Genomic DNA, 57,671 nt, shown 5'->3' on the forward strand with positions numbered 1-57,671 from the left:
ATGGGTAATACCTTTGAGCATGAGGATCTCAACGCGGTGATCCGCCAGCATTCGGAATGGCTGGCGAACCAGTTGCATTCGCAACGTGAGAGCCTGTTTCCACCCGATGCCGAGAAGACCATGCGCAAATTCACCTCTGGTGAGGCTGCGGCGCTGCTCGGCGTCAACGATTCCTATCTTCGCAAACTCAACTTGGATGGCAAAGGGCCTTCTCCCGAGCTGACCGCCGGCAACCGTCGTCTTTACTCGGCGCAGGACATCCAGGCGCTGCGTGTGCTCCTTGAAAAAACCGCTCGCAAGCCGGGTGATTACGTTCCCGGACGACGAGAAGGTGATCATCTTCAGGTCATCGGCGTGATGAATTTCAAGGGCGGCTCCGGAAAAACAACAACCTCTGCCCATCTCGCACAACGGCTTGCCCTGCGCGGATATCGTGTGCTGGGCATTGATCTCGACCCACAAGCTTCCTTCACCGCGCTGCACGGCGTTCAGCCGGAATTGGACCTCGAAGATGGCGGCACTCTCTACGATGCGATCCGCTATGAGGACCCAGAGCCGATCCGGTCGGTCATCCGCAAGACCTATATCCCCAATCTGGACCTGATTCCCGGAAACCTCGAACTGATGGAGTTCGAGCACGATACCCCGCGCGCGCTGGCTCAGGGCAATGCAGGACTTTTCTTCTTCCGCGTGAAAGAGGCGTTGGCCCAGGTCGACGAGGACTACGACGTGGTCGTCATTGATTGCCCACCGCAGCTAGGATTTCTGACCATGTCCGCACTGTCCGCGGCCACGGGCGTTTTGGTGACGATCCACCCGGAAATGCTTGATGTGATGTCCATGTCGCAATTCCTCCGCATGACAGCCGACCTCATGGACGTGATCGCTGAGAGCGGCGCCGACATGTCTCATGACTGGATGCGCTATGTTTTGACCCGCTACGAGCCGCAGGACGCGCCGCAGAACCGCATCGTGGCTTTCCTGCGAACAATGTACGGCGAAGCCGTGCTGAATTCGCCCATGTTGAAGTCTACAGCCATCTCCGATGCAGGCCTGACCAAGCAGACGCTCTACGAGGTGGAACGCAGCGCGTTCACCCGTTCCACCTATGATCGCGCACTCGAGAGCTTGAACACGCTGAATGACGAGATCGCCGACCTGATCCAGAAGACTTGGAGGCGCCTATGAGCAGCAGCAAGAAGAAACGGATGTCCATGCTCGACAGTCTCGCGTCGGCCGGAGCTCCCTCCCCTGCACCGCAGTCCAGCGCCGTCACGCCAATGATGAGCTCTAACCGCGCCCTACGGTCCGCGCGCGATGCTGTCGATGGTCATCACGTTTGGGAGCTGGATCCGACAAACATCGTGGATGACCGCATGGAGGATCGCCTCGACCCGGCGGATGTTCTGGACCTACGCGATGCGATCGAGGCGAACGGTCAAACCGTTCCGATCCTTGTGCGCCGTGCCCCCGATGACCCCGACCGCTACCTGCTGGTCTACGGACGTAGGCGGTTGGAGGCGATACGCCAGTCCGACAAGGTGACCAAGATCCGCGCTCTCGTCGCCAATCTGGATGATGACAGTGCTTTGCGCGCGCAGATTTCCGAAAATATGGGTCGACGTGATCTGTCCTACATTGAGAAGGCGCTTTTCGCCAAGGATCTCGTGGCATCCGGCTTCGGAACACAATCACAGGTTGCAGAAATCTTGACCGTCACGAAATCTGCGGTCTCCATGGCCATCGCCATCGTAGACATCGTCGGCTCAGATTTAGTTCGCGCCATTGGGCCAGCCCACGGCATAGGTCGGCCTCGCTGGGACGCTCTGGGCCGCGCCATCGACGAGAACGGCCTCGATCGCGAGCGCCTCAGTCAGATTGCAGAGGAGGCGCGTGGAAAGGGTGTCGAGTCTACAGTTGTGGATGATTCCGTATCCACTGATGACCCATCCGTCCAGGCGTTTGAAGCGGTGGCTAAAGCCGTAGCGAAGGCACTCAAACCTGAGAAGGCCCCCTCCCCTGCCCCGTCCTCCAGTGTCCCGCTGAAGATCGGTGGCAAGCGCGGCGGCACGGTCAAACGCACTGCCAAGGGCCTGTCGATCGAGCTGGCAAGCGGAGACTTCGCCGATTGGATTGAGACGCAAGTGCATGACATAATTGAAGACCTTCACGATCGCTGGAAGCAGCGGTCGGAAGACTGAGGAAGAGCAGAAATCAAAGAAGGAGGCACGGAAAAGGCAAAAGAAAAGGTCCCGCAAAGCGACCACTCCACGAGACCCTAACTTGTTTCTAGCACTTTCAAGGTAGTGTCCGGAGTCATTTTCCGCAAGTCCAAAGTGATTCGCGGGCCGGGAAATTTTTGTCTTCGTGAATGATAAAATGGACTACACGCCCGTAACGCCGTTTCGGCGAACGATAGACGCTGCCATTCTAAAACATCAGGCAGCGGCGCAGGAAGAACTGCCCCCAGCCGGCGCCAACAAGTGGGAGGTCCTGAGGGAGCTAGCTACTGCTCGAGTCGCATACGGCTTGTCCGATCGAGATTTGACGGTGCTTCAGGCACTGGTCAGCTTTCACCAAGCGACGATTCTCGGAGGCAATGACTGCGAGTTGATTGTACATCCGTCCAACAAGGCGATTTGCGAGCGCCTGAACGGCATGCCCTGCTCGACGATGCGGCGCCACCTTTCCAACCTTGTCCAGACTGGCTTTGTCGTCCGGCGCGATAGCCCCAATGGGAAGCGCTATGCCCGCCGCTACGGCGACGAAAAGGTTGCGTTCGGGTTCGACCTCTCTCCGCTTGTTCGACGCTTCCAGGAGGTCTGTGAGACCGCCGAGGCCTTCCGGGCCGCCGAGGAGCGTTACAAGCGCCTACGTGCCACTGTGAGCCTCATGCGGCGTGACCTCGCGGGGCTGGCCGAGTACGGGCGTGCACTTCGTCCGGATCAGGGCGTCTGGGACCAGTTCTCTGATCTTGCGGCCCTAACGGCCCGAGATCTTCGTAGAAAACTAGAAATGGAAGATCTTAGGCGCATCGAAGACGCTTTGGGGTTGGCTTTGGACCAGGCCCGAAACCTTCTAGATGGCCGTGAAGCAGAAAATATGAGCACCAATGACGCTACTTTTGAGCAACATCATCAGAATTCAAATAAAGACTCTTATGATCTTGAACCTCGCTTAGAAAAAGCGCGGGGCGGAAGCGTTGTGCGTCAAAACCGAGAAGTCGCCGATAACCCTGTGTGTTCTGAAGATGAGGCTAACTCAACCTCAACTGCTGACGACCAACTGATGCCGAACATACCGCTTGGTTTGGTCCTCGCCTCTTGTCGGGAATTCAAAGCGTATTCCGAGCAGCCTGTGCGCCATTGGCACGATCTGGTCCGGGTGGCTGACGTGGTCAGACCCATGATGGGTATTTCGCCTTCCGCCTGGGACGAGGCAAAACGCTATATGGGGCCCGAAGAGGCGTCTGTTGTCGTTGTTGCAATGCTTGAACGCTTTGCAGATATCCGATCGCCTGGAGGCTACTTGAGAACCCTATCTTCAAAGGCGGCGATTGGGGAATTCTCCTGTGGTCCGATGATCATGGCCTTGATGCGGCGGGATGCTGCATGAAGAGTTCACAGCTGTGAACTGGGCTGACAAGAAGCATAGCTCGGGATGGTTCACAGCTGTGAACTTAATTCCAACACGGAAAGAGGCTGCGCTTGCGGACTTGGCCCGAAACAGGGTGCTGCAGTTACCAGTCACACGGGAAGGTCACCATCACCAAAGAAGGTTTAGAAAGAGCCTCTCTCGATAGTCCAGTGGAAACGCTAACCCCACCGGCGTCTTCGGAGGCGCGGAGGTCAGTTATCCGGCGGCGGTGAGTTTGCGGAGCGAATTGCGTGCCGTTCGCTCGGACGTCTTGAACATAATCTGCGCGTCTCCTCGTTCCAATGAACCATGCCGAAGAACCACCGAGATCAGCTCCGGAGCGCGCTTGTCATCGATGGTATCAGCAACAAGACTTCGATGCCTTTGGTCCAATCCACAGAGATCGAACAGTCTTGCTGAGAGGGTGATCTGCTCGAGTGACACCTTTAGGAGCCATTCATTGAACGTCTTCAGTGCCGCCTTTGAAAATTCCCCGTCCGACGCGGCCTCCGCGGCGTGAACTGTCAGCCAGATCCGTCATCCGTTTATACTCGCCCCGATCGGTTAACCCGCGGGCCAGACATCGTGATAAGTACCATGGCATGAGACAACTGTCTGCTGACACGACCGTTGTCATCCGGGAAAGGGTGGATTTAGTTCAACCGGTGATGTGCAGACTCGATCGCGATGATCCGTCCGCTCGAAGACCGCGCCGCAATTCAAAACCGTTTGTCAAATTGATCCATGAACTCCGCAACGCGTGACGATGATGGAGGTAGGTGGCGCCCGACCGCGGCTTCCCGATCGTCATCCTGGCGCATGCGTCCCGGAACGAGGGGCTCTTGGGTGCCGTCGGGATTTTCGATGACCCGAAACTCATCCGGCATCTCGTCGTAGAAGCTCTTATGGACCCAAGTCAGGAATTCCACGGATGTGGGGCGGGGCAGGGTGCCTATGCGATGCATCTCATCGATGGCCCTTTGAACGATGACGTGCGCCCGGGCCTCAAAGGCGAGAGGGCGGGTTTCTTCCTCAAGTTCGGCTGCGCTGTCAGGATGCAACCCAAGTCCCAGCCCGGTGGCTTCCCTCTGGATGTCGACCGAAAGGTCTGCCAGTTCTGTAGGAATATGCTCCTCAAAGAGGCAGGGTTCGATCCTGGCGGGCGTTTCTAGCCATTTGCCGGTCTCCTGTGCTTTCTAAGTGGTTGAAATTTCAACACTTTACTTGATTCGGGGCAGGGTTCTGCCGATATGCGTTGCCGATCTTGAATCGCTGCATGAAATCAATGGCTTTGCCAGATGTGCCGGGCTTTCAGTTTTGTTGTGTGCCCAAGGGGATCGGTGAAAGGGAAAGTGTTCTTCGGGTTTTGTGACTGACGGATTAGGATCTTTAGGGCCGCTCAGATGGGTCCGGGCCGGATTCCGGTCTGTCTTTCCTGATGAAGGGCATTCCCATGCAAACAGGTGTCTTGGGCGCGTTGCGCGCGACCGCTGCCTCTTGGTGGCGGCACAAGGAACTGCGCCGAACAGGCCAGCTAGAATTGGCACGGCGGCTCGAACGCAAGACCGTTTTGCGCGATCTCGTCCATCTCAGGCAGGCGGCGACATTGCCGAATGCGCATGTGATCTGCGGCGAGGGCGGGACATTCATCCATCTCGGTTGGACCACCGTGTCGACCCTCGCGCCGATCGAGCGCTTTCCCTTGGCCGCTCTTGCGGTCGCACGCGGGACACCCTTCATCGATCTCCGACTCGTCACCGATGTCATCGCTTTCGCGAACCTGCCGCGGGTGACGCGGGACGGATCGGTTGACCCTGAACCTTTGGGTTCCGGCAAGTCCGTCTCGCTGACCACCTACATCGACATGGTCGAAGGGCTCGGCGCGAGGATCCTCAACGATCCGCGGTCCCATCAGTCAGCCTGATCACCACTTACTCTCACCAAAACTCGAAAGGAGGCCAGCCATGGCCCGATCCCGCACGCCCAAATTCGATGCCTCCGAGGCCATCACAAACGAAATCATCCGCATCATCGAGCGTGGCGTCTTGCCGTGGCGCAAGCCCTGGACCGCAGGTGGCAGCTCTCGTCCCCTGCGCGTGGGCGGAGAACCCTACCAAGGAGTGAACAACTTCCTGCTCACGATGCGGACCGTGATGGCGGGCTACAGCTCTCCCTTCTGGATGACGTTGCCGCAGGCCAATGCGTTGGACGCAAAGGTCCGCAAGGGCGAGAAGTCTTCTGTCGTCGTTTACTACGGTCAAAGCCGGAGGGACGCCGATGGCGAGGACGACCGTAGCAGCGGGGATGATCACTCCGAGGAAGCCCGCATCTTCCGCTTCCAGAAATCCTATCGCGTGTTCAATGCCTGCCAGATCGAGGGCTTGCCCGACAGTTTCTACCCTGACCCGGAGCCCGTGCCCGAGCATCCGCCGTCCGAGCCCATCCCGCACATGCAGGCATTTTTCGACGCCATCGACATCACGACCGTCTTCACGGGAACGGAAGCCTACTACCTGCCGCCCGTGGACAAGGTCTACATGCCGTCGATCACCCGGTTCCACGACCCGCGCAATTTCTACGGGGTCTGGGCCCATGAGCTGGCCCATGCCACCAAGGCGCGCCATCGGCTGAACCGCGATTTCGGGTTCTCGAAGTTTGGCAACACGTCCTATGCGCGCGAGGAGATCGTCGCGGAATTGACCTCGGTGTTCCTGGGTCAGACGCTCGGCTTCACGGCGCATACGCTCGAGATGAATGCCGCCTACCTCCACAACTGGTTGCGCGTTCTTCGGTCGGACAAGGGAGCGATCTTCAAGCACGCCGCCGATGCGCAACGTGCCTGCGACTACCTGATCGCACGGTCGGAGGCGGGCAGGGCAGGGGGCCGCGCCGAGGCCGCCTGACCACAGCGAGAACGGAGACACCTATGCCACGCAAGGAACCCAAGACGCTGCGGGTGGCCTGCTTCAACGACGGCCGCTAGCCGGATCATCTCCTTCAAACGCGGTGCCTATTGGTGGAGCGCGTATGAGGGCGCGTATCCGCTCTCGGCAGCGCTCGAGAGCATCGCGGACCAGGGCGGCTGGATCGAAACCATCCCCAACCCGAATTACAGACCCAAGGGGCTGCTCGGGTAGGGCGCCTTCGGCCTCGATTCATCCGCCGCACGGAAAAGAAAAAGCAGGCTTTGGGAAGGGTGTTTCAACTTTTCAAAGGAGAGCCCCATGACCAGCACCGCTCAATCCCAGACAGACAGCCCTGATCCGAGTGTGATCGCGGCGCAGAACGACGCGTTTCGCAAGCTTGCCTGCCTCGGGGTGCCGCCCGCGCAGCCTATCCAGGGCCGCATGCATGTGACCCGTTCGCTTATGGAGGCCGGCGACGGCTTCATAGCCGAGGCGGTGAAGGCGACCGGGGAGTTCAATACATTCGAGCCTGAGAACGATCCCGAAGGATGGCATGATTTCGGGGCGGTCGAGATCCGGGGCGAGACCGTGTTCTGGAAAATCGATCTGTATGAAGCGGATACCGATTTCCGCTACGGGGCTGAGGCCCCGGATAATCCCGCTACCACGATGCGCGTTTTAACCATCATGATGGCGCGCGACTGGTAGAAGGGCAGGAGACGCCTCCCCCTGACATCTCAGACGATGAAGGCCCGCTGCCCCCAAAAAGGCAAAGCGGGCCTTTTGTCGTGGTGATCCCTGAAGCCGGGGATTGGTCACGCGCGTGATGGCGCGGGCCGCATCTAACTCACCAAGAAGGATATCCCATGACCGCAAGTTTCAAACCCGTCTCCGTCGCCATCGGCGATCTGACAGCCCACCCCGCCAATGTGCGCAGCAACTCCCCGGAAACCTATGACCCCGAGAACATCGCCCATCTGAAAGCCAGCATCGCTGTGCTGGGCCTGCTCCAGCCGCTCCTTGTCGAGAAGCTTGACGGCAAACACGCAGTGCTGGCCGGTGGCCGACGCCATGCCGCGCTGAAGGAACTGGTCGCGGACAAGAGCGAGAAGAGGTTCACCGCGAAAACCAAGGTCGACTGCCGCCTTGTCCCTGAGGATTGCGACGTGACCACAGCGCTGTCGCTCGCTGAGAACATCACGCAAGCGCCGATGAACGCGATTGACGAGTTCGAGGCCTTCGCTCGGATGATGGAAGTCGACGGCCAGACGCCCGAGACCATCGCAAAGACCTTCGGCACGACGGTTGCCGCCGTGAAAGGCCGGTTGCGCTATGGCCTGATCCACCCCGACATTCGCGCGGCGGCCCGCGCGAAGACGATCACGCTCGATACGATGAAGGCTTTTGCTGAGCATCCGAGCCAGGAGGTGCAACGCGAAGTCTATCAGGCGCTCACCAAGGAGGACAGCTACCTGCAGGCCTACACGGTGCGGCAGGCGCTCAAGTCGCGTGGTGTGCAGGTCAGTGACGATATCGGGGCATTCGTGCGCGAAGACTATGAGGCCCGCGGCGGGGCCATCGCGGCTGATCTTCTGGAAGAGCATTCCGTGCTGGAGGATGCGGCGCTGGTCGAGACTATCCTGCTCGAGAAGCTCGGGGCCGCTGCCGAAGAGGCCCGCGCAAAACTGGGCTTTGCCTGGGCAGATGCGATGGTGCGCTATGATTACGCGACCATGGCCGACTACGGCCGCGTCTATCCCGGCCCGATCGAGCCCGATGAGGCGGCCCAGAAGCGCATCGACGAGATCACTGCCGAGCTTGAGAAATTGCAGCTCGAGATGGAAGATGAGGGGCTCGATGACGATGCCTACAATGCCCTTTACGAGCGCGTGGACGCTCTGGAAGACGAAGCCCGCGATCTGCAGGAGGCCTACAGCGCCGAGGATCTCGCCCATGCAGGCGTGGTCGCGTCTTGGTCGAACGGGCAGGTGACGCTCCATATCGGCCTCGTGCGCCCCGAGGACACTGTGAAAGAGAAGGGCGCGCCCAGTTCCTCGACCAACACCACCGGGGAGGAAGCCCCCGATGCTGGCGAAATCACCTACCCGGCCTCGCTGGCCGAAGACCTCAAGACCGAGCGGGCCATGGCGCTCGGGGCCGCGATGGCACTGCATCCCGAGGCCACGCTCGATCTGACGCTCTTCAAACTGGTGAGTGACGTTCTGGGTCGCGGCATGAGCGTCACGCAGGCGATAAAGGTCGAGGCCCGGAAGGAATACCGCAACCACGCCAAGATGGACGAGATCGACTCAACCTCGCTCGAGCAGGTGGCGGCGGCGCATGATGCGCTCGATCTGTCCTGGCTCGATGACGCGCGTTCGCCTGCCGATCAGTTCGCGGCCTTTCGCGCGCTGAAGCCGGGCGAGAAGGCCAAGCTCGTGGCCTATGCGACGGCCAGCACGACGCAGTCCTGCTTCGCGCGGGACCGGCAGCGTGACAGCCTGATGCATGAGTTCGAGATCGAGATCATGCCCGATATCCGCGCCCATTGGACGCCGAACGCGGCGCTCTTCAATCGCTTCAAGAAGGCCTGGCTCCTGAAGATCCTCGGCGAGGATCTGGGCCTCGCCCAAGAGGCGGTCACGCTGGCCTCGTCGAGCAAGAAAGAGATCGTCGCATTCTGCGACAAGCTCTTTGCTGAGCCCTTCGCCACACTCACGGACGCGCAGCGCGCTGCCGTGGCCGCCTGGTGCCCGCCGATGATGCAGACCGCCGGTGTCACCTGTGATGAGGCTGAGCCAACCGCGGAATCTCCCGAGCCTGACAGCGAGATCGCGCAAGCGGCCTGAGTCCTCACGCGACCCGCGCGAGCCATGACGCCTGCGCGGGTCGATCTTCTCATACCCAACCGAAAGACATCCCCATGGCTATTCTCAAGTTCTCTGCCTCCGCTGTTGCGGCGCAGATCGCCCATGCGCGCGCCTGCAAAACCTTCCTGCCCAACTGGAACGGTCCGGTGGACAGGCCCGCCCTGATCCTCATCGTCGGCAATGGCGTGCATCTGCGATCGAACGGCATCGATGGCACGACCACCCGTATCGTCACGACTGAGCATGCCGATCCCTCCTTTGCCTTCGCCGACGGCATGAACCCGTTTCGGGACACCGACTGGATGGCGCAGCGCCGCATGGCGTTTCGCGATCTGACCGGCCAATTCTACACCGACATTCTCGACGATGTGCAGGTGCTCATCGACCGGGGGCAGGGGGCGATCCGGCTTGCCACCGATGGCCACAGCATCCGCGTCTTCGTGCGCCGGGCCTCGGATTATCTCATCGGTGGGACATACGACGTGCCCTCCGGTCTTGGCGGCACGTTCCGGGTTATCCTCAAGGATGCCTGCGACACCTTCGCGATCGTGCAGAACAGCGGCAATTGCGAGGATTTCGACGCCATGCAGCCCTACCGCGTGCCGCTCGATGCCCTGATGGAGATTGATGATCGGAGGGCGGCTTGATGGGATGGCTGTTCTACACAGACCGCCGCGTCGAAACCTACGCGGATGAGAAAGCGGAAATGGTCCGGCTCTGCACCTTCGAGAGCGACACGCGCAAAACCGAACTGGTCAAAGCCTGTAAGGTTGGCTCCACCTGGTATGCGGCGGCAAGGGTTATCAGTCTCGACGGCACCCCTGTCGAAGACGCGACCTATGTGACCGATGCGGATGGCTCGATCACCTTCGGGGCTGTCTTCCTCACCCGATTCGATGATGGCTGCTGGGGCTACAAGGACATGGAGGAAAGCGCGGGACCGAACGAGTCTCGTGCTCCGCTTGGGCTGATCGAGCTTCTATCCGACCTGAAAGACGCGGCCAGCTACGCCCATGCCTGGCGCCAGCGTTGCCGGGACTGGGCTGCGATCCCGGACTATGCCGAAGGCGACAAGATCAAGCTTGCAGCACCTGTGACGCTCACCGATGGCAGCACCTGCCAGATCGTCACCGCGACCCACTACAGACGCGGGCGGAAAAAACGCCGCTGCTACCGCATCGAAGAAACCGGCGGACTCGTGCGGCTCTCAAGGGCCTCGCTTGCGGGCTCGGAGCTGCTCAGCTCCGCGAAGAGTGAAGCCAGTCCGGTGCTCGCCGAGTTTATGGCGGGGCTGGGGAACTGAGCGACAGGACCGCTTTTCATGTCGGTCCATGACTGCCTGCTCCGCGCCCAAAAGTGTAGAGCAGGCTTTTTGTCCTTTGGAACTCAGACCCTGATCCAAAGGAAATCCCCATGACCCAGCCCAAACCGGCAAACTCGGCTCTCTCAATCTCCGACGCTAGCCTCGCCTCTGCCCTCGTGCAAATCGGTGCGGAGGTCGACCACCAACCCCTGCGCAGTTCAGCGCTCGCGCGCATCATGCGCGAGACGTTTCATGGCAGCGATGCCAGCGGCGCGTGGGACTGGCGGATGGCCTATGACCTGATGCAGGCCGCGGCTATCCAGGTGCTGCTGCGTGGGGACTCCGCGGCAGGTGACATCGCCACCGCAAAGCTGCTCGCCTCGCGGCTCCTGACGGAAACCCGTCGCTCCGAGCAGCAAATCCGGCTGCAGCAGTTTTCCACGCCGCTGGCATTCGCGGCTCTGACGGTGCGGGCCGCAGCGATCCGCAAGGGCGAGACCGTGTTGGAGCCGTCAGCTGGTACCGGTGCCCTGGCCGCGTTCGCTACCCGGGCCGGTGCCACGCTTTTGCTAAACGAGATCGACCCTTTTCGTCAGCACCTCCTGCAGGCCGTCTTTGGCGGAGATGTGACGGGTCACGACGGCGAACATATCGACGATCTGCTGCACACGCCATTTCTGCCCGACGTCGTGGTGATGAACCCGCCCTTTGCCTCTTCGGTCGACCGATCCCGCGACAAGCACATCGCCGCCAAACATCTCGTCGCGGCTGCCAAGCGTCTCGCGCCCGGTGGGCGGCTGGTGGCGATCATGCCGCCGGGATTCGCGCCCGACCGCGATGCCGCGCATTGGTCCCGTGCTTGCAGTCTCCTTACGCCGCGCTTGGCGTTGACGATGCCGGGACAGGTCTATCGCAAGCTCGGCACCTCTGTGGAAACCCAGCTCATGGTCTTCGACAAGGTGCAGGAAGACGGCGAGATGATCCGCGCCAGTGTTCGGGACTTGGATGAAGCCCTTCCTTTTGTCGACGCCGTGGCCGCACCCCGGCCCGAGATGCGCCCCGCCCAACGGACTGACGCTATTACTCACGGGCGGCGAAACGTTCCATCATCTGCCCCGCGCAAGACTGCCGCTGCGCCTGTCGCCGTCGCCAAACCCCGGTCGAATGCCGCCATCCCGCTCAGTTTCACGAGCTTTGATGCCCCTCGCGACAACACGCCCGTCTCGGACATCTATGCGCGCTACCGCCCGCAGCGGATCGAGATCGCGGGTGCGCAAGTACATCCCACGCCGCTGGTCGAGAGCATTGCCATGGCGTCTGTAGCGCCGCCGATGCCTTCGCGTGCGGCCAGCGCAGAATTGCGTCTGCCCGGCAAGCTGATCCAGGAGGGACATCTCTCCGAGGCGCAGCTCGAGACCATCATCATGGTGCATGATGCCCATGGGCGCGACCTGCCGGGGCGGTTCACCATCGATGACGACCAGACCAAGCTGACGCGCGCCGATGATGACCCCGAGGCACGTGCCTATCGACTTGGCTATTTCCTCGGGGACGGCACCGGTTGTGGCAAGGGCCGCGAATGCGCGGGCCTCATCCTTGTCAACTGGCTGGCCGGGCGCAGAAAGGCGATCTGGGTTTCCAAATCCGCCACGCTCATCGAGGACGCGGTCCGTGACTGGACCGATCTTGGCGGCTCGCCCGCCGACATCCGGCCACTCTCCAAATGGAAACCGGACCAACCCATCCCGATGGGCGACGGCATCCTGTTCGTGACCTACGCCACGCTGCGCTCGGCGGGCAAATGCGGCACCACGCGGCTGAGCCAGATCCTCGACTGGATGGGCGAGGGCTTCGAGGGCGTGCTGGCTTTTGACGAGGCCCATGCCATGCAGAACGCGGCGGGGTCCGAGCAGGGCAGGGGGGTCGAACCCTCGCAGCAGGGCCTTGCGGGCCTGCGGCTGCAACTCGCGTCACCCCGCGCCCGCGTCTTCTACATCTCGGCCACGGGTGCCACGAGCGTGCACAACCTGGCCTATGCCGCGCGGCTGGGGCTCTGGGGGCAGGGCCCCGAATACCCCTTCCCGAGCCGCGAGAGTTTCGTCTCGGCAATGGAAGCCGGCGGCGTGGCGGCCATGGAGGTGGTCGCGCGCGATCTCAAGACGCTTGGCCTCTACACGGCGCGCGCCCTCAGCTTCGATGGGGTGGAGTATGACGTGCTCGAACACGCGCTCACTCCGGCCCAGATCGAGATCTACGACGCATACGCGGGTGCGTTTCGGACGATCCACCACAATCTCGAAGCCGCGTTGACTTCGACCGGCGTCAACGACGCCTCGGGCGAGACCAATGCCTCGACCGCACGTGCCTCGGCCAAGTCCCGCTTCGAAAGCACGAAACAGCGCTTCTTCAACCATCTCCTGATGGGCATGAAGGCGCGGACCATCATCGGCGCCATCAAGGACGATCTGGCGGCGGGCAATGCTTGCGTCATCCAGGTGGTTTCGACCGGCGAGAGCCTGCTGAAACGTCGGCTTGAAACGATGAACGCGGAAGACGAGCTCGTCGAGGGTGCCTTGACGCCGCGCGACTACGTTCTGGGCTATCTCGAACAAGCCTTCCCGATCTATGCCCAGAAACTGGTCGAGATCGACGGCAACATGGTGGCGGAACCTTTGCGGGATGAGACCGGCGCGCTGGTTGTCTCGCGCGAGGCGCTCGCCCTGCGCGATGCGGCCATGATGGAGTTGATGACGCTCGCCCCGATCCCCTCGGCGCTCGATCAGATCCTCTGGGCCTTTGGTGAAGAGGCTGTTGCCGAAGTGACAGGAAGGTCGATCCGACCTCTGAAGGCGGACGATGGCCACCTCTTCATCGAGAAACGCGCCGACAGCAGCAATTCATCCGAGACCCAAGCCTTCATGGACGGCGAAAAGGATATCCTGATCTTCTCCGATGCAGGCGGCACGGGCCGGTCCTATCATGCGGCGCAAACGGCGAAGAACCAGAAACGGCGGCGGCACTACCTGCTGGAGCCCGGCTGGCGCGCGGATGCGGCCATCCAGGGGCTGGGCCGCACGCATCGCTCTGCCCAGGTCAGCGCGCCGTTCTTTCGGGTCTGCACCTCGGATGTGCATGGCGAAAAGCGTTTCACCTCGACTATAGCCAAGCGCCTCGACCAGCTAGGGGCCTTGACCAAGGGTCAGCGCGAGACCGGCTCGCAGGGCATGTTCCGCGAGGAGGACAATCTTGAAAGCCCGATCGCGCGGGCCGCGCTGCGTGGGTATTTCGCTGATCTTGCCGCCGGGCGCGCTGAGGCGATGAGCTACGAGAGTTTCACCGACTGGACGGCCCTGCGGCTGATCGACAAGGACGGGGTGCTCCTTGAAGAGCTTCCCCCGATCCAGCGGTTTCTCAATCGGGTGCTTGCCCTTCCCATCCATATGCAGAACGCGCTCTTTGCCGAGTTCATGCGCCGGATTGCCGATCAGACTGAACGGGCGCGCGCGGCGGGCACGCTCGATCTCGGGGTGGAAACCCTGCGCGGCGAAAAGATCGAACAGGTCTCCACGGAGGATCTCTGGACCTGCCCGAAATCCGGCGCCGTGACGCGGATCATCGGACTTGAGGTGACGGACCCGGTCCACGTGCTGTCGGCGGATGACGCCCTGTCGCGCAACCCCGACAAGCTGTCGATGGTCAATCGCGCCTCCGGCCGCGCGGCGCTCATCTCGGCGCGCCCCATGCAGATGTATGACGAGGACATTGTCACGCTGATGCGCAAGGTGGTGCGGCCAAACGGGTCGAGCTATCTGGAGGAGACGCGGTTCGAGTCCTCCGCCTGGGAAGAGATCGGCAAGCCTGAGTTTGCGCGACTTTGGGATGAAGAGGCCGCGTCCCTGCCGAAAACCGCCACGACCAAGCTCTACCTGCTGACCGGGCTGCTGCTGCCGATCTGGAAGGACATTCCGACCACGAATGAACGCATCTACAGGGTCACGCCTGACGGGGCGACGGCCATGATCGGGCGCACGTTGAGCGAAGAAGGGGCGGCCGCGCTCCGCGCCCGCTTCCTTGTCTCCAACCCGCAAACGCCGCAAGAGATGCTGACTGCCGCTCTCGGCACCACCGCGCCGGTCGATCTGGGCCGGGGTCTCACGCTGACCCGTCGCCGGGTTGCAGGCGAGATGCGCCTCGAGCTCTCTGGTGCGGATCGGGGCATGATTGATGGCCTCAAAACCCTCGGCTGCTTCACCGAGATCATCGCCTTCCAGCTGCGGGTGTTCCTGCCGCATGAGGAAGGGGTCGATACATTGGGCATTCTGGCACGGATCGTGGGGCAGGGAACCAGCAAGGCGGCAGACCAAGCCGCCTGAAAGGTTAAAGCGGGCTTCGGGTCGGGCGTCGCGGATCGGGGTTTGGCCGGTCTGCGCTTTCCGGGCGCGCGCTGACCAATGCCGCGCCCGGCCCCCCAATCGCAAAAAAGAGGACGGACCCATGACCAATCCCCAGATCGACTATGCTGCAATGGCGGCTCAGTGGCGCGCCGAGCGCGAAACCACCCTGAAAGCAACCCGAGCGGAACTGATCGCGCAATTGCGCACGCTTGGCATCAACGAGGTCACCGCCGAATACGAAGGCTATGGCGACTCTGGCAATGTCGAGGACGTGAATGTGCAGCCTGCGGAGGTCAAACTGCCGGAAGCGCTTGTCACCGCCGTGGGCGATTTCGCCTGGTCACTCGCCTATCACCATCATCCGGGGTTCGAGAACAACGAGGGCGGCTACGGCACGCTGACCTGGGACATTGCAGCAGACAGCATCACCCTCGATCACGCCGACCGCTATGTCGAATGCTCGCACAGCTATGACGAGGGGCTTTGAGATGGCCCATCCGCTTCATCATGCCGAAAGCTCTGCCCGGAAGTTCGGCGGGGTGCCGTCTGACTATCAGGCCGTCCACGATTGGTTTGACGCCTCGAAAGAGCACCTCGCGCTCTTCACGCACCGGGCCTTGCGCCACCATACCCAAGGTCTGTTCGATGCTGAACGTGCTTTCGGTCTGACCCTGACCAATAGCGCAGGTCGGGACATCCCCGTGCGCTGGATCGGCGAGCAGCATGTTCGAGAAGACTGTCAGCGCCGTATCCCGAGTATGGCGGACTGGCTGCGCCGGATCCAGCCCGAGCCATGGATGGCCAATGGCCATATCGCCCGGCATGTCGGCTCCGAGCCCTGCGGCGACCCAAGGGTTGCCTGGGCCTCCCAGGTCGCCGCCGGAAGAACGGTTCTTGGCCTGAAGGATTGGATGGCGGCGCGCGCGACGCAAGCTTTGCAAAGCGCCTGAAAGCTCTCGGTCGTTTGCCAAACGAATGCTGCATAGAAGCCCGGTCGGAAGATCGGGCTTCTTGCGTCGTTTACCCACCATGCTTCTTGAGGAGGTTCGCATGACACTCGAAGACATCAAGGCGGCCGTCGATGCCGGCCAGACCGTGCATTGGGCCAATACCGGCTACGTTGTCCACAAGGACCGGCTCGGTCAGTACCTCATCACCTATGTGCCGAATGGTAGCTGCATCGGTCTGACCGACCGGGGCGGGCACCGGTTGAACGGAAAAGAGGCGGAGTTCTTCGTCGCGCGATCGGAGGACGCCGCAGAAAATTCGGGCCGCCAATCAAGACCAGAGGGGCAGGGGAGGGGTGTAGCACCCGGAGGCGCGGGGGCATTCCCACTCGGACGGCAGCTCTGACCCGTGGGCGGGGCTGAAAGGAAAGCAAGCTTTCTGGTTTGTGATCCCAGGAGGGGTCGAGAAAGCAATCCCGGATGCGCTGGCAAGAACGTCAGGCACCGGCCAATCCAAAAGGAACCATCCCATGTTCGCAGGAACCCTCACCCGCAATGTCGAGACCGCCGCCGCCGAATACACCGGAATGATCCATTCGACGCGCTTTGACATCGCCATCCAGCTTGAGGCGCGGGCCAAGATGTCCGAACGCAGTCCGGATTATGACGTGACGGCAGTCAACAAGTCGGGCCGCAAGGTGCGCATCGGCACGGCCTGGAATGAGACCGGCAATACCAGTGGCAACCCCTACATCTCGATGCAGATCGATGTCGGCCTCGGCCCGTTCCGGGTCAACGCGGTGCAGACGAAAGAGGCGCGCAAGGCCCAGAGTGGCGCGTTCGAGATCATCCCTCTTGTCTCGAACGGCCTGATGAAATCCGGCTCGGTCTCGGGCGAGCTCACCGCCATGGACGCTGACAACGCCTTCACGGGCTACATCGCCAACATGATGTTCGATCTGGAGTTCATGCTGATCGAGAACAGCTACAAATCCGAGGAGACCCACCCAGATTACCGGATCGAGGTCAGCTCGCCCCGGGGTAAACCAATCCGCGTCGGCTCGGCGTGGATGGCCAAAAGCAGCCGCACGGGCAATGACTACCTGTCGCTGCTGATCAACACGCCTGATGGCGACTTGCGCGTCAACGCCGTGCAGAACGAAGAACAGCGCGGCGGGCAGACCTTCTCGATCATCCCGTTCATCGACAGCGGTGAGCAGCCGCAGGACGCGGGCGCGGGGCTGTCGCTGGTCGCGTGACCTGCGTCTGAGACAGAACAAGCTGAGTTGATGGGGGAGCTGTGGTAACACGGTTCCCCTTTTTTTGTTTAGTTGTGCTCAGAGGCTGCACCGACGAACCAAGCAGTGCTCCAGGAAGCTGTGGGTGCTCGAAATGAGGTTCCAGATGACTGCCTGCCGCCGATTTCCGGCAGTCTCGTAGACTTCGCCAAGGTCGTCAGTTTGAGCGAGGCCGATGCCATCAGAACTAGAACAAACAGTGAAGACATTCTAGATTCTTTCATGATATCCAAGGAAGTGTTAGAGCTTCGAAAAAAACGAGGAGCGGTCTTTTGGGCGAGCAGTACACATCAATCGATTTGTTTTCGGGCGCCGGTGGGCTGTCTGAGGGACTTCGGGTTTCTGGCTTTAAGTCATTGTATGCCAATGAAATCGTTGCGCGCCACGCTGAAACTTATGCCTTGAATCATCCGGAAGCCATCGTTGAGTCGCGAGACATCCGACTAGTTGACGCTTCCGATGTTCGTCGTCGCTTGGGCCTCAAGAAGGGTGAATTGGATCTTGTAGCAGGTGGTCCGCCTTGTCAGGGTTTCTCTATCAATGCGCCGAAGCGTTCAGCGGACGATGATCGGAACAGCCTCTTTCTAGAGTTTTTGCGCTTTGTTGATGAGTTTGAGCCGAAAGCGGTTTTGATCGAGAATGTCCCTGGGCTTGTTTCCTTCGAGGGAGGAGGCACGTTACAGGCGATCCTTTTGGCTTTGGGTCAACATGGATACAGCGCCGATGTAAAGATCCTCTATGCGCCTCATTTTGGTGTGCCGCAAACGCGTTGGCGGACGGTCATCATTGGGATTCGAGGTGATCAAGCCGATCCCTTGCGAGCCTTCCCAGAACCTGTTCGTAACGCACCTCTCCGGGTAAACTTCACCTCTAATTTCGAGGGTAAGAACATCGTCGCTCTTCCTACGAACTTGGAGCTCCCTTCTTTTGTTAGCGTTCGTGATGCGATTGATGACCTGCCTGCGCTCGCAAATGGAGAAACCGGCAAAGAGCGCAAGAACTATCGTAGCGGACCTCAAAACGATTTTCAGGTGGCGATGCGCAATGGCAGCGACGGTGTACTTAATCATGAGGCGCCCCGGCTGGGCGAGATAAATATCAAGCGAATGTCCTTCATCCCTCCGGGCGGCAATTGGACGGACATCCCGGAAGATCTATTGCCGAGAGGCATGCGGCGCGCGCGTCGTTCTGATCACACCAAGCGTTACGGTCGAGTTGCACCAGATGGCCTTGCATCTACAATTCTGACGAAGTGCGATCCACATTGGGGAGCGTATTTTCACTACGAACAGGATCGGTGCTTTACCGTCAGAGAAGCGGCTCGAATTCAGACTTTTCCAGATAGCTACCGTTTCGTCGGTTCTCGAGTAGAACAGTACGAACAGGTCGGTAATGCCGTCCCATCGCTATTGGCCGCAGCAATCGGGCGATCGACTAGAGGCGTCTTGGAGGAACTGCGCAAGCACGCCAAGAAGGTCTCTTAGAAGCATGGCGGCGACAATATTTGAGTTCTTTGGGTATCGTGCGGATGATAGGTCCGACATAGCGAAGCATGCCGCTGATACTGAAGTTTGCCCGATCAGTGGAGAAACCTGTCAGAAGAGTTTCAATGACGGAGTTGTGTCGGGCGTTTGCGCCATTAAGCCCATTACCAGCGAACCCGTTATCTGTTGCCCGATCCGGCTTTACGCGGATGACTACCGAATATTATCGGACATCGCCGATCGAGTCTTTGGACCAAATTTGAAATTGGTCGCGGGGCGGGATGCCGTAAATTACTCAATCGATAATCGAGAAGCTTGCGTCGCCGTTTTTGGTAAAGGATGGGGGGGTGAACTTCGCCTGCCACAAAAATCGAAAAAGGGCGGCTACTTCGTCGATTGGGTTCTTGCGAAAATCAGCGAAGAGGGAGATTTGGTCGAGTTCGTGGCTGTTGAGGTGCAAACGATTGATACGACGGGGACCTATCGCCCAGGCTACGATGCGCTGAAGCAAGACGGCTTGGTTGAAAAAACAACCGCCGGGTTAAATTGGGAGAATGTCGCCAAGCGCATCCTTCCACAACTCATATACAAAGGCCAGATTCTACAACGCGAAGAGTTGTGCAAGAGCGGATTGTTCTTTGTTTGCCCTGAACCTGTTTTTAGGCGCATCATGGAGCGCTTGGGCGGACAGGAAGGGTTGGTTCGATATGCCTTGCAACCCGCGTCAATCACCTTTGCTGTTTATGACTACGATTTTTCGTCTGAGCCTTCTGACGAGACGTCGGTTCCTCTGAAGAACACGCTCAACCACTCGACCACCGTCTACAAAGTGCAGGAAGCATTCAACAATGTGACCTTGCCAATTGAGAACGTTTATCGCGATGCAATCCGACGTGCGCTAGGTATCGAATCTGAATAGCGGACCTCCGCTTGGACGTTTGCGGATCATGAACGGCCCTTCGGTCCGTCGCGCATTCGGCCATGGGGCCTCACCGCGGTGTTGCACCCAGGCCTCCGGTTTGCCCGCCTCGCGAGCACGTCTCTCCCTGGCCGCTCCGCCGGATTGCGCTCTGGTCTGTTTTGCGGGGCAAAACGATCCCGCCGTTTCATCCGTCTCCCGCGTCCGGTCGGGCCGTTTGCCTGCTCGGGTCGGGCAAACCTACCGTCAAAACACACACACATGAGCGCGGAAGCATATCCTCCGGATGGCCCCCAAATCAGCCCGCGTCAAGGATCGCAAAACTTTTCGGCGAGAGCGGGGCCTGTGGCGCGGGGCGGTCCCGTGCGTGAGGGTCTGCGTCTGTCGGGTGTCGCGCTCGGAAAACTTTTGCGCCCGGCAAGCCGGCGGCTGCGCCGTCCCTGACCCGGGCAGATTCGGAAACCAGGCATTCGGCCATGCCCCCACACTCACGTGGTGGCCTAGGAACCGAATACTGGAGACCAGACATGGCTTACGACACCGCAAACACCTACGAGACCATCGAGCTTTTCGGGCTGACCGAGAAGGACGCACAGCTCCCGATCCCCGAGGATCATATCCTGCAGGACAGCATCATCCGCGAAAGCTTCGAGGCTTTGCTCGGTCCACTGCGCGCGACCGGACTCGAGGCAGAAATCGAACCGCTGGCCCATGGGCTCGCCACGATCCTTCAGCGCCGCAAGGTGGCGCTTGGCAAGGAGGTCGACCGCACCGCCGACAAGATCGGCGCGTTGGCAAAGTCCCATGACGGATCGGAGATCGCCGAGACCGCGCTCGAAGAGGCGCAGGCGCGCTTCCTCCAGCTGCGCGAGGTTGTCAGCGCCATCGAGGTGATGAGCGAGGCGGCGGCGGAGTGCTATGAGATAGAGACGGGCCACGCCTTCATCCCGGCAGCCGGGTCGCGCGCAAGCGTACGGTTGCAGGAGACCGGGGCGGTCTTCGAGGCGCGGCAGCTGCTGGAGCAGCACGACCGCGAGACCGCCGAGAAGTCGAAAGTCGAGGGCGTGCCCCTGATCGTCTCGGGCGCCACCGACTGGACCGATGTCGATGTGATCTTCAACACGCTCGACAAGGTTCGCGAACGGATTAAGCAGAACCGCAATCAGGAGATCTTCCTCTGCCACAAGGGTGGCAAGCACGGGGCGGAGATGATTGCGTCCCGGTGGGCCCGGGCACGCGGGGTCGCGCAGGCGCGCTTTGATCCTCGCTGGTCCGCGCACGGGCGGGCGGCACCGTTCAAGTGCAATGACGAAATGCTGGACGACAAGTTCGCGGCGACGGGGGTTGTCCTCTTCGGTGGCAACGGGGTCGCGCTGAACCTCGGGCAGAAGGCGGAAGGGAAAGGTCTGACGGTCATGCGGGTTGTGGACCCGGCGAAGAGGTCTGCGGAGAAGTGAATTGGGAGGGTCGCCTTCGGGCGGCCCTTTCACCGTGTTCCCAGAAGTGTGTGAACATCGGCGGTGTCGCAGTGTACTCCAGCTAGGGGCATCGACAGGCTTGGTGATCGCAATCCAGCCAATCTGGTTTTGGGAATGGTTGGATGGTATCTCTATGCGATTACAGCTTAATGTGGCCCTGCGGCAGAAGACATTTGTTGCACAGATCAACACCCGCCCAGGTTTTTCCTAGATGCCTTTTTCTCCGGAACGCACCAAAGAGATTCAATCGCGCATCGATGCGCGTTTACGGTCCGGTCAGGCAAACGATTGGGAAGTGTCCTTCCTCACAAATATGGCTGAACGGTTTCAGCGGTATGGAACGGAGACGCGCCTGAGCACAGCGCAGTATGCGAGCCTGCACAAAGTCTTGAAACTGGAACGGGAAAATCCGACCGAGAAAAGGGCAGCGGCCAACGACACGACTTCTCAACCAGCACCGAAGCGCAGTACCAGAACCGTTCAGGCGAGACCCCGTCCGATCTCCGTGACCCGCGCGATCAATACCCCTCGGCGTGCCGTGCGCAAGGCTCAACGCCAAATCATGGTGCCGTTGGTAATCGCTGTCGGATTCTTCGCATTGGTTGGATCATTGTTTGAATCATCGAACTCGCGATCCACACCCCACAGTCCGTCAGCGGTTCCCTCGTCGCAAACTGCCGACGCCGCTTACGTTTTTGTGACAGGGACACGTGTCAATCAGCGTGCTGGACCGTCTACTTCGAATGCCGTGATGGGTGTCTTGAGCGAGGGAACCCGCGTCGAAAAGCTGCGCGAAGAAGGGCAGTGGACACAAATACGATCCAACTTTGGTACGGGCTGGATGGCGACCAGTTTCCTGTCACCGGTCGCGCCGCCAGCAGAGCGACCTGCCTCACAGGACCGGTCGCTTCGCGCCAGCGATGTGCGGATCATTGACGGTGATACGATCGATGTTCGAGGCCTGACAGCTAACGTGCGTCTCGTTGGATTTAACGCGCCTGAGACATGGAGACCCGCCTGCACTGCAGAGCGTGAGGTCGGGGAGCGCGCAACTGCGCGTCTAGGTCAATTAGTGCGGGGTGCGACATCAATTGAATTTGAGCGCGTGGCCTGTTCCTGCCGGCCCGGGACAGAGGGTACAGATCAGTGCAACTTTGGGCGGTTCTGCGGCTTGTTGTTCGTTGACGGTCGGGACGTCGGCAGCACGCTCATTGCTGAAGGTCTGGCCGTGCCGTACCGATGTGGACGCACCAGCTGTCCCCCACGCCCTCAACCCTGGTGCCGATAGCAGACGCGCCCAACCGACCCAGACGACGGACCTTCGCGCGCGGCAGTACGCTGACCCGCCGCATCGCGAGCGTGACGGATCGCTATCCAGATGCATTGGATCAGAACGAACCAGACCATCTTCGGTCACGATCGACGGGTTCGATGGCGGCTTTAAAGTGGTGGCACAAATTCGGGTCACTCCTTCTTGCTCATTGATGTGGATCGCACGGGGTCGGCCCAATCGTGCCCTGCGCTTCGCTCCGGCAAGCACAAATACGGCTTCCACGGCGGAGCCGCGGACCCTCCGCATTTGCGCTTGCGACCGGGCCTCTTGCCCCCGTGCCGGGTGATCCCCATCGCAACAAGGAGTAACCCAAATGACCAACCACTACGTCGCCACCGTCCCCGTCAAGTTCACCGACACCGATGGCCAGGAGCGCACCCGCTTCCAACGCGTCGGCGCCATGTTCCGCAACACCCGCAACGGGGATGGCTCGGAGTTCTTCAGCCTCAAGCTCGACTTTCCGGTCGCGGTCTCGGAGCTGGTGATGTTCCCGCCGAGCGCAAAGGACCCGCAGGACTAAATCCTCTGATGAGGATGGGCCGCCCCGAGACGATCTCGAGGCGGCCTGATCCCTGTTCCAGGGATGCCGGGTCCGGCGGTTAGATCGCCCGAGGCGACCTCACGAAGCCGCCGGTCGCTGCGTATTGAACGGACGCACTTCCCCCGGAATGATCAGGCCGCGACAGACCGGCCAGTCAGCCTCAAGGGGGCCATCCGCAAAAACCTATCGGCCAGGGCCTCCCGGTTTTTGCGGCAGAGATTTGGCAAGCCAAATCTGGCCCTCCTTGACCCTGCCTGTCCGCTCTGTCGGAGGGGTTTGCGCCCGCCCGCGGTTCCGTCCGAACACATGCGTGTTCGGTCAGACCCTCGGGCGGTGCTGGGGAAGGGGACCCATTGGACAGGTGGGTCGCCCGGTGGTGAGGGCTGCAGAGCCGCGTCCCTGCGGGCCGCGGGGGGAAGCGGACACCAAGGCTGCCAGAGCCAGAAGGCAACGGAAGTATATAATTGACAGTCTGATATATTATCGTAAGTTGGGGTCAGCCTTGGTGGAAAGTGGCAGGAAATAGGGGGTCTTTCTTCGCATGTCGCGCTCAAAACGTCTCACCGATGCAGACCGCATGAAGATCGTTCGCGAGGCTGCGGAAGATGTGACCACGTCGGCTCTGGCGGAGCGGTTCGGCGTGTCGGTGCGGGCGATTCAATACACGCTCAAGGCTGATGCCGAGCGCAAGACGGATGCCGCCATTCCGGTTTCAGCGGTCAGTGTGAAGGTCACCGCTGCGGAGCTTGCGGCGCTCGACGAGGTACTGGCGAAGGCCGGGATTGCGAGCCGTGCCGAGGGGCTGCGGCGGCTCATCCAGGCGGCGGGTGGTGTGTTCGTCCCGGACGCGCAGATGGCAGCTGAAATGGCGCGATACAGGGCCTCTTTGCACGAGGTTGGCAATGGGGTCGCTCAGATCGCCAAGCAGATGACGAAGGCCAACCAGCAAGGGCAGGTGGCTGATGGTGGCACGCGTGCCGAGTTCTCCGAAATGCGCCTTGCGCAGATGCGCGGGCTGGCGCGGTTCATTCTGGATTCCGCGGATGAGATCGACCTGCTCCTGCGGCGACGCCGGGACGCGATGCAGCTGCAGGCCACGGCCGCACTGAGAGAGTTTGCCCATGCGGCTGAATGATGCCGTCGATGCCGTCACGGGCGAGGTCTTCCGGGATGGCTGGAGCCGGATCCGGGGCTCGATGCAGGGCCTGCACGTGGCCAAGCAGAGCCAGCTTGTGCGCGCGGCGGCAGGGCACCGTCCGGCGGTCTTCAAGGCGATCCGGGGCGGTGGCACGCATAATAAATCGCAGCTCGCAAACCAGCTCGATTACCTCACCACCAAATCCACCCATATCGTTGACTCGAGCGGGTATCTGGATGGCAAGGCGAAGCTCGAGGCGGGTGACATCAAGGACCTCACCGAGCGCTTTGCCAAGCGGTGGGATGCGGGCTTCAAGCCCAAGCTCGGGCAGACCACCCACATGCTCATGTCTTTCCCCATCGGCACGCGCGGTGAGGATGTGCGCGATATCGCAACGGATGTGGCCGAGCGGTTCTTCCAGACCGACGCGGGGCATTTCGACTACATCATCGCGGTGCATGAGGACCGCGATCACCCCCATGCGCATCTGGTGCTGAACCGTCGCTCGCAGGAAGGCGAGTTCTTCTTTCTGGGGCGGAACCACCGCTTCAACTATGACGACTTCCGCCTCGCCATGGTCGAGGAGGCGGAGAAGTACGGCGTGCGCCTGGAGGCGACGCGCCGGGTGGACCGCGGTGTCGTGCATTACGCAGCCCGCACCAGCGAAGTCTATGCGGCGAAAGAAGAGGGGCGCGCGCCCCGCGAGCGCGAACGCGTGGGCACCGACCTGACGCGGACGCTGGCGGAGATCGCCAATACCAGAACTGTCTACCATTCGCTTGCCGCGGAAGCCTCCCGGGAGGCCCGCGAGGATATTGCGGCGGCACTCTTCCGCGCGGGCGAGGTGCTGGCGCATGGCGGACAGGTGGACCGAACAGGAGATGTGTATATGGCCGAGGATCAAAGCTTCGAGGATCTGAGAAGCCTCTATGCGGAGAAGCTCGCGCGGGTGCAGGGCATGATCGCCGAGAAGTCCGACGCGGAACGTCCCGTGCTGGAAAAGCGCCTCATCGAGATCCAGACGCAGGTCCAGCACATGCAGCCTCTGGGTTTGCGTTCGAGCACGCTGTCTGAGGTGCCGTCGGAGGGCGGGGTCTATTCCGCGGCGAATATCCAAGAGAGCCAGTTGGAGCGTCTTTCCGAGCCGCGCTTGCGGTCGCGGATCGACGCGGCGCTGCGCGGCACCGGGATCAGCACATCCGAAGTTGTGGCCCGGATCGAGACAGGTGCCTCAAATGCGGCTCTCGAGCATCAGTGGATCGCCGACGATCTCTCCAAGGTCTCTGAAGCCCGCGATCTGAACCTCGAACGCCGCGCTGATCTGGAACAGGCGCGCGACATTCTCAACGATGTGCATGTCGCGCTTGGCACGCTGCTGGAACGTGAGAACGTGCTGCGTCGAGATGGCGTCGTGGAAGCGGAACCGGTCGGCGAGCGGTTCCACTATCACGAGGAAACGGTGCGGGCGATGGAAGGGACAATCCGTCAGGAGATGCGCGCGGAGGGTCTGACAGCGCAACAGATCGAGGACCGAGAGTGGGAGGTGGTCTCAAGGGCGGAGCGCCGAATCGAGACGGAGCAGCGCGCGTATCTCGAGGCACACCCGGACCTGCTCGCACGCCCAGACGATGTGATCGACCGGTCCGAGCCCTACCGGGAGATCATCACCGATGCGGACCGCGCCAGTGAGATCACCCGCGATGTCGACCGGATCATGGAAGGGCGCGACCTCCGCACGCCCGTTGCAGATGCTGTCGCGGATGATTTGCGCGTGCGCTATCCGGACATGCCCTCCCACCTCGCCCGCGGGCTCAGCGCGACCTATGCCGCCGTCGTCGATATCCGGGACACGGAAGCCATCAATCAGGTCCGCCGCGACAACGAGTTGCGCGATGGGCTTGGGGTTGGCACGCGTGACGAACGTCTAGCTACCCGCGATGAAACTGCGCCACAGTCTGACCGTGCCGACCGCCTTGCAGACGAGATTGCGCGTGTCCTGGACCATGAGCGGGCAGGGGAGCTCTCCGCGCCCTTCGAGACCGAGGCGGAGCGGGACGCTTTCCGAACTGAGATCGCGCGTGTGCTAGATGACCGCCAATTGGGCCGGCTCACATCCGGCGATGCCGATGCTCTGGACAAGGTTCTCGAGGACCGTCTCGACCGGCTCTATGTGGCCAAGGTCTACCTGCAATCCGATGCCGCGACGGCCAACACCGAGGCCTTGCGCCAGGTGGTCGATGAACTCGCCGATGCTGAGTATGAAAAACACCGTGCGACAGACGTGGATGGCGAGACCGAGCGGGGACAGGTCCATTGAGCGCTGCTATGGGAAAGGCGCGGATCGCGACCGGTGTCTCGCTGGTAACGCTGGTGACCGCCACCATGGGCTACACCATCGCTTCGGCGGTGCTGACCTACCAGGATCTGGGCTTCGGGGCCGAGATCGACTTCGCCTATATCGCGCAGAACTATCTGGCGATCCTCGAACGCCGCCCAGAGGATGCCCAGCTTATTCACCTGATCATCGGCAGCTTTGCCGCAGCTGGCCTGATGCTGAGCCTCGCCCTCTCAGGGTCAGCCCTCACACGCTTTGGCCAGACCCATTGGCAGAGCGCGCGCGAGATGAAGGCCAACGGGTTCTTCGGTGCACCTGGGACAGGGTTTATCCTCGGCAAACTTGGGACGCCCGGCTCCCGCGCAAAGTACATCTGCTCGAAGGTCTTCCCACACGCGCTGATCGTGGCCCCCACGGGCCGCGGCAAGACAACGGGCTTTGTCATTCCGAACTTGCTGACCTGGCAAGGCTCCGCCGTGACGCTCGATGTAAAGGGCGAGTGTTTCGAGGCCACGGCCCGTCACCGCGCGGCCCAAGGCGACAAGGTCTATCGCTTTGCCCCCACCGATTGGGAGGGCAAGCGCACGCATCGCTACAACCCGCTCCTGCGCATCTATCAACTGAAAGATCCCGCGCGCCAGCAGATGGAACTGCGGCTTCTCGCGACGCTGTTCCTGCAAAGCGACAACGATCGGGTGCAGGGCCTCCTCAAGGGCGGGATCGATCTCTTCGTGGCGGCAGGGCTCTTGGCCTTCCAGCGCAAGCGTCCGACCTTGGGCGAGATCTACCGCATCGCCGCGTCTGGCGGGAACAAGCAGAAGGAGTATTTTGCGCGCGGCCACGAGGTGGACAACAGGGCTGCCAAGCTGATCTTCACGCGGCTGGCCTCGACCAACAATGACACGCTGACCTCTTACGTCTCGCTTCTAATGACCTCCGGGCTCGACCAATGGCAGAACCCGGCCATCGATGAGGCGACGGCGGTGTCGGACTTTGATTTCCGGACCATCCGCAAGAAGCCCTTCTCGGTCTACCTCGTCGTCCAGCCGCTGATGGTGAAACCCCTCGCGCCGCTTATCCGCCTCTTCTTCTCCGATCTTCTCTCCGCCATGCAGGAAAAGGACCCCGGACCGGATGAGCCGTGGCCCGTGATGATCATGCTCGATGAGTTCAACCGCCTCGGCAAGATGCCCATCGTGGTCGAGAGCATCGAGACCCTGCGCACCTATCGCGGCCACCTGGCCGTGGTGACACAAACCATCCCCGCCCTTGATGAAATCTATGGCGAGAACACCCGCCGCGCGCTGCAGGGGAATGCCGGCGTGAAGCTCTACCTGACGCCCTCCGATGAAAAAACCGTCGAGGAGTTGAGCAAGGCGGTTGGCAAGACCACGAAGACCGTGGTCACGCGGTCGCAATCCATCGGCAAGAACCCTTTTGAGGGCCGCAGCCAATCCACGCGAACCGAAGAAAGCTCGCTGTTGCCGGAAGATGAGGCCCGCCGCCTGCCGCTCGACGAGATCGTCATGGTGATCGATGCGCAAATGCCCGTCCGTGCGAAGCGGATCCAGTATTTCGACGACCGGCTGTTCAATGCGATCTACGCGGCGCAGACAGGCGAGTTGCCGTTTCCGGAGCCGGGGGGAGGGGGGCCGCAACGCAATCTGCCGTTGAGTCTGCGCGCCATGCCGATGACACCCTCACCGGACGGGCCCCGTGGACCTGAGGCCGATGTAGAGGTAGCGCGCCAGGCCGCTGATGGCCGACCGACAGGGCAAGCCCATGTTGCCACAAAGAAGACAGCACCTGTCGTTCAAGCCGTTGTCGCCGAGGAACAACGACAGATGGAGATGGATTTTGGGGGCACAGTCACGGATGCCGAGGCAGTGGACGTGGATGATGAGGCGCAGATGCGCTCTGCTGTCGATGATTTGGACGACATGGAAGCGATGTTGCGAGTAGAGGACGGCGGCGAAAAGCTGGTAGCTCGATAGGGTGACGAGGTTGGCTTGTCCGGCGGGGTTTCGACACCCTTTTGCGGTGCAGAAATCTGAATGATGGGCGTATTCCGTTGAAAAACTCGTCCTTGATCGGGTGGCATCTGGCTGATTCAATTCCTGCGAAGGGTGGGAGGATCGGCGATGATGGGACCGCGGCAGGAGGTGCAACCGGCGTTGTTCTACGAGTTCTCGCTTGAGGATCACGTCCCGCAAGACCACTTGCTTCGATCCATCGACCGCTTTGTCGACCTGAGCAGCATCCGCGCCCATCTTGCGGATTTCTACAGCCACACTGGCCGCCCCTCGGTCGATCCCGAGTTGCTGATCCGCATGCTGCTGGTCGGCTATTGCTTCGGCATTCGGTCAGAGCGGCGGCTGTGCGAAGAGGTGCATCTGAATCTGGCATATCGCTGGTTCTGCCGCCTCGATCTGAGTGACAGGGTCCCGGATCACTCGACGTTTTCGAAGAACCGGCACGGGCGATTCCGCGACAGCGAATTGCTTCGCCACCTGTTCGAAACGACCGTTGCCCGCTGCATCGACGAAGGCCTCGTCAGCGGCCAGCGCATGGCCGTTGATGCAAGCCTCATCGAGGCGGATGCGAACAAACAAAACTCGACGCCGAAGGAAGAATGGGATGCGGGGCAGATTGATCCCGCCGACGCATCGCGGGCCGTTCGCGAGTATCTCGACACCCTGGACGAGGTAGCGTTCGGTGCCGCCAGCGAGGTGCAGCCCAAGTTCACGTCGCATTCCGACCCCGCCAGCCAGTGGACGGCAGCCCGCAAGGGCCCGGCATTCTTCAGCTATTCCGACAATTATCTGATCGACAAGGATCATGGCGTGATCGTGGATGTCGAAGCCACCAGGTCCATCCGGCAAGCCGAGGTCGGTTCGACCAAGACCATGCTGGACCGGGTGAAGGCCAGGTTCGATCTGCATCCTGAACGGCTGATCGCGGACACGGCCTACGGCACTGGGCCCATGCTGGGCTGGCTGGTCGACCGCAAGATCGCGCCGCATATTCCGGTCTTGGACAAGTCCGAGCGCACCGACGGCACCTGGAGCCGAGCGGACTTCGAGTGGGACGCCGAGAACGACCGATACATCTGCCCCGAGGGGCAAGAACTGAAGCAATTCCGAAGGAACTATTCCGACCCGAACCGGGGGCCGACCGGACAGGGTAGAGCGAAGTACCGTGCCCTGAAACTGACCTGCCAGGCCTGCCCATCCAAAGCAAAATGCTGCCCGAACGCTGATGCCAGATCCATCACTCGTGAAGAACATGAAGACGCCCGCCAGGTCGCCCGCGAGATCGCCAAGACCGACCAATACGTAATCTCGATGAAGCTACGGAAGAAGGTCGAGATGCTGTTTGCCCACCTCAAGCGAATCCTCGGCCTCAATCGGCTCCGATTACGCGGGCCATACGGCGCAAACGACGAATTCCTACTCGCCGCAGCCGCCCAGAACCTCCGCAAACTGGCTAAGATCCTTCCTGCACCGCAGCAACCGCGAAAAGCCTGACACGAAAGGCGCTCGTGCCCCTTCCATGCGTCGATATTCTGCGCCAGCAAACGAGTGTTTTTCCACAGAATCGGCGGACAGCGGCCGTTCGCCGCGACCGCGAAACTACTCGAGAATAGAACAAGAAGCCGACTTTCGCTATTTTTGCATAGTCGTCGGTTGTCGAACTTTCGAGGCGCGAGGACAGCCCCCATTGGGGCTGCCCTTGGTTCTGATATCAGTGAGCCATCATTTCTTCCGCTACCGCTTCGCCGCTCAGGTCGGCGGGGTAGTAGGTCGGCCAATTGGTCACCTCCTCCAGCAGCTCAGACCGGTTATCACCCCAATACAGGTGAAAATGGCCGGCATCGGTGGGTGCGATGGCGTGGTCGCTGAACTGAATGTAGGAAGGCGCTTCAGCGTCACCACCTGACTTCTCGAAGATGTAGCGAACGCCGCGGTTACCGGCCTCGTAGGTCAAGACTTCGTATCCATCGTCGACATAGCGGCCCTGAAGCGGGTTCCCGTCCTCGAAGAACGTAACGCGATCGCCTTCGATAAAGATACGGTCAACCTCGGTCTCGTATCCAGTGGTGTAATAGGCGGTGTATTCCGCCGAACTCTTGTCGCCATGCTCTGCCTTGTGCGCCATGACCGGGTCGAGCGTTCCATTCTGCAGAAGCGGATAGACCGACTGCCAGTCGCCGGCCCAGTCCGAGAGATCGCGTGGCTTGATTTGATCGTCTTCGAAGTAACCTTTGTAAATGTCGTTATCGCCATGATCGTGGGCGTGTTCTTCTGAGTGATCGTGAGAGTGATCTGACGCCCCTTCGCTTTCCGCGATGCCTGGCGTGGCCAAGGCGAGCAATGCGATGGAGGTCAGGACGCTGACGTTATTGGCGAATGTGTGTTGCATGGGTGTCTCCTTGTTATCGACGGATCAGCGATCCTTTGGCAATATATGTTATGACATAACACTTGCTTCCTAACGCTGCCTTTTAGTGGTGGCAACCGCGCATCCCAGTGAATTCAGTCTGATTCGCCGCAGAGAGCGGTCGGATTTTCCCTGTGTCGTGGTTAGCCACGCCTCAGTCGCGGGACATCTGGAGATTGGAATGCAGCAATAGCGCGAAAGCCCTCAAGTACGTGGCTTCAATGACGAAGGTGCAAAAAAGTGGGCCGCAACACTGAATGTCCTGGCAAAACAAAGCCCTATCAAGGGCTCAAGGCGAGACCTTGTTAAAAGTGCAGTCGAACGGACTTCCGTTAATCCAAACCCACCGCGGCGGTGGACATAGATCGTGGCTCGGCATCTTTCCAGCCGCTTCAGTCCGGCGGGCAGCACCAGCGCTCAATCGAGAAAGAGTCCCGCTGCTCGGTCGTTTACATGCTCCAGTTCAAGGCTGAGGGGTCTTCCCGGAACGCAAAGTGAACCGCGCCGGGTCTGCCGGAGGCTCCAACTCTTGAGTAGACTGGAGCCATCATGAGCAAGACAACGAACAAGTTCTCCCCTGAGGTCCGCGAGCGCGCAGTGCGCATGGTCCTCGACAATCCGGGTCAGCATGGATCGCGCTGGCAGGCGATCACCTCGGTGGCCGCGAAGATCGGTTGTTCCGCGAACACGTTGAACAGCTGGGTCAAGAAGGCCGAGGTCGACAGCGGGCAGCGCGCGGGCATCTCGAGCGACATGGCCGAGAAGATGAAGGCGCTCGAGCGGGAGAACCGGGAGCTGCGCCAGGCGAACGAGATCCTCCGCAAGGGCGAGACATTGTCCGCCATTGGTCCGAGGACAATGTCGAGCGCATATTTTGCCCAGGCGGAGCTCGACCGCCGGTCGAAGTGATGGTGTCGTTCATCGATGCTCATCGTGCGGAGCACGGGGTCGAGCCGATCTGCAAGGTGCTGCCGATCGCCCCTTCCACCTACTACGATCACTTGGCGAAGCGGGCAGAACCTGCCCGAAGGTCGGCGCGTGCCAAACGGGACGCGGCTCTGCGCCCCGAGATCCACCGCGTGTTCGACGAGAACTGGCAGGTCTACGGTGTCCGCAAGGTCTGGCGGCAGCTCGGGCGCGAGGGGATCACTGTCGCCCGCTGCACCGTGGCCAGGCTGATGAAGGATATGGGCCTTCAGGGCATCATTCGCGGCAAGCCACATCGCACGACGGTGCCGGACAAGAAGGCGCCATGTCCGCTCGACAAGGTGAATCGGCAGTTCCGCGTGCCCGCGCCGAACAGGCTCTGGGTCAGCGACTTTACCTACGTGGCCACCTGGAAAGGGTTCGCTTACGTCGCCTTCGTCATCGATGCTTACGCCAGACGCATCGTGGGCTGGAGGGTCAGCACATCGGCCCATGCGGGCTTTGTTCTCGATGCGCTGGAGCAGGCGGTCCATGAGCGCCGGCCGGCGAAGGGCATGGGACTGATCCACCACTCGGATCGCGGATCCCAATACCTGTCCATAAAGTATTCCGAGCGTTTGGGCGAGGCCGGTATCGAGCCCTCTGTCGGAAGCGTCGGAGACAGCTATGACAACGCTCTCGCGGAGACCATCAACGGCCTGTTCAAGGCGGAGGTCATCCACCGCCGCGGCCCTTGGCGCAGTTTCGAGGCCGTCGAATACGCGACGCTCGAATGGGTCGACTGGTTCAATACCCGCCGCCTGCTCCAGCCCATCGGGAACATCCCGCCCGCCGAAGCCGAAGAAGAATACTACGCAGCTCTGGAAGCCGATGCCGTCGCCGCGTAACTAACGAAAATCAGCCTCCGGCAGACCCGGCGCGGTTCAGGCTCCTTGCGCAGCTCGTTCTTCACCAGAGCCGCCAACCCGTCATGCCCCTTGCCGAAGTCCACCGGTCTGGTGGCGACCAGGATCCGCACCCGGTTCGACGGGAAGATCATGCCGGAGCTGCCAACGCACGCACGATTGCGGCAATCCGTTCCGCGGAGGCCCCAGCCTCGAGCCGGATCGTCACCGCTCCCATGATGATCTCGGCAGGTCCGGAGGCGGGGGCCGCCTTCTCGAGGGCCGGTGGCGCGACAAGCATCGTGGCAAACTCGACCTCATCATCCGGCGCAGGCAGCACCAGCTTGCCCTGACGCGCCATCGTTCGCCATGAGGAAACATGGTTCGCCTGAATGCCATGTGTTCGCGCCACCGCTGCAACACTCGCCCCCGGCCGCAAAGTCTCCGCTACGATCCGGGCCTTCACCTCAGCCGGCCACTTCCGGTTCCGCCGACGGCTTCCACCAACCGTGAGAACCTCCAATGTAGCATCCATGGAGAGACTCCTTCCCATTTGACCCTGAAGGAGCCGATCTCAGATCTGGCCGGGCGCAGGAAGGTGGGGAGAAAACACCGGTTACGGACAAATGAAGACGATGCCCGTCTCTTACGTCGTGCGGATCAACTCACTCGCCTGCTGTGCTGTGGTAGGCGTCTGTCGCGTCGTCGAGTGCCTCACGCAGCCCTGGATCATCAACCTCGAGCTTCGCGGCTTCCCTTAGGATCGATGCGATCGCACGGCGAAGTGTCCTGATTTTCTCTTCCTGTGTCATGCCGCGTAGAGATAGCGCGACCTGTCGCCGAGCAAGTCGCTGCACGGGTCAACCTACATTTAAGGTCTTTACTTGGACACCCTCTCTGCCCTAGGGTTGAACGACATACTACGCACAACAACCTAAGCGCTCAAAAGTTGGCTATTGAATTGCTAACTTTTGGGCGTTCTTTTTTGTCCTGTCGATCTGTGGCAACTTCGTGCCGAGGCTGGGCTCATGAAAGTCAGAAGGGCTTTCAGCGGGGACATTGTTTTCCCAGGATATGAAGAGTTATCCCCGCACCCCACTTACCACAACGTTCGTAATGATGATCGACAGGAGTGCAGCTTTTTCGATCTGGCTTCTCACTCCACCTCGGGCAGTTCGACGTAGAACGTTGTTCCAACCCCGATTTCGCTGTCGAACGATATGCTACCGTGGTGTTGGTCGACGATCGCCTTGACGATGCTCATACCAAGCCCTGTTCCGCCACCAAAGCGGTAGGACGTCTCGCCCGCCTTTGTAAAGCGATCATACAAGACTGGTCGGATCCTCTCAGGAATTCCCTGTCCCCTATCCTTGACCCAGAAACCGGCGCGGTCCGGGAGCAGCCCCAACTCAACCAATCCGCCTTTCGGCGACGCCTTTATTGCATTGGTGACGAGGTTCACCGTCAGCTGCAGGAGCATCGCTTCTATGCCTCGAACAACGTAATCTGCACGGTTCACCTTCGGCGTTGAGATCTGCACGTCATTGTCTTCCGCAAATCGCTGAGTGTCGAACACACAGGATTCCAGGAGCAAGCTGAGGCTGATCTCCTCGAACTGTACTTCTTTGGACTGCGCCGAAAGCCTTCCTGCGTCCAAGATGGAGCGGGTCAATGCTTCAAGGCGGTCTGAGCTTCGCGCAGCGCTCGTCAGGAGCTGCTTTGCATCAGATGAAAGATCGGCCGTATACAGCTCCAGCAGGCGCAAAGCGCCTTTCAAGGTCGTGATTGGCGTTTTCAACTCATGACTGGCGGCTGCAATCGCATTATCGCGCTCCGCGTCTGCTCGGCTGCGCGACGTCGCATCGCGGATGACCGCTAGGTAGCCGATCCTATCCCCGCTCGAGGAATCCATTGGAGCAGAATGCGTCTCTCCCACTACGATTCGGCCTGACTTGTGCATGTAGTCGACCATCATCGGCGCGCTCTTGCCCGACACCTCTTGGTTGTAGGCGCGCTGTCCGGCCTCTTCGTAGGCATCGAGACTTGCGTAGAGCGCCGAGCTTTTCCGACCTTCCAGGTCGGAGGACGGATATCCGAACATGTTTTCTGCGGCAGGATTGACCGCAACGATTTCCCGATGCTTATTCGCAAAGACCATGGCATCAGGCATGGCTTCCAAAATCGCCTCGAGAAGCATCGTTTTGTTCTCGAGGTCGTGCTTCTCGAGCTCCAGCTCCCATTCCTTGGAAATCCACTTTCCGAAAAATCTGACAAGCTCCAACTCTTTGTCGCTGAAAGGCTGCTGACGGGGCGAGGCGCACGAGAAGTTCAGGGTGCCGCGTGCTTTCCCATGCACCTTCAAAGGTACGCCAATGTAGCTTTCCAGACCGAAGTCCGCGTAGCAGGGGTGCGTCTTTATCGCGGACGCGCCGACATGGTGAAACGCCGTAACGTCGCGGGCCTCGAGCGTATGCACACAGTAAGTGCCCGACAGATCAAACGAGGTTCCCACGGTCGGGGCATCACCCAGACCGAAGCTGAACCGTACGACATAACGCTCATCAGTGATCTTGCTGATGATCCCGAGAGACAGATCCAAGGCCTCACAACCAACCCTCAAAAGCTTTTTCGCCTTCGAGGCAAAATCCATTTCTGGATCGGCGGCGAGCAAATAAAGCTGCCTCAGCGCGTCATCGATATCGCGTGCGCTTTCTGCATACCAAGATTTCGCCAGCATAGCCTGTCACCCTTCTTCGAAACGCGGCCTAAAGATCATCCACGACTTCGCGAGAGTGTCACGTTCACGTCTCCGAACCGCCCGCTGATGTAGTCAGAGTGTTGCGCTTATGTTTGGAGCATCGCGGCACTACAGACCTCGATCCTGCAGCCTGTTCGCTTCGTCTACGAACCATGCTCGTAGTTTTGGCAGATGCCCTGCACGCGCCGCTGCTCTCAGCCGAAAATCCTTGCCCTCAAGGAAGGCCCAAAGCTGGCGTAGTCATCCTCGGTAAATCGCTTGCGCGTCTCGGCTATGGCAAAATCATCAAGATCATCGAGCCACTCTCTCACAAGAGCCCTGACCATTCCCTCCGCGACAGCCATTTCGCACCCCAGTCTTTTGCAACGCCGCAATGGAATATCCGCAAAGACGTGCGCTGCGCAAAGGTTTTCTCAAGCCGCCCACCGCCCATTGGCTGCTGGGGGCTCCAGCCATGACGTGTTGCAGGTACTTTAAGGAGTTTTCCTCGGTCACGGTACGGTTCGCTGCAGAGCGTAAGGCTGCTCACCGCCTTGAGAATTGTCTTCGGCGTCAATCTCTGACAGCAGCCAATAGCGCGATGCGAGGTCTGCAAGCTGTTCGTTGCTGCGCGATGTCGCATCTAATTTTGCGACTGGCTCAATCGAGGCGAGAAGGGAGCGGCGAGATGCCTTCGGAAGCACCGAAACCGTTCAGATGTGCAAACTGCGGTTTGAAAACAAAAAGGCACTTAGCGAGTGCGCGTAAAGGATGTTCTAGATGCGGCACACTGAATAGCCCCGAATTTCTTAGACGCCCTCGTTCCTCAGTTTCTGCTGCCGCTCGAACTCGAGAGGCGACAGCATTCCGTTCCGCGCGTGCTTGCGCTTCGGGTTGTAGAACATCTCGATGTAGTCGAACACGTCTCGCCTGGCTTCCTCTCGTGTGCGGTAGCTGCGCCGCCTGATACTCTCGCGCTTGAGCAGGTTGAAGAAGCTTTCGGCGACGGCGTTATCGTGGCAGTTGCCTCGACGGCTCATGGAGTACTCGAGGTCATGGGTTTTCAGGAAAGCGGCCCAGTCCATGCTGGTGAACTGACTTCCCTGATCGGAGTGGATCAGCACCTTAGCCTTCGGCTTCCTCCGCCATGTGGCCATGAGCAGAGCCTGGAGCACGACGTCGGTCGTCTGGCGCGACTGCATGGACCATCCGACCACGCGCCGAGAGAACAGGTCTATTATGACAGCGAGGTAGGCGAAGCCTTCCTGGGTGCGGATGTAGGTGATGTCGGTTACCCAGACCTTATCCGGCGCCTCCACGTCGAATTGCCGATCCAGAGTGTTGTCGACCACGACCGAGGGTTTGCCACCATACTTCCCGGGTCGGCGCTTGTAGCCGATCTGTGCTGTGATCCCGGCCAGCCTGGCCAGGCGCGCGACGCGGTTCAGGCAGACGTCTTCGCCCTGTTCTAGAAGATCGTCGTGAAGTTTGCGGTGCCCATAGACCTTGCCGCTTTCGACCCAGGCCTCCTTCAGCAGTTCGGTCTGGCGGGCGTCTTCCTGGGCACGCTTGCGGGGCGGCGCCTTCATCCACGCATAGAAGCCACTCGGCTGGATGCGCAGGCAACGGCACATGGCCCGGACGGAGAACTGCCCGCGATGCTCGGCCACGAACGCGTATCTCACTTTGCATCCCTGGCGAAATACGCGCTCGGCATTGTCCTTGGACCAATGGCGGACAAGCCTCGCCCTTCCTAAGAAACAGCCTGCTGTTCTGGCATGGGCGCCAAGGCGTAACCCAGTATCCTGGCGCGCCGCTGGAGATTTGAGAGAACACGTTGCCTGTGTCGCTCACCATAGGCTGCGGCGCCCTGATCCTGATAAGTCATTCCATGCCGGATGGCGTTGTAGAACAGGACGGCGATCTTGCGGGCGGTCGCCGTCACCGCCTTCTGCTTTCCGATCCGCGCCGAGAGACGGCGATAGAAGGCGCCCAGAGCGGTGTCGCTGCTTCCGATGGTTGTGGCGGCCAATCGCAACAGGGCCGCCGCCCGGCTCGAGGAGCGCCGCGTCTTCGACGACAGAAGCTTGCCCCCGGAGATCTTGTTGCCGGGTGCCAGGCAGAGCTAGGATGTGAAGTGCTTTGCCGTCTTCCACGCGCGCAGATCAGTGCCGCACTCAGCCACCAGCTTTAGCGCCAGCGAAGGACCAAGGCTATGTATCTGGGTCAGGTCGGTTCCCAATACCCCGTAGAGTGCTGCTCGCACGTCGAAGGCCGGTGCATTGACTTGCCTACCTTTGATCCGGGCCTTCGGCAGCGGCGGCCGATCGTCCCCTCCCTTGACTGAGAGGGCGGCAACAGCCGCCTCCAGCCGCTGATCACATTCCTCGATCTTGGCTTTGTAGAAGTCGTAAAGGTCAAGCGACTGCGCCAGAGCGAAGACATGTTCCGCTCGGTCATTGCCCACAAGTGCTGCCCGGATTGTCTCCGGCGAGGATTTGCATCGCACATCGCGGTAATCGGCCAGCACGTCCGTATCGCGCTCACCCGCGACGATGGCGCGAATGATCTTCATGCCGGTCGCGCCGGTGATGTCGGAGACGACATGGTGCAGCTGTAAGTTCATCTCCATCAGCGCCTTCTGCATGTGTTGAATATGCGCGGCCGCATACTCTGTGAGACGTTCGCGCTGGCGCATGTAAGCACGCAGGGTTGCGATCTCGGCTTCGGGGCGGAAACTACCACGCAGCAGGCCGTAGGAATGCAACTGGCGCAGCCATTCTGCATCGCTGACATCAGTTTTGCGGCCGGGCACGTTCTTGGCATAACGGGCGTTCACCAGGATCACCTCGAAGCCTCGGGCCTCGAGGATCTCGAACGCCGGGATCCAGTAGACGCCGGTGGATTCCATGGCCAAGCTGGTGACGCCGCAAGACCGGAACCAGTCGGCGAGGTCGTGCAGATCCAGGGTGAACGTGCCGAAGGCGCGCACTGGCATGTCACAGCTGGATGGGTTTACCGCTGCCATGTGCATCGTCAAGCCGATGTCGATCGCGGCCGCATTGGGATTGACCATCTTCAGGTCCGGGTGGTCGCCGGTCGTAAGTCTGGGCATGACATCTCCTCGGTTCAGAACGAAGGGCGTGGGCCATGCAAGTTCGTCATCTTCCTATCCGGGATCGCCGCGAGCGCGCCGTCACCACTCTCAAGTGCGCATCAGCCCATGTGCCACGTTTTTAACGGGGTTCAGCCCACCAATAAGCCATCGGCAACTGCCCTTCGCTAAGAGCTTAGCACAAGCTGTTGCTACCGCGCACAGGCGGGCTGTGGCCCAAAACGGTTTTTTAGGATGTCACGCTCCTCCGAGACCCGCGCCAGCTCCTTCTTCAGGCGCCGGATCTCGGTGTCCTTCTCCGCCTCACCAGACGACGCCTGCGCGAACTTCTTCTTCCATGCGTAGAGCGAATACGGACTGACCCCGAGACGCTCCGATACTTCCCTGACCGGGTAGCCCCGCTCGGTGATCTGCGCGACCGCGTCCCGCTTGAACTCATCGCTGAACTTGCTGCTGCTCATCATGGCCTCCTTGCCTCAAAATTAGCGAAGAAGGCGTCTACGATACACGGGGCTATTCAACACGGGGCTATTCAGAGGATGTTTATGACCGCATAACGAACCGCATTATCGAGAGCCTGGAAGCCGGTGTCCGGCCTTGGCTGAAACCCTGGAACGCGGAACATGCCGCAGGTAGGATCACACGCCCCCTTCGCCACAACGGACAGCCCTATTCCGGGATCAACGTGTTCATGCTTTGGATGGAAGCCGAAGCTGCCGGATATACCGCGCCGATCTGGATGACCTTCCGCCAGGCCCGCGAGCTCGGCGGGCATGTCCGTAAGGGCGAGAAAGGCGCTTTGGTCGTCTACGCTAACAAGATCACTAAGACCGAGACCGATGAAGAAACCGGCGAGGATGCCGAGCGCACCATTCCGTTCATGAAGGGCTATACCGTCTTCAACGTCGAGCAGATCGACGAGCTGCCGCCGCATTACTACGCCAAGGCTGCTGAGCCGACCCTCGATCCGGTCGAGCGCATCGCGCCCGTCGAGGACTTCCTTGCGCATACCGGCGCTGACCTGACTCATGGCGGGAACCGGGCCTTCTACATGCCGTCGCAGGACCGTATCCAGATGCCCCCGTTCGAGTTCTTCCGCGATCCTGAAAGCTACTACGCCACGTTGCTGCATGAGACCGTGCACTGGACGAAGCATCCGAAGCGTCTCGACCGTGAATTTGGTCGCAAGCGTTGGGGCGACGAAGGCTATGCCATGGAAGAGCTGGTCGCAGAGATCGGCTCGGCCTTCCTGTCGGCTGATCTTGGGATCACCCCCGACATCCGTGATGATCATGCCAGTTATATCGCGTCCTGGCTCAAGGTCTTGAAGAACGACAAGCGCGCGATCTTCGCCGCGTCTGGTCATGCGCAGCGCGCGGCAACCTTCTTGCACGAGCTGCAACCAACACCGCCGGAGCCGGAGCTCGATGACGGGCTCGACCGCCGCACTGCCCCGAGCGGAGTGCAGCCATCATGAGCTGGCGCATCGAAGACCACCCGGATGGTGGTTTGCAGATCACGCATCTGGCCTCACCGCGCTTCACAGCGCGGTGGACAACCGGTGCGTTCCCGATCGACCAGGTGCGCGAGGGAGCGTTTTTCTGGACGGATGAGGGCGGCGCGCCCGAGGACAGCATACACTTGTATGATTTAGCGTGGGACCAGTGGCCAGAGCAGCAAAAGATGCATGCTCTCATGGAAGAAGCCGTCATTATGATCGAGCGGCATATCATAGGTATGGCGTGATAGGCTTATCACTCATGACATGTCGCCAAAAAGGACAGACTATACCACCACCGGAGTATAATTCTCGACACTGAAAAGTGATAGAAGGAAAAAAGGCGGGCCATTTGGCCCGCCAGGTGCTCGGTTAAACCTTAATTTAAACTATAAACCAGAGATACACCGAGGGAATTATCCGTATCATCGAAACCAGGCTGTGGATCTGTGTGATACTCAGTCGCGAGGCTTGTACGAAGCGCTAGACTTTCGCTCATTGCAACGTTCACGCCAAATTCGTTTACAATGACGGTATCTGAATCTGAGCCAATGATATCTGTATCGTTGGTTAAGAAAGTGGTATCGTTGATATTGTACGCATAATTCGACGATACGCTGATAGCGGCTTCGTCAAAATCTGCGTCAAGCGCGTTGTCCAACGTTGTCACACGATATCCTGGACCAGCTTGGACAGACCACTGTACTTGAGATGTATCGATGATGCGATATCCAAGACCAAAGCCAAGGAATGTGTCACTTTCGAATGCGGAGAATTCATCGACCGTGCCCTGCAATTTTGCAAAGCCGTAGGTGCGATCCGTGAAGGTGCGATTGTACTCGAAATCGTAGAACAAGCTTTCTTCTGTCGTGGATCCATTATCTTCGCTGTAGGAATAGTTCAGTTGTAGCCCATAACCATTCTGGCCATCGAAGTAACCAAGATTAGCGCCGATGCCAACGTTGCTGGTATCGGTATTACCACTTGATGCGGTAGCACGTAGCGCGACAGATCCGTCGAAGCCAAGCTTACGACCTTCATTCCCAAACCGGTCAAGATCGCGGTCGAAATCGTCGTCGATATCATCCCGCAGGTCTTCGTTTCGGTTTTCAGCGATGTCAGTATTGCTAAAAACCGTCTGCGCGATGGCCGGCGCTGTGAAGGCGACACTGCTAGCTGCAATTATAGAGACGTTTAGAATTCTCATATGGTTGGCCTTTCTCCTTAGAGATGTCCGGAGTGATCTGAGATCTCAGATGCATTGAGTCAGATTTCGAAGGAGGTGTAGAGATACGTGAAAACTTCTCCGAAAGTTGTGACTGTATTTCACATCCAATTTTGTTCTCGAAGCACTCCTCGACAATGGGTTTCGGACGCTTTTGGCCCCTTCGTTTGCGAGTGCTTAAGCAACCTCTAAGCAAGTGTGAAATTTATAATATTTGTGCTTGCAACAAGTTCTGGAAATGAGTCGTGTAGGGTGTTAGGGGCTTCTGACTATGGATATTTCCCTGATCAGAACCTTTCTTGAGGTCGCATCCACAGGCTCTTTTGGTCACGCCTCAGAGCGTCTGTTCGTGACACAGTCAGCCATCAGTTTGCGTGTGAAGCGTTTGGAAGATCTCTTGGGCCAAGAGCTTTTCGTGCGCTCTAAGGCGGGCGCTTCGCTAACGTCCGCCGGTGAGGAGTTCGAAGGCTATGCGCTGAGCTTGCTCAAGATCTGGGAGGAATCGCGTCAGCAAATCGCACTTCCCAAGGGGTACACAGACGCGCTCAGTATCGGAGGGCAGTATTCTCTCTGGCCCCGCCTGGGCTTCCGGTGGCTGGATCGTTTGCGGAAGTGCCGTAAGGATCTGAGTTTGAAGGCAGAGGTTGGCATGCCCGACCGTCTCACGCGCTATCTGTTAGAAGGTCAGGTTCAGATTGCATTAATGTACACGCCACAGCTCCGGCCTGGGCTGACGGTGAAGCCCGTCATGGCAGAAGAGCTCGTCATGGTGGCTTCGTGGCCGGAGCCCACACTGGACACCCTTAATGACCGTTACGCGTTCGTCGATTGGGGGCCCGAGTTCGTGCAGGCACACGCTTTACACTTGCCTGCACTAACCAATCCAGGGCTCACGCTCTCAACCGGTGCTCTCGCCGGCGACTTTATCCAAAATCGGTCCTTGGCCGCGTATTTGCCAGCCAGATACGTGAAATCACTCGTGGACGAGGGGGCGCTTCACTACGTTGCGGATGCGCCAGCCTTCCCGTTCCCGATATGGTCGGTCTGGCGTGACGATCTTGATGAGAACATCGCCCGCTTGGCAGAGCGCGAGCTCAAGGCGACAATAAAAATTGCTGAGACCGATCAAGAAGATGTTCTCGATGCCCTCGAAGAACTAAGCGAAGATGGCGTGGTCGAGACGCTTGGCGATTTCTTGGACAGCGAAGAGGATAGTGAGTAGCAGTTAACAGGCTGCTGAAGAAGTCGTGCTGGCAGGACGTTGTCCCGGCGGCAAAGATCGGAAGGCGGCTCTCCGCGGTCGTCGGGCTCGGGTCCGGAGGCTCCTTTCGTCCTGCCCGTTAGGCCAGGAGCTTCGGTAATCTGGCCAGATTGCAGGCCGCCATGGTCATCGTGAACTGCGCGCGGACCCTGTCGAGGCCGCGGTGAACGGTCTGGGCCATGCCACCCACCGTCTTGGCCCAGCCGAAGGGTTCTTCGATCTTCTTCCGGCACCGCTGTGATAGAGCGTAACCGGGATGCTGCGTGGTCCGCCCGTCGATGGCTGAATGCCGGGCCTTCTGTGCGACATGCGGCGTCACGACCATGCGCCTGAGCTCGGCGACGAAGTCGGCGCTGTCGTAACCCTTGTCCGCCCCGAGCGTCAGGCGCCGGGCCGAACCCGGAGAGTGGCGATTGATCATCTCGAGCGCCGCCTTCCGCTCGCCACGGCCATCGGCGTAGGTCAGGTCGGCCTGCACCACGAGGCCGTTGCGGTTCTCCATCAGCGTATGCCCCATGAAGCAGAGCATCGCCGCGGCGCCCGGCGCCTTCTTGTAAAGGCGCGCATCCGGGTCCGTGACCGAAGCATGGGTGGCGTTCGAGCGCTTCTCTCCCCGGAAGTTCACCTCGGCGTTGCGGCTCTGGCGGGGCGTATCGGTCATCGGCTGGGTCTCGGTCTGCTGGGGCTGGTCGGTGTCCGTGGAGGTTTCGTCGGCGGGTGGTGACGGCGGCCCGCCGGGACTGCCGTCTTGTGGCGGCGGCGGGCTGTCCTTCGGCTGGAAGCTCTTCATCGAGGCCCACGCCTTGATCAGGGTGCCGTCGACCGAGAAGTGCTCGTCCGACAGCAGCGGCTTGACCGAAGGGTGCCCCAGGATCGCGGCCATGATCTTGCGCGACATGTCGGTGGTCAGCAGCCGGTCGCGGTTCTTGGTGAACACCGTGGGGACCCAGACCGGGTCGTCGATGCCGAGACCGATGAACCACCGGAACAGCAGGTTGTAGTCCATCTGCTCCATCAGCTGTCGCTCCGAGCGGATCCAGAACAGGATCTGGAGAAGGCTCGCGCGGATCAGGCGCTCCGGCGCGATGGAGGGGCGGCCGAAGTCGGTGTAGAGTCCGTCAAACTCGGCATCGAGGCTCGCCAGCGCGTCATTGACGATCTGCCGGATCTTGCGAAGTGGATGACCCGCCGGGACCCGCTCCTCAAGATCAACATAGCTGAACAGCGACCCGATCGCCTCGTCTGTCCCGCGCATCGCCACCCCCGCCGCCGCGCCAAAGGTGAATCATGTTCTCGAAACCGCGTCGAGCCCGGCCTTTTTCAGCAGCCTGTTGATATAAGCGATTATCATCTCAAGCATTTAAGTTATTCGTTTCACAAATACATATAGCCCTTGCTAGTGCAATCTCTATGCAAGATCGATCATGTAAAGACGTTCCGGAGAGCGAAGCTCCGCCGGAAGACAAGCCCTATATTGAAGAATTACGCAGTAAAGACAGACGCCGCTGCTTTGGTTTCAAGGTCGGCGGCTCACTGGTCGGACCTACTGCTATGGTGGCCTGTCAGGCTGTTTTGGCTCGCCAAGTATATCAGCGCTTGCTGCTCATTCCTTCACTCAACCGTCTAAGAGGACAACTTTACCTGGTCGCCTGGGAAGAGCTTGACGATGCTCAGAACTTTGCGGCTCTTAAGGCGGACCTTGGCATTACCAAGCCCGTAGACCGGAGTCTTGCTTTGCCCATGAGGGATCTCAATAACATTCCAGATACAGAGGCGGATGCGATCATTCGACAAGGATACTGGCAAGTGCTCAGGCTTTGCGCAGACCTTGGTATGATTGATGGACGTGGTGTGCCCTCTAGCTGAAGCATCCTACACACAAAAATAGCGATGACGATGAAACGGAACGTGAACTTGCAAATTAGAGTACGAAAATGGCCAACAGCCATGCTTACAATTTTCCTGCTGTGTGTGGTGTCGACGCCATTAGATGCAGAAAACGCATCGATCTCGGAAGAAACCGTAGGCCAAACCTATCAAGAAATTAGTGAGCGCTTTACTCGGAAGTGGGCTAAGACACTACGCCCGCTTGAGGACCCCGACCCCGATGTGGATTGCCTCGCAGAGGCACTCTACTTTGAAGCGCGGGGAGAACCCGTGCGAGGGCAAATTGCCGTTGGGGAAGTTATACTCAATCGTGTGGAAAATTCAGGCTTCCCAGAAACGGTATGTGATGTGATCTATCAGGGTGTCGATTTCGATCACGGCTGTCAGTTTAGCTACGCTTGTGATGGTCTGCCTGAGGCAATAGACGACAAGACATCACATGACATCGCGCTCCGGCTCGCAGCATTTTTAATGCGTGAACCGGAGCGGCATTTTGCGAAGGGCGCGCTCTTCTATCACGCTCTTTATGTGTCACCGAATTGGACAACCGGTTTGGAGCGGCTGGCCAAAATTGGGAATCATATTTTCTTTCGACCATGATTCGTGGTGTGGAAAGAATTTTATTCCTAATCATACATGTGCATGCATATAACCGGAAGGGCTGGCATGACCAATTCTGACTATCGGTTGGGTCGACGTGCGCGGCGACCGCGTGAAATACCACCATTAGGATGGCGAGATATAGCACTTCGGCTCTATCGCAAGATTGGCGACGATCACGTAGTGGTTGTGTCAGCTGGCGTGGCTTTCTTTGGTTTGTTAGCCATTTTCCCCGCGCTGACTGCCTTAATCTCGATCGCCGGCATTATCCTGGAGCCAAATGACGTTTATGGATATTTGGATGAAATTTCAAATATTCTACCTCCGGAAGCTGCAGGTATTATCCGTGACCAAGCTCAGCAGGTCGCCTCGCAAGAAGATTTCGGGGTAGGCATTGCTGCTATATTCGGTCTCTTACTCGCATTGTACGGTGCGTCACGAGGCTTGAAGACCCTCATCGAGGGTATGAACATCGCCTACGCTGAAACAGAAGCCCGCAATATTTTTTGGCTATCTATAGTGGCTTTTTGTCTTACTGCACTACTCGTAGTTGGAGCGGTTACAGCAATTGTTTTTACGATCGTTGTTCCAGGAGTTCTCGATCATTTGGGCTTATCGAGTTTCACAGTGGCACTTGTCACGTTTGGACGTTGGCCAATACTTGCTATTTTTACTGTTTCCGGATTGGCTGTCGTCTACCGCTATGGACCATCAAGACGGAATCCAAAATGGCGGTGGGTCTATCCTGGTGCATGTCTCGCAACAGTACTCTGGATCATTTCCTCGATAATATTTTCAATTTATGTGAGGAACTTCGGAGGATATAACGAGACGTATGGTGCACTAGGGGGCGCCATCATCTTACTGACATGGCTATGGGTATCCTCTTTCATCATCCTACTTGGAGCAGAGCTTAATGCTGAGATGGAGCACCAAACCCGAGAGGATACCACCGTTGGCCGCGATCGCTCTGAAGGCAAACGTGGCGCAATAAAGGCCGATACAGTTGGTGAAAACGTTGCCTCAAAATTGGAGCATAGTGAAACGAAAGAATGAATAAATTTCGGACCAAGAAATGCAATTTGGGGGATGGCCGTAAACGGGGGGCCTAGACAACATATAAGTGGGCCTCTGGTAGCTGAGGGATTTAGGCGAGCCGTAACATAAAGTCCGTCAGTATCCGCAGTGTGATACGGGATAGACTTGCTCGAAATTAATGCATGCCCGGATAGTGTAATCAGTTGTGCAGCTCATCCTTTATCTCGATGAGCTGGATCAAATTTCCACAGGTGTCGTCGATCACCGCTATGCGGACTGATCCTGCGTCGACAGGTGTCTGTACAAATATCACATCAAGATCGCGAAGCCTTTTATACTCAATATCGAGATCTTCCACCTCAAACGAATGCGCAGGGATTCCGTCAGCGACAAGCGCCCTCTTGTAAGTTGGAATTGCCGCGTGGGAACTGGGTTCTAACAAGAGTTCAGGCCCGTCAGGTTGCTCGGTTGATACGACCGTCAGCCAACGATGCTCCCCGAGCGGAATATCGTTCTGCACCTTGAACCCAAGAACATCGACGTAGAATTGCTCTGCCTTGTCCTGGTCATCCACAAAGACGCTCGTCACGTAGATTTTCATCGCCTGCTCCCTTTTTTATCTGTTTGGCATGATGATAGCAGACATTCATGCGCTGCGCAGCATCACGCGCATTCGACTCGAAGAGGTCCTTCGTCGCGTGCTGTCCGAACGACCGCTGTCGGCTTACCGTAGGATTTCACACTCTCCCGCAAACGCCCCATAGTTTCGAGGCCGTCGGATTTGCGACACTCGAATGGGTCGACTGATTCAATACCTGACGCCTGCTCGAGCCAATCGGGAATATCCCGCCCGCCAAAGGCGAAGAAGAATACTACGCAGCTCTGGAAGTCGATGCCGTCGCCGCGTAACTAACGAAAATCTACCTCCGGCAGACCCGGCGCGGTTCAGTTTCCCAAAACCATTTGCGAATTCTGCCGACTCGGTTTGACGGTGCTGAAATGGGCACATCCGGCAGCAGATCAATATTAGCATTCATATACTCCCAAAGCTGCACTGAGACGTCTAGGTCAACATCTTTCCACTTCAGAGCCTTTTTTGCGAGATCCGGTTGAGTATCAATCCAATCAAGCAATCCACCTCGTATGTCATTGTCCGACATCGGGATAGCTTTGCGGATGGAAGCAAAAGCTTCTGCACATTGAGCTGCACCGATAGTTCGCAAATCGTCGGCCAACCTGTGTGATCGCGACGCGCAGTCCGCCCAGGCAACTGATCCTAGAATACCCAATCTACCGTTCGTGTGACGTGTCCATTTCAGAGCAGAAAGACACACTTCCACCGCTTCAGTTCGGTTCTCAGCTCGATCAAGTACATGTTCAACTTTTCGCAACTCTGTCGGGTGTTCTCGCGACAGCACTTCTCTGAGGGACGTTTCCATTCCTCTACTTTATCAGTTTACACGCTTGCGGCATAGAAAATAGAAATCTGGCTCGCGATTAGGTGACAATAATAGGGTGCGATCTGCCGAAAGTCCAACCGATTCACCAAAGCTGTCTGCGCACGTATTACAGAAAGAAGCCGTTGGTGACTGCCGCAGCATTTTTAAATTTAAGTCCTTCGACAGCTTTCGCTGCAGAATGTTGGATGAACGAGCGATTCTGGAATAATCGGGACAAAAATGGTTGTTTTTGGCAGCCGTCCTTACGTCGCCCAGGATCAATCGCTTAGCTTGGACAGAAACCCCCGGCAAAACCTTTGCAGTTTTGGCAGGTTTTTGTCGCCGCCACCTTACCGCCGACCGAGCCGACTCAGCCTCGAAAGCTGCGCCAGCATCCGAGCGCCCGTACCGGTCCCGTCGCCGGGAGGAGCAGCGGTTGGTCCGCCCGCAGTATTGGGTCGTGTTGGCAACGCTTGAACACCAAAGAATTGTCGCGCGCGCAGAGCTGCGTATTCCGCGCCAGTCGCACCTCCGATGGCGTACCGGTTGTAGACTTGTTGGCTGCCTGCAAGACCTCGGGCAAAAGCATAGCTGCCGCCGAATCCAGCTGAGAGTGCTGGCATCATGATGTTTCCAGAAATCGCTCGAACCAGGAATGGCGTAGCTATGATGAATCCCTTTGCCATCAGCACCATCATGAAGAACGGAATGAGCGCGCCGATGTTGGAGGCGCCTTCCGGGTCGCCCAGTTCAGCAAGAAGCGCACGCGAGACACCCGTGATCGTTGCGAACACACCGGCAACAACGATGGGGTACATCGCAAAGGAAATCAGCGCCGAAAGCCAGCGCGCGAAATAATCCTTGGTCACTTCAAAGAGGGTCAGGAAGATCATGATAGGTGCAATGCCGATCAGCAGAGCGATCATGAGCCTGGACGCAACGACGATGAACGCCGCCAAGCCACCGAGGATCGAGAGCAGCAAGACCCCAAGGGTGTCCAACAGGGCACCGACCATCCAGTTCAGTTCAGATCCCGCGGCATTCAGATAGTCTCCGAGCGCTGCAATCAGGTCGTCGAACTCCTCGGCGAAGGTGCCCGATGGGCCCGGTGATCCGCCACCGACAGAGGCCACAAGCGATCCGGCAATGCTGTCGATCCCATTCAGGATCGCCGCAGCAAGGATGTTGAACTGTACCCAGTTGGTTGCAAATGCGCCTATCAGTCCGATTTTCACAGCGAGCCAGAAGGCCGTGCGCCCGTCCATGGCGCGATACTGGTAGATCGTGTTGATGAAAACGAGAATGACAACGAGCGTGGTGCCGAGTACGAGCATCGTTCCGACTGTTGCGGCGACCGCGCCAAACTGCGTCTCAGCAGCGGTATTGAGATAGCCTTCAGCCGTTTCCACGAAGTAGGTGACGACACTCATGGAGCTCTACCAGTTTCCGACGGCTTCGCAGATTGGCATGGCTTCGCGCCGAAGCTCATTTGCCTGCCGTCGGTATTCTGACGTTGCTTCCACGATTTCCCAGTATTCAGATGTGGCGAAATTCTCGAAGTAGACGCCTTCAGCTGCCTCCCAAGGCGGATACCGAGTGGGACATTCACAGCTTTGGGCTTCAACGATGCGTTGCATGCTCTGCGCGCGATAGATTTGTTGAGTCAGAAGCCGTTTGTGGGACTCGCGTACTTCGAGTTCTTGCATCCACTGTGGCTCTGGAGACTGATCGGGACAGACATCTGGCTGGTTATCGAGCGTTGGGATCAGGCTCCGTTCAGCGATGCCAGCGGTTGCGCCGAAAACGACGATCAGGCCTGCCGTCACAACGACCCGAATCATTCTGAAGCCACCTTCGTCGCCAGAGATTCTCGCTTCAAGAACGTGGTATAGCCGTGGTCACCGACTTCAGCTGTAATGACTTCCCACCCCTCCGCGCCGCGCTCATTCAAGGCGCTTCTCATCGCGTCGTAGTCTTTTTGCTTCTTCACCTGGAAAAACAGGATGTCATATTCAAAGGTCTTCATTGGGAAGCTCCGATCTGGCCCATGCCGGGGAGGTAGAATTCGGTGATGCCGCGCTTGCCGTCGTGGCGACCGGCCTGGATGATCACGTCGATGGAGCTCTCGATGTACAGGATCATGTCAGCATAGGTCATCGGGATCTCGGTCTTGAGCGCGGCGATAGCCAGACGCTGCACGGCAAGTTGCGGGGTTTCGGCGTGCAGCGTGGTCATCGACCCGCCATGGCCGGTGTTGATCGCTTCGAGGAAGGTCATGGCCTCCTTGCCGCGCACCTCGCCGAGGATGATCCGGTCGGGGCGCATGCGAAGTGTCGCGGTGAGCAACACATCGGCGGTCTGGAATTCCGCGTCGCGATTAGCGATGAGGGTCACGGCATTGGGCTGGGTCGGCAGAAGCTCGGCGGCTTCCTCGATGGTGACGATGCGTTCCTCGGATGGCACGTGAGAGAGGATCTTGCGCGCGGCGACGGTCTTGCCGGTGGAGGTGCCGCCAGAGACGATCATGTTGAGCTTGTTCTCGACGCAAAAGGCCAGCGCATCATCGATCACGCCTGCGGCTACGACCTCGCGCAGTTCGCGTGTTTTCTCGAGGCGGAGTTCCTCGAGCTTGCGTTCCTTGCCATAGAGGAAATCAAGTGCGATCCCGTCGAGCGGCAGGCTAGAAAAGAACCGCAGGCTGATCGACATGGCCGAGAGCACGGCAGGCGGTGTGATGACCTGCGCCCGGATCGGTCGCTCCTTGTAAGCGATGGAGACCGAGACGATCGGGCGGTCCTTGCTCATGGTGGTATTGGCGGAAGAGGCGATCTGGTTGCCGAGGTCTTTGACTTCCGTTGCGGTCAATACCTGGTCCAGCTTCCGCATGAAGTGATCGCCCTGGAATTCTCCCCAGCAGCTGCCATCGGGATTGATGCAGATCTCGATGACATCGTCGCGTGAGGCGGCGTCGATCCGATCAAGCGAGGTCTTGAGATAGCTCAGCGACATGGGCTCAGAATATCTCCAGATCGCGGTCGACCATCACCGTGACGCGCGCGCCCTGATCGACATAAATGACCGGACCGATGGAGAGATAATCGCCAATCACGCTGTCCGTGGCATCGGCGAGATCATCGCCCACGTCTTCGAGCACGTCCGCAGTGGTCTCGTCCTGTACATTTGCAGCGGCCGCACTTGGCGCGGCGGAGATCAGCGAAATCAACGCCGCAGAGCCGAAGCGCTCATCAAACCGGGTGTCGACGAAGCCGGTCACGCCGGAGCGGCCAAGTTCATCGCCCCCAAAGGAGCTGATCTGGATGGTTTGATTGTCAGGCAGGATCATCCGATCCCAGGCGATGGTGACCCGGCGCTCCGCGATATCGACGCCAGAGCGATAGCGTCCGATGAGACGGGAGCCGCGCGGGATCAGAAGGCGGGAGCCATCGAAACTGAACACATCTTCGGAAACAACGGCACGGGTTTGGCCAGGGAGGGAGCTGTCGAGGGCGGTTTCCATGACGGCCTGGATCATCGTGCCCTGGATGATGGTGTTCGACGAGTTGGCGATGACCTCAGCTTGCGTCACCGACGTTGGCAGCGCGCCGTTCAGCACGAAATCCGTCACTTCCCCAAAAGTCCGCTCGGTCAGCGCCGTCTCATTCGCACCGGAGGTGCTACCAAAGGCTATGGTGGGCGAAGTGATGCGGCGTTCCTGAAACGCGCGTTCCTCAGCCGCGCGGCGTTCAAGTTCCGCCAGCCGCCGTGCCTCTTCCTCGCGGCGCAGCCGCTCTTCTTCCCGCGCGCGCAATTCGTCCTCGGTGGGGCCGATTGGTGCCGGAAGGGGCCGGTTGGCCTCGAGTTGGGCCAGTTCCAGATCCATGCGGAGTTGCTCCAATTCCCGATCACGTGCGGTGAGCTCATCGTGAAACTGCTGCTGCGCGGCTTCTGACGCGGCCTGCAAGGCCGCGATTTGGGCGGTCAGCGCATCGATGGCTTCGGCGGCAGCCGTGTCTTCTTCGACGACGGGTTCAGGCGCGTTGCGCAACTCCTCGATCTGGGCCTGGAGGGCGGCGAGCTGGGCCAGAAGCTCGGCATTCGGTTCTGTCGGTTCAGGTGCGACCAAAACGACTTCGGGCTCCGGTTGGGGAAGGGTTTCGATGGCGCCAAAGCCGTCGCCCTCGTTCTGGAACACGTCCGGAGTGGCCGTGGGCAGGGCCTCCTCTTCCTTCGGTTGGGATAGGAGATAGAGCAATGCACCGCCGGCACCGATCACGAGGACGACGACCAAAGCGAGCAGCGGCGAGCGCCGTGGGGCAGGGGGCGAACTTGCGCCTTTGCCTTGCTCGAGGGCGGCGAGGCGTTTCTCGAGGTCCGCGTTTCCGGTGTCGCTCATGATCCCACCCCCGCAGCCGGTGTGGCCTCGATGCAGACCACCTCGTCCCCGATCCGTAAGACCCATTGCCTGCTCACCCCGGAGACCCGGATCACGCCGTCCTCGGTGGCCTGCGTGTTGACCGTCCGCTCGCGACCATTCGTGTAGCGAAAGATCGCGGGCACCGGCGCGTTCCGCGGGAATGCGAAAGACGTGAAGGTCCCGTCATCCCAGACGCGGGTCGGGGTAAACTCGGTGCGCGCGCTGGCCCCGTAATTGTAATTCGGGGCCTGGGCCGCGATGGCACGTGTGGGCCGTGCATTGTCGTCCGGATAGCGGAACTGCACTACGTAGAAGGTCGGGCTGCGGGTTTCCTGGACGTTGAAGTAGTAGCTGCGGCGGTTGGTATAGACCGTCACATTGGTATGGACTCCGCGCGCGACGGGCTTGATCGCGAAGGCCTGGCCGCCCGGAACGCCGTCGATCTCAAACCCCTCCGTGTCGCCTGCGATGATCGAGCGGATGCTTTCGCCCTCGCCGAACTCGATCGTGGTCACATGGGTGAGCGAGACATTGAGCCGGTAGACTTGGCCCTCTTGATAGGTGGCCAAGCGCACGCGATTGTCGTTGAGGCCGCCGCGCGGGATGGCTTCGGCGAAGGCGAGGCCGGGCAGCAGCAAAAGCACAATTGTTACGAGGGCCTTCTTAAGCAAACTAGTTCTCCAATCTGTCGGAGCGGATGGAATATTCGAAGACCGTGAAGCCGAAGGGGTTCGTCCAGACCTCGTCGATGGAGCGTCGGGTCTCGGGGCGGAACTCGAAGAGAAGAGTGGCGGTGAAGAGGCCTGTCTGAACGCCATTGATTGACGTCAGGCGCTTGCGCAGGCGCACGGTGGCGCGGTTGTTGCCGATGCGATTGATGCTGAGGATTTCCACATCAAGCCGGGCGTTCGGGCCATAGACCGTGGGTGGGTAGTTCTCGTTGGCGCTGTTCCAGATCTGGCGCAATCCGCTCTCGGCAGCACCGTCCGAGCGGCGCAGTACGCTGCGGATACGCAGATCGTTGTCGAGCTGGTTGTAGACCTCGCGGTCGGTCACGTAGCGGAAGACTTCCGCTTCGATGATCGCCTGGTTGGCTGTTACAGACGTCGCGCCCACCGAGGCCTCGGGGAGCGCAAAGCCTGTGGCGGGATCATAGGGCACGACTACTGGCGGCGGATCGACATCGAGGATCGCGACGGCTGCAGCACTCAGGCAACCGATGATGCCGAAGACGAGACCCGTCAGGCCAAGGCGCTGCCAGAGCCGTTCCCGGCGCAGCGCGCCATAGACCAGTTCTTCCTCGATGATCTCTTGTTCACTCGCCACGCGCCACACCCCGCACTCACTCAACCCGCAGGTCCGGCAAGGTGAAATCCATGAAGCGCTGCTCTTCGGCGATGGTGGCCGCGTCGATCACGCCGCCGGTGCCGTCACCCACGGTTTGCACCGCTTCAAGCTGCCACATAGCGACAAGCGCGATCGCCAGTTCCGCCGTCACGCGCGTGTTGAGATCGATGCTTTCCTTGAGTTCGTCCATGTCATCGATCAGCCCCACGAGCCGGTCGACGCGTTCGAGCGACTGGCCCGCATCCTCATAGCTATTCTGGGCCGCCGCTGAGACGAGGGCACCGGTCGTGGCTTGGGTTGCCACTCGGTTCGCGCCCGGATTGCCGCTCGTGGCCATTTCCGAAAGCGTATCGTCGTCAAAGCCGAGATCGGCCAGCACCCGGTCCATCTGGGTTTCGATTTCGCCCGCGCCGGAGCCAGAGAGGCCCGAGAAGTCTCCGGTCTTGATGGCTTCAATGGTGGCGAGGATGTCTTCGAACTCCTGATCGAGCAGGCCGTTCAGCTCGTCCTCCATCTCGGTGCGGATGATCTCGGGAAGTTCGGCAAGGCGGGTGAGGGCTTCATAGGTCCGTTGCAGCTCCGCAAGTTGATCCGTGAGTGTCGCAAGCTGTTCGCGGAGCTGCGTCAGCTGCTCGTTTTGCAGGATCTCGTCTTCGATCATCTGCCGGAGCTGCTGAATGTTTTGTGTGATGTTCTGGGTATCGACGACCGGCACGCCTTGCGCTGCGGCAGGGGACAGGGTGCCGAGATGCAGACCGATCCCAAGCGTCGTGGCCAATACCGTCCTCACGAGTAAATCTCTCATCAGTCAATTTCCCTGATTGTGAATTCCATGAACGCGCCTTCGGCCATGCGGGCGCTGACCTGAGCCAGTTCCTCGGCGGAGAGGACGTGAGTGCGCGCAGCCTGAAGTCGAATACGCGCGGCGACGAGGCGCACGAGTTCGGCGCGGGCATAGGTGTTGAGCGCGACGCTTTCCTGCACGTCTTCCGTCGTGGAAATCCGTTCCACGATATCCGCGATGCGCAGGGCGGCCTGCCGGATCGCGGCGGGCGAGTTGTTGCCATAGAACGCCGCACCGTGCCCGGTGATCGAGAGGTTCGCATTGGCGAGAAGCGCCGGATCGATCGTGCCAAGCGCTTCGATCCCGCCGATGCGGCTCAGGTAGAGATTGTAGCGTTCGGGGATGACCTGGACGTAGTGCTGGGTTTCGGCGAAGGGAGGAACGCCGCCATACTCAAATACCCGGCCCGGCCCCGCGTTATAGGCCGCGAGCGCGTTGATGATATTGCCGTCGAAGGTCTTGAGCTGGGCCGCCAGGTACCGCGCGCCGCCATGCACCTGCAGATAGGGGCTGTCATAATATTCCGGGTTGATGCCGAGATCGCTGGCGGTGCCCGGCATAATCTGGGTGAGGCCGAAGGCCCCGACCGGCGAGCGGGCACCGATGGTGAACCGGCTTTCCTGCCAGATCAGCGCCTGCAAAAGGGCGCGCCATTGAACGGGGGAGAGGCCCGCGCGGCCAACGCCGGTAAAGCCGCTGGTCTCCTGGGAGACGCGGATGATGAGCTGCTCGATGTTTACCGCCGCATCCCCAAACATCTGCGCACCGCCGGGATTGGGATCGATCTCACCCGTGCCATAGACGGCCGCTACGGAGCGGTCCGGATCGCCGCTGCCGCTTTCCAGCCCCGAGACCATGGCTGGCAAGCCATGACCGCCAAAACTTGTCTGGGCATCGAGGATGCGCTGCAGGGTGGCCAATTGCTCGCGTTCGATCTCGGCGATGAGTTCGCGTACGGCGAGCTTGTCGGCCTGGACTGCGAGATCAGCCTCGCGGTCGCCGGTCTCGACGATATCGCGTGCGGTCAGCCCGCTGTCATTGGTCGGCACGCCTTGGGCGGCGCCAAGACCGGGCAGCAGGCAAAGGGCTAGGATATGAGGCAGGCTATACTTCAATTTCGCGCTCCGGCGCATCTAGAGGCGTAAAGGTGCAATCAGGCGCGACAGGTGCCGTGGACGCGAGGAATGTGAAGCAGTTCGCCTGCGGTTCCTGGTACTGGGTGCAGGAGGCCAAAGCGCCGAGCGCGGTGAGAAGAAACAGAATACGGATCATGAAAGCCTCCAAAAGTCCGGGCGGTCGCGGTAATCGGTACCGACGAGCGCTTCGCCTTTTTCCATGCCGCCAAGGATGGTGAGATTGGGTCCAAGCGCGCTCAGATCGGCATCGACGACGATCGAGCCCTGATCGTCGCGGATCAGCGCCAAGCGGCTGTTGCTGCCGGTGTTGAGAAGCACATCGAGTTCCTTCTCATAGAGGTTCAGCATCGCGTAATCGGCGGCATGGGCGCGGATGTTCGGAAGGAGGATTTGCGTTGGCACCGCCTCGACGATGGTCTTGCCCGTGCGCGTTCGTTCCAATTGGCTGGCGTATTGCGTCATCATCACCGCGACGGTGTTTTGTTTGCGCGCAGTCACCAGCCAGTTCGACAGCCGCTCGGCGAAATAGGCGTTGTCGAGCGCCTTCCAGGCCTCGTCGATCACGATGATGGTCGGGCGGCGGTCCTCGATCTCGCGCTCGACCCTACGGAAGAGATAGGAAAGAACGACCATGCGCTCTTTCTCGGCCTCGCTGTCGAGAATGCCGGTGAGATCGAAACCCACCACATCGCCTTCGAGCGAGAAGGTGTCTTCCAACGTCTGTCCGAATATCCAGCCGTAGCGGCCTTCTTCCGTCCATTCGAGCAGGCGCTGGTGAAGATCGCCGCCATCATCGGTGGACACAAAGAGCGATGCAAAATCCCGCCAGTTCCGCAGGGCCGGATTGGAGGCCTGCGCGTTCTGACGCACGACTTCTTGGATGCGGTTGGTCTGCGCAGGCGTCAGCGGCTTGTCGGTACGATAGAGCAGGGAGGCGAGCCAGTCCGAGAGCCAGGCGGTGCCGCGCGCATCGGTCTCGGTCCAGAGCGGGTTAAGGCCCGTGGGTTGGCCGGCTTTCAAAGACGCGTAGCGCCCGCCATTGGCGCGGACCGCCATCTCCATACCGAGGCGGTAGTCGAAGACGAAGATCCGCGCCCCCGCCCTGCGGGCTTGCGTCATGAGGAATGCGGAAAGCACCGATTTGCCCGAGCCGGGCCGCCCCATGATGAGCGTATGCCCACTGGTCGGTTCTTTGTCGGGCGAGCCTTGCTCGTGATAGGAAAACCGGTGGGCGCTCTGTTCGGGGGTCGGCAGATAGGTTATGACGCGGCCCCAAGGGGTTTTCTCAGGAGGCTTGCCAAGCTGGGTCCGATGAAACGCCGCGAAATCCGCGAAGTTGCGATTGGTGATGGCACTGGCGCGCACGCGCTTGGGCTGATTTCCGGGATGTTGGCTCAGGTAGTGCGCCTTGGCGGCAACCCGCTCGCCGATCATCTTCACGCCTTCGGCGGCGGCGGCATTCACGATCTCGGCGCTCAGCGTCTGCAATTCGTCCAGCGTATCGCAGAAAATCGTCACCACCATGTGGTGCTCGCCAAAGCTCTGGCGCTTGGCCTCCAGATCATCGGCGGCGATGTCGAGCGCTTCCATCAGCGACAGGGCCGCGTCCTGGGAGGCCTGCATCTGGCGCTTCTGCCGCTTGATCCGGCCCGCCATGAGGTTCGAATTGATCGGCGTGAAGGAATGCGTGACGATCATGTCGACGGGCAGGTTAAGCATGTCGAACATGGTGCAGGAGGTGGCTTCGGAATACTCGCCGATGGTGAAACTCTTGCCGTAGCGGTGGCCCACGACTCCTTCGGAGAGCTCGAAGTGATCTCCGTGAAACGTCACCCGGGTATTGGCGATGTTGAAGGACAGGAAGCCGTAGGTGTTTGCCGGATAGAGCGGCAGTTCCGTTCCCGTGTTGAGCGCCCCCAGAAACCCGATCAACTCGCCGCTTTTGGCGGTTAGCACGCGCGGATTCAGCTCCGTCAGGCCTGACAGGAACACACTCACGGCCTCGCCCAGACGGCGCAGGCGCTTCTCGGTTGCTTCCTTGAGGCGATCCGGCGCGCTGCGGTTCAGGAACGGCAGGACGCTTTTCGGAGGCGGGCGATGGATCACCGTAAGGGTCAGGGTCTTGTCGCGCAGGCCGCTGGTTTCGAGTTTCGCGCGCCAGAGACGGTCAACTTCTCCAGCGAAACTGTCCTCACGCACGGGTTCGAGGTCCGGCGTGATCGCCTTGGAGACCTTGTGGACGTAGTAACTGAACTCCGGCCCCAGCTGCGCGATGATCCGGGCGAAGAGCGCCGTCA

Annotated in this window: 50 protein-coding genes, 5 pseudogenes and 1 other annotated feature (1 of these 56 running past the window's edge); of the genes and pseudogenes, 33 read left to right on the forward strand and 22 right to left on the reverse strand. The window is 59.8% G+C overall.

Annotated features, from left to right (window positions below):
* From repA to repC, 3 genes are all read left to right on the forward strand, one after another.
* Positions 1-1,188, forward strand: a complete 1,188-nt coding sequence (gene repA / locus FIU91_RS18600; protein ID WP_152456097.1) for a plasmid partitioning protein RepA — start codon at positions 1-3, stop codon at positions 1,186-1,188.
* Positions 1,185-2,201, forward strand: coding sequence for a plasmid partitioning protein RepB (gene repB / locus FIU91_RS18605; RefSeq protein WP_152456099.1), 1,017 nt, complete (start codon positions 1,185-1,187; stop codon positions 2,199-2,201). Before repA ends, repB begins: the two co-directional genes overlap by 4 nt.
* 178 nt (positions 2,202-2,379) lie before the next feature.
* A complete protein-coding gene (gene repC / locus FIU91_RS18610; RefSeq protein ID WP_152456101.1) occupies positions 2,380-3,615 on the forward strand; it encodes a plasmid replication protein RepC in 1,236 nt (411 codons plus the stop codon).
* 131 nt (positions 3,616-3,746) lie between these two features.
* Here repC and FIU91_RS19710 read toward each other — a convergent pair.
* Positions 3,747-4,790: pseudogene (locus FIU91_RS19710) on the reverse strand (Fic family protein).
* A 284-nt stretch (positions 4,791-5,074) separates the two neighbouring features.
* Here FIU91_RS19710 and FIU91_RS18620 point away from each other — a divergent pair.
* From FIU91_RS18620 to FIU91_RS18720, 21 genes are all read left to right on the forward strand, one after another.
* On the forward strand, positions 5,075-5,560 hold the full coding sequence (locus FIU91_RS18620; RefSeq protein ID WP_152456104.1) for a hypothetical protein: 486 nt from the start codon (positions 5,075-5,077) through the stop codon (positions 5,558-5,560).
* Positions 5,561-5,600: 40 nt separating this feature from the next.
* On the forward strand, positions 5,601-6,539 hold the full coding sequence (locus FIU91_RS18625) for an ArdC family protein (protein ID WP_152463799.1): 939 nt from the start codon (positions 5,601-5,603) through the stop codon (positions 6,537-6,539).
* Positions 6,540-6,626: 87 nt separating this feature from the next.
* A complete protein-coding gene (locus FIU91_RS19715) occupies positions 6,627-6,773 on the forward strand; it encodes a DUF6330 family protein (RefSeq protein WP_254702125.1) in 147 nt (48 codons plus the stop codon).
* 87 nt (positions 6,774-6,860) lie between these two features.
* Positions 6,861-7,250 carry a DUF3768 domain-containing protein gene (locus FIU91_RS18635; protein WP_152456108.1) on the forward strand — a complete coding sequence of 130 codons (390 nt, stop codon included), beginning with the start codon at positions 6,861-6,863 and terminating at the stop codon, positions 7,248-7,250.
* A gap of 158 nt (positions 7,251-7,408) precedes the next feature.
* Positions 7,409-9,391, forward strand: coding sequence for a ParB/RepB/Spo0J family partition protein (locus FIU91_RS18640; protein ID WP_152456110.1), 1,983 nt, complete (start codon positions 7,409-7,411; stop codon positions 9,389-9,391).
* Positions 9,392-9,465: 74 nt separating this feature from the next.
* The gene (locus tag FIU91_RS18645; RefSeq protein WP_152456112.1) at positions 9,466-10,059 is read left to right on the forward strand and encodes a regulator; all 594 of its coding nucleotides are present in this window, start codon (positions 9,466-9,468) and stop codon (positions 10,057-10,059) included.
* Positions 10,059-10,715 (forward strand): hypothetical protein, encoded by a 657-nt coding sequence (locus FIU91_RS18650; protein ID WP_152456114.1) that lies wholly within the window; start codon positions 10,059-10,061, stop codon positions 10,713-10,715. Before FIU91_RS18645 ends, FIU91_RS18650 begins: the two co-directional genes overlap by 1 nt.
* A 110-nt stretch (positions 10,716-10,825) precedes the next feature.
* Positions 10,826-15,088 (forward strand): bifunctional class I SAM-dependent methyltransferase/DEAD/DEAH box helicase, encoded by a 4,263-nt coding sequence (locus tag FIU91_RS18655; RefSeq protein WP_152463800.1) that lies wholly within the window; start codon positions 10,826-10,828, stop codon positions 15,086-15,088.
* Positions 15,089-15,209: 121 nt separating this feature from the next.
* Positions 15,210-15,596 (forward strand): DUF6878 family protein, encoded by a 387-nt coding sequence (locus tag FIU91_RS18660; protein ID WP_152463801.1) that lies wholly within the window; start codon positions 15,210-15,212, stop codon positions 15,594-15,596.
* A gap of 1 nt (position 15,597) precedes the next feature.
* A complete protein-coding gene (locus tag FIU91_RS18665) occupies positions 15,598-16,059 on the forward strand; it encodes a hypothetical protein (protein ID WP_152463802.1) in 462 nt (153 codons plus the stop codon).
* Positions 16,060-16,159: 100 nt separating this feature from the next.
* Complete coding sequence (locus FIU91_RS18670) at positions 16,160-16,462, forward strand: hypothetical protein (protein WP_152456354.1); 303 nt, start codon at positions 16,160-16,162, stop codon at positions 16,460-16,462.
* A 124-nt stretch (positions 16,463-16,586) separates the two neighbouring features.
* Positions 16,587-17,315 carry a DUF736 family protein gene (locus tag FIU91_RS18675; protein WP_152463803.1) on the forward strand — a complete coding sequence of 243 codons (729 nt, stop codon included), beginning with the start codon at positions 16,587-16,589 and terminating at the stop codon, positions 17,313-17,315.
* Between the two features lie 311 nt (positions 17,316-17,626).
* On the forward strand, positions 17,627-18,838 hold the full coding sequence (locus FIU91_RS18680) for a DNA cytosine methyltransferase (RefSeq protein WP_152463804.1): 1,212 nt from the start codon (positions 17,627-17,629) through the stop codon (positions 18,836-18,838).
* A gap of 4 nt (positions 18,839-18,842) precedes the next feature.
* Positions 18,843-19,757: a NotI family restriction endonuclease gene (locus FIU91_RS18685; protein ID WP_152456124.1), complete on the forward strand. Its 915-nt coding sequence runs from the start codon at positions 18,843-18,845 to the stop codon at positions 19,755-19,757.
* Between the two features lie 527 nt (positions 19,758-20,284).
* A complete protein-coding gene (locus FIU91_RS18690) occupies positions 20,285-21,214 on the forward strand; it encodes a DUF2493 domain-containing protein (RefSeq protein ID WP_152456126.1) in 930 nt (309 codons plus the stop codon).
* 583 nt (positions 21,215-21,797) lie between these two features.
* Positions 21,798-22,523 (forward strand): SH3 domain-containing protein, encoded by a 726-nt coding sequence (locus FIU91_RS19830; RefSeq protein ID WP_371418293.1) that lies wholly within the window; start codon positions 21,798-21,800, stop codon positions 22,521-22,523.
* Positions 22,524-22,881: 358 nt separating this feature from the next.
* Positions 22,882-23,088 carry a hypothetical protein gene (locus tag FIU91_RS18700; protein WP_007120662.1) on the forward strand — a complete coding sequence of 69 codons (207 nt, stop codon included), beginning with the start codon at positions 22,882-22,884 and terminating at the stop codon, positions 23,086-23,088.
* A gap of 562 nt (positions 23,089-23,650) precedes the next feature.
* A complete protein-coding gene (locus FIU91_RS18705; protein ID WP_152456130.1) occupies positions 23,651-24,244 on the forward strand; it encodes a transposase in 594 nt (197 codons plus the stop codon).
* Positions 24,231-26,564 (forward strand): relaxase/mobilization nuclease domain-containing protein, encoded by a 2,334-nt coding sequence (locus FIU91_RS18710; RefSeq protein WP_152456132.1) that lies wholly within the window; start codon positions 24,231-24,233, stop codon positions 26,562-26,564. The genes FIU91_RS18705 and FIU91_RS18710 overlap by 14 nt, the downstream gene beginning before the upstream one ends.
* 8 nt (positions 26,565-26,572) lie before the next feature.
* Positions 26,573-28,576 (forward strand): type IV secretory system conjugative DNA transfer family protein, encoded by a 2,004-nt coding sequence (locus tag FIU91_RS18715; RefSeq protein ID WP_152463810.1) that lies wholly within the window; start codon positions 26,573-26,575, stop codon positions 28,574-28,576.
* 147 nt (positions 28,577-28,723) lie between these two features.
* On the forward strand, positions 28,724-30,109 hold the full coding sequence (locus tag FIU91_RS18720) for a transposase (protein WP_152456136.1): 1,386 nt from the start codon (positions 28,724-28,726) through the stop codon (positions 30,107-30,109).
* A 217-nt stretch (positions 30,110-30,326) separates the two neighbouring features.
* On the opposite strand, the gene FIU91_RS18725 is transcribed toward FIU91_RS18720, so the two are convergent.
* Positions 30,327-31,004: a metal-binding protein ZinT gene (locus FIU91_RS18725; protein WP_152456138.1), complete on the reverse strand. Its 678-nt coding sequence runs from the start codon at positions 31,002-31,004 to the stop codon at positions 30,327-30,329.
* Between the two features lie 567 nt (positions 31,005-31,571).
* On the opposite strand from FIU91_RS18725, the gene FIU91_RS18730 reads away from it, so the two are divergent.
* Positions 31,572-32,836 (forward strand): IS3 family transposase gene (locus FIU91_RS18730; protein ID WP_254702124.1). Its coding sequence is split into 2 segments (ribosomal slippage): positions 31,572-31,902 and positions 31,902-32,836, totalling 1,266 coding nucleotides; the frame shifts between segments, so codons are not numbered across the junction.
* Positions 31,889-32,005 (forward strand) — a sequence feature (AL1L pseudoknot). (Overlaps the previous gene by 117 nt.)
* 148 nt (positions 32,837-32,984) lie before the next feature.
* Here the strand turns inward: FIU91_RS18730 and FIU91_RS18735 are convergent.
* A complete protein-coding gene (locus tag FIU91_RS18735) occupies positions 32,985-33,368 on the reverse strand; it encodes a transposase (RefSeq protein WP_093014998.1) in 384 nt (127 codons plus the stop codon).
* 91 nt (positions 33,369-33,459) lie between these two features.
* Between FIU91_RS18735 and FIU91_RS19740 the strand changes: the two genes are divergently transcribed.
* Positions 33,460-33,594, forward strand: coding sequence for a hypothetical protein (locus FIU91_RS19740; RefSeq protein ID WP_256371899.1), 135 nt, complete (start codon positions 33,460-33,462; stop codon positions 33,592-33,594).
* 395 nt (positions 33,595-33,989) lie between these two features.
* On the opposite strand, the gene FIU91_RS18740 is transcribed toward FIU91_RS19740, so the two are convergent.
* From FIU91_RS18740 to FIU91_RS18755, 4 genes and pseudogenes are all read right to left on the reverse strand, one after another.
* Positions 33,990-35,570: an ATP-binding protein gene (locus FIU91_RS18740; protein ID WP_152456140.1), complete on the reverse strand. Its 1,581-nt coding sequence runs from the start codon at positions 35,568-35,570 to the stop codon at positions 33,990-33,992.
* Positions 35,571-36,379: 809 nt separating this feature from the next.
* Positions 36,380-37,312 (reverse strand): annotated as a pseudogene (locus FIU91_RS18745) (IS3 family transposase); the annotation flags it as partial.
* Positions 37,313-37,323: 11 nt separating this feature from the next.
* Positions 37,324-38,685: pseudogene (locus FIU91_RS18750) on the reverse strand (IS110 family transposase).
* 227 nt (positions 38,686-38,912) lie between these two features.
* Positions 38,913-39,149: pseudogene (locus FIU91_RS18755) on the reverse strand (transposase); the annotation flags it as partial.
* 17 nt (positions 39,150-39,166) lie between these two features.
* Here FIU91_RS18755 and FIU91_RS18760 point away from each other — a divergent pair.
* Positions 39,167-40,162, forward strand: coding sequence for an ArdC family protein (locus tag FIU91_RS18760; RefSeq protein ID WP_152456142.1), 996 nt, complete (start codon positions 39,167-39,169; stop codon positions 40,160-40,162).
* Entirely contained in the window at positions 40,159-40,431 is a 273-nt protein-coding gene (locus tag FIU91_RS18765) for a hypothetical protein (protein WP_152456144.1), read from the forward strand. Before FIU91_RS18760 ends, FIU91_RS18765 begins: the two co-directional genes overlap by 4 nt.
* 131 nt (positions 40,432-40,562) lie before the next feature.
* Here FIU91_RS18765 and FIU91_RS18770 read toward each other — a convergent pair whose 3' ends face one another.
* The gene (locus tag FIU91_RS18770; RefSeq protein ID WP_152456146.1) at positions 40,563-41,390 is read right to left on the reverse strand and encodes a YdiY family protein; all 828 of its coding nucleotides are present in this window, start codon (positions 41,388-41,390) and stop codon (positions 40,563-40,565) included.
* 289 nt (positions 41,391-41,679) lie between these two features.
* Between FIU91_RS18770 and FIU91_RS18775 the strand changes: the two genes are divergently transcribed.
* Positions 41,680-42,630, forward strand: a complete 951-nt coding sequence (locus FIU91_RS18775) for a LysR family transcriptional regulator (RefSeq protein ID WP_152456148.1) — start codon at positions 41,680-41,682, stop codon at positions 42,628-42,630.
* 118 nt (positions 42,631-42,748) lie between these two features.
* Here FIU91_RS18775 and FIU91_RS18780 read toward each other — a convergent pair whose 3' ends face one another.
* Positions 42,749-43,924, reverse strand: coding sequence for an IS5 family transposase (locus FIU91_RS18780; protein ID WP_152463805.1), 1,176 nt, complete (start codon positions 43,922-43,924; stop codon positions 42,749-42,751).
* Between the two features lie 155 nt (positions 43,925-44,079).
* Here FIU91_RS18780 and FIU91_RS18785 point away from each other — a divergent pair, with 155 nt between their 5' ends.
* From FIU91_RS18785 to FIU91_RS18795, 3 genes are all read left to right on the forward strand, one after another.
* The gene (locus FIU91_RS18785) at positions 44,080-44,535 is read left to right on the forward strand and encodes a hypothetical protein (protein ID WP_152456152.1); all 456 of its coding nucleotides are present in this window, start codon (positions 44,080-44,082) and stop codon (positions 44,533-44,535) included.
* Positions 44,536-44,616: 81 nt separating this feature from the next.
* On the forward strand, positions 44,617-45,156 hold the full coding sequence (locus FIU91_RS18790) for a cell wall hydrolase (protein WP_172975067.1): 540 nt from the start codon (positions 44,617-44,619) through the stop codon (positions 45,154-45,156).
* Between the two features lie 66 nt (positions 45,157-45,222).
* Entirely contained in the window at positions 45,223-46,212 is a 990-nt protein-coding gene (locus tag FIU91_RS18795; protein WP_152456156.1) for a YihY/virulence factor BrkB family protein, read from the forward strand.
* Between the two features lie 181 nt (positions 46,213-46,393).
* On the opposite strand, the gene FIU91_RS18800 is transcribed toward FIU91_RS18795, so the two are convergent.
* Positions 46,394-46,795 carry a VOC family protein gene (locus FIU91_RS18800; RefSeq protein WP_152456158.1) on the reverse strand — a complete coding sequence of 134 codons (402 nt, stop codon included), beginning with the start codon at positions 46,793-46,795 and terminating at the stop codon, positions 46,394-46,396.
* Between the two features lie 161 nt (positions 46,796-46,956).
* On the opposite strand from FIU91_RS18800, the pseudogene FIU91_RS18805 reads away from it, so the two are divergent.
* Positions 46,957-47,103: pseudogene (locus tag FIU91_RS18805) on the forward strand (IS3 family transposase); the annotation flags it as partial.
* A gap of 11 nt (positions 47,104-47,114) precedes the next feature.
* On the opposite strand, the gene FIU91_RS18810 reads toward FIU91_RS18805, so the two are convergent.
* The 12 genes from FIU91_RS18810 to FIU91_RS18860 all read right to left on the reverse strand — a co-directional run.
* The gene (locus FIU91_RS18810) at positions 47,115-47,429 is read right to left on the reverse strand and encodes a hypothetical protein (protein WP_152463806.1); all 315 of its coding nucleotides are present in this window, start codon (positions 47,427-47,429) and stop codon (positions 47,115-47,117) included.
* Positions 47,430-47,983: 554 nt separating this feature from the next.
* On the reverse strand, positions 47,984-49,063 hold the full coding sequence (locus FIU91_RS18815) for a type IV secretion system protein (protein ID WP_152456160.1): 1,080 nt from the start codon (positions 49,061-49,063) through the stop codon (positions 47,984-47,986).
* Positions 49,064-49,069: 6 nt separating this feature from the next.
* Positions 49,070-49,474: a hypothetical protein gene (locus FIU91_RS18820; protein WP_152463807.1), complete on the reverse strand. Its 405-nt coding sequence runs from the start codon at positions 49,472-49,474 to the stop codon at positions 49,070-49,072.
* Positions 49,471-49,659: a hypothetical protein gene (locus tag FIU91_RS18825; protein ID WP_152456164.1), complete on the reverse strand. Its 189-nt coding sequence runs from the start codon at positions 49,657-49,659 to the stop codon at positions 49,471-49,473. The genes FIU91_RS18820 and FIU91_RS18825 overlap by 4 nt, the downstream gene beginning before the upstream one ends.
* Positions 49,656-50,642, reverse strand: coding sequence for an ATPase, T2SS/T4P/T4SS family (locus FIU91_RS18830; RefSeq protein ID WP_152456166.1), 987 nt, complete (start codon positions 50,640-50,642; stop codon positions 49,656-49,658). The genes FIU91_RS18825 and FIU91_RS18830 overlap by 4 nt, the downstream gene beginning before the upstream one ends.
* Before the next feature lie 4 nt (positions 50,643-50,646).
* Positions 50,647-52,026 (reverse strand): TrbI/VirB10 family protein, encoded by a 1,380-nt coding sequence (locus FIU91_RS18835; RefSeq protein ID WP_152463808.1) that lies wholly within the window; start codon positions 52,024-52,026, stop codon positions 50,647-50,649.
* Positions 52,023-52,718 (reverse strand): TrbG/VirB9 family P-type conjugative transfer protein, encoded by a 696-nt coding sequence (locus FIU91_RS18840; protein WP_152456170.1) that lies wholly within the window; start codon positions 52,716-52,718, stop codon positions 52,023-52,025. Before FIU91_RS18840 ends, FIU91_RS18835 begins: the two co-directional genes overlap by 4 nt.
* A 1-nt stretch (position 52,719) precedes the next feature.
* Positions 52,720-53,373 (reverse strand): virB8 family protein, encoded by a 654-nt coding sequence (locus FIU91_RS18845; RefSeq protein WP_152456172.1) that lies wholly within the window; start codon positions 53,371-53,373, stop codon positions 52,720-52,722.
* 16 nt (positions 53,374-53,389) lie between these two features.
* Entirely contained in the window at positions 53,390-54,199 is an 810-nt protein-coding gene (locus tag FIU91_RS18850) for a type IV secretion system protein (RefSeq protein WP_152456174.1), read from the reverse strand.
* Entirely contained in the window at positions 54,199-55,287 is a 1,089-nt protein-coding gene (locus FIU91_RS18855; protein WP_152463811.1) for a lytic transglycosylase domain-containing protein, read from the reverse strand. Before FIU91_RS18855 ends, FIU91_RS18850 begins: the two co-directional genes overlap by 1 nt.
* Positions 55,288-55,342: 55 nt before the next feature.
* A complete protein-coding gene (locus FIU91_RS19530) occupies positions 55,343-55,510 on the reverse strand; it encodes a hypothetical protein (RefSeq protein ID WP_172975068.1) in 168 nt (55 codons plus the stop codon).
* Positions 55,507-57,671: the 3' portion of a type IV secretion system DNA-binding domain-containing protein gene (locus FIU91_RS18860; RefSeq protein WP_152456176.1), read on the reverse strand. 211 nt of this gene lie beyond the right edge of the window; only the last 2,165 of its 2,376 coding nucleotides appear in the window; its start codon lies beyond the right edge, outside the window; its stop codon occupies positions 55,507-55,509. The genes FIU91_RS19530 and FIU91_RS18860 overlap by 4 nt, the downstream gene beginning before the upstream one ends.

Origin of the sequence: Roseivivax sp. THAF30 (assembly GCF_009363575.1) — a bacterium.
In the GTDB taxonomy this organism is placed as follows: Bacteria; Pseudomonadota; Alphaproteobacteria; order Rhodobacterales; family Rhodobacteraceae; genus Roseivivax; species Roseivivax halotolerans.

What these genes read in the sequence shown, in the direction of transcription:
- FIU91_RS18655 (WP_152463800.1), top strand. Translation starts at nt 10,826, where the DNA reads ATGACCCAGCCCAAACCGGCAAACTCGGCTCTCTCAATCTCCGACGCT.
- FIU91_RS18625 (WP_152463799.1), top strand. Translation starts at nt 5,601, where the DNA reads ATGGCCCGATCCCGCACGCCCAAATTCGATGCCTCCGAGGCCATCACA.
- FIU91_RS18690 (WP_152456126.1), top strand. Translation starts at nt 20,285, where the DNA reads ATGGCTTACGACACCGCAAACACCTACGAGACCATCGAGCTTTTCGGG.
- FIU91_RS18765 (WP_152456144.1), top strand. Translation starts at nt 40,159, where the DNA reads ATGAGCTGGCGCATCGAAGACCACCCGGATGGTGGTTTGCAGATCACG.
- FIU91_RS18700 (WP_007120662.1), top strand. Translation starts at nt 22,882, where the DNA reads ATGACCAACCACTACGTCGCCACCGTCCCCGTCAAGTTCACCGACACC.
- FIU91_RS18635 (WP_152456108.1), top strand. Translation starts at nt 6,861, where the DNA reads ATGACCAGCACCGCTCAATCCCAGACAGACAGCCCTGATCCGAGTGTG.
- repB (WP_152456099.1), top strand. Translation starts at nt 1,185, where the DNA reads ATGAGCAGCAGCAAGAAGAAACGGATGTCCATGCTCGACAGTCTCGCG.
- FIU91_RS18790 (WP_172975067.1), top strand. Translation starts at nt 44,617, where the DNA reads ATGCTTACAATTTTCCTGCTGTGTGTGGTGTCGACGCCATTAGATGCA.
- repC (WP_152456101.1), top strand. Translation starts at nt 2,380, where the DNA reads ATGGACTACACGCCCGTAACGCCGTTTCGGCGAACGATAGACGCTGCC.
- FIU91_RS18710 (WP_152456132.1), top strand. Translation starts at nt 24,231, where the DNA reads ATGCGGCTGAATGATGCCGTCGATGCCGTCACGGGCGAGGTCTTCCGG.
- FIU91_RS18670 (WP_152456354.1), top strand. Translation starts at nt 16,160, where the DNA reads ATGACACTCGAAGACATCAAGGCGGCCGTCGATGCCGGCCAGACCGTG.
- FIU91_RS19530 (WP_172975068.1), bottom strand. Translation starts at nt 55,510, where the DNA reads ATGATCCGTATTCTGTTTCTTCTCACCGCGCTCGGCGCTTTGGCCTCC.
- FIU91_RS18645 (WP_152456112.1), top strand. Translation starts at nt 9,466, where the DNA reads ATGGCTATTCTCAAGTTCTCTGCCTCCGCTGTTGCGGCGCAGATCGCC.
- FIU91_RS18830 (WP_152456166.1), bottom strand. Translation starts at nt 50,642, where the DNA reads ATGTCGCTGAGCTATCTCAAGACCTCGCTTGATCGGATCGACGCCGCC.
- FIU91_RS18795 (WP_152456156.1), top strand. Translation starts at nt 45,223, where the DNA reads ATGACCAATTCTGACTATCGGTTGGGTCGACGTGCGCGGCGACCGCGT.
- FIU91_RS18665 (WP_152463802.1), top strand. Translation starts at nt 15,598, where the DNA reads ATGGCCCATCCGCTTCATCATGCCGAAAGCTCTGCCCGGAAGTTCGGC.
- FIU91_RS18650 (WP_152456114.1), top strand. Translation starts at nt 10,059, where the DNA reads ATGGGATGGCTGTTCTACACAGACCGCCGCGTCGAAACCTACGCGGAT.
- FIU91_RS18740 (WP_152456140.1), bottom strand. Translation starts at nt 35,570, where the DNA reads ATGCTGGCGAAATCTTGGTATGCAGAAAGCGCACGCGATATCGATGAC.
- FIU91_RS18735 (WP_093014998.1), bottom strand. Translation starts at nt 33,368, where the DNA reads ATGGATGCTACATTGGAGGTTCTCACGGTTGGTGGAAGCCGTCGGCGG.
- FIU91_RS18725 (WP_152456138.1), bottom strand. Translation starts at nt 31,004, where the DNA reads ATGCAACACACATTCGCCAATAACGTCAGCGTCCTGACCTCCATCGCA.
- FIU91_RS18660 (WP_152463801.1), top strand. Translation starts at nt 15,210, where the DNA reads ATGACCAATCCCCAGATCGACTATGCTGCAATGGCGGCTCAGTGGCGC.
- repA (WP_152456097.1), top strand. Translation starts at nt 1, where the DNA reads ATGGGTAATACCTTTGAGCATGAGGATCTCAACGCGGTGATCCGCCAG.
- FIU91_RS18820 (WP_152463807.1), bottom strand. Translation starts at nt 49,474, where the DNA reads ATGATTCGGGTCGTTGTGACGGCAGGCCTGATCGTCGTTTTCGGCGCA.
- FIU91_RS18800 (WP_152456158.1), bottom strand. Translation starts at nt 46,795, where the DNA reads ATGAAAATCTACGTGACGAGCGTCTTTGTGGATGACCAGGACAAGGCA.
- FIU91_RS18685 (WP_152456124.1), top strand. Translation starts at nt 18,843, where the DNA reads ATGGCGGCGACAATATTTGAGTTCTTTGGGTATCGTGCGGATGATAGG.
- FIU91_RS18705 (WP_152456130.1), top strand. Translation starts at nt 23,651, where the DNA reads ATGTCGCGCTCAAAACGTCTCACCGATGCAGACCGCATGAAGATCGTT.
- FIU91_RS18815 (WP_152456160.1), bottom strand. Translation starts at nt 49,063, where the DNA reads ATGAGTGTCGTCACCTACTTCGTGGAAACGGCTGAAGGCTATCTCAAT.
- FIU91_RS18775 (WP_152456148.1), top strand. Translation starts at nt 41,680, where the DNA reads ATGGATATTTCCCTGATCAGAACCTTTCTTGAGGTCGCATCCACAGGC.
- FIU91_RS18825 (WP_152456164.1), bottom strand. Translation starts at nt 49,659, where the DNA reads ATGAAGACCTTTGAATATGACATCCTGTTTTTCCAGGTGAAGAAGCAA.
- FIU91_RS18675 (WP_152463803.1), top strand. Translation starts at nt 16,587, where the DNA reads ATGTTCGCAGGAACCCTCACCCGCAATGTCGAGACCGCCGCCGCCGAA.
- FIU91_RS18640 (WP_152456110.1), top strand. Translation starts at nt 7,409, where the DNA reads ATGACCGCAAGTTTCAAACCCGTCTCCGTCGCCATCGGCGATCTGACA.
- FIU91_RS18850 (WP_152456174.1), bottom strand. Translation starts at nt 54,199, where the DNA reads ATGAGAGATTTACTCGTGAGGACGGTATTGGCCACGACGCTTGGGATC.
- FIU91_RS19830 (WP_371418293.1), top strand. Translation starts at nt 21,798, where the DNA reads ATGGTGCCGTTGGTAATCGCTGTCGGATTCTTCGCATTGGTTGGATCA.
- FIU91_RS18835 (WP_152463808.1), bottom strand. Translation starts at nt 52,026, where the DNA reads ATGAGCGACACCGGAAACGCGGACCTCGAGAAACGCCTCGCCGCCCTC.
- FIU91_RS18715 (WP_152463810.1), top strand. Translation starts at nt 26,573, where the DNA reads ATGGGAAAGGCGCGGATCGCGACCGGTGTCTCGCTGGTAACGCTGGTG.
- FIU91_RS18620 (WP_152456104.1), top strand. Translation starts at nt 5,075, where the DNA reads ATGAAGGGCATTCCCATGCAAACAGGTGTCTTGGGCGCGTTGCGCGCG.
- FIU91_RS18770 (WP_152456146.1), bottom strand. Translation starts at nt 41,390, where the DNA reads ATGAGAATTCTAAACGTCTCTATAATTGCAGCTAGCAGTGTCGCCTTC.
- FIU91_RS18780 (WP_152463805.1), bottom strand. Translation starts at nt 43,924, where the DNA reads ATGCGCGGGACAGACGAGGCGATCGGGTCGCTGTTCAGCTATGTTGAT.
- FIU91_RS18720 (WP_152456136.1), top strand. Translation starts at nt 28,724, where the DNA reads ATGATGGGACCGCGGCAGGAGGTGCAACCGGCGTTGTTCTACGAGTTC.
- FIU91_RS18785 (WP_152456152.1), top strand. Translation starts at nt 44,080, where the DNA reads ATGCAAGATCGATCATGTAAAGACGTTCCGGAGAGCGAAGCTCCGCCG.
- FIU91_RS19740 (WP_256371899.1), top strand. Translation starts at nt 33,460, where the DNA reads ATGAAGACGATGCCCGTCTCTTACGTCGTGCGGATCAACTCACTCGCC.